Here is a 57,671-nt window from a genome sequence, read left to right as displayed (position 1 = left end):
TCGCCGAGAGCGGCTCCGGTGTCCGGATCGTCGTACGGTACGCGCCGGTGTGCGCACCGTATTCCCGGCTGGGAGGGACAGCCGCCTTCGCGAGCGGCCTCCGCCGTCGGCACGGGCCGACCGGCCCGGCTCCGTTCGGTCACCCGGGGCGGGCAACGCGTGACGGGCCTGCCGCTGTCCGGTGCGCGGTGCGGCCGGCACGCAGGGGCGGTCCTTCCCGGCATACCCTTCAGAAAGAGGGGATCGCCGGGTGACTCGGACGGGCCCGCGTGGAGACCCGCCGCGGCCGCCCCCGCACCGTCTCTCGGCGTTGTCGGGTGGCGATGCCTCCGCGTTCTGCCCCGTCGCCCGCCAGGAGGTCCGCATGGACGACGACACCTTGCCCTCCGTGAGCCACGCCGAGGTGCGCATCGTCGCGGCGACTCCTGAGGTCGCCCGGCGCGTGGCCGAGGTACTCCGTCACTGCTTCGCCTCGACCGAGCAGCGCAGCTACCCCGCCGGGGCAGGCGGTGGCACCCGGCTCCATCTCACCCTCGACACCGCCCACACCGCGGAACCCGCGCGGTCGTGGCTCGCGGCCAGTGAGTCGACGGGACAGGCGTCGGCGCACGCCGATGAGGTGTGACCCGGGTCCGTGCGGCCAGGAGGGTCCGCCGTCCCGGCCGTCCCCACGCGGCCGTCGACACCCCGGAGAACGACAGACATGACGAAAAACCGCGCGCACGCGAGAACAACCGGAAGGCGGTCCTGCGATCCCTGTACGGGGCTGTGGAGCACGACCGCCCCGGGGCCGGCGGATCGGAGCTCCGCGCCGAGTCGGGGCTGCCCGGTGAGGCCTCCCCGCCGCCTGCGTCCACCTGGCCGACGAGGGCCTGATCACGGTGGAACCGGCCTCGCACCGGACCCCGGTCGCCGTGCCGCCGACACGCGAGGGCATCCGCCTGGTGGAGCAGCGGGAGACACGACAGCAGGAGGCCCGGCCCCGTCCGCTTCTCCGTGATCCGGAGTAGCCTGGCCACACCGAGAGCTTTTCGCGCAGCGCGGTCGGCGGTGCCGTTCCCGGCGAGTGACGCGACGGGCGGCCGTTCCCATGGCGCCCGGGACGGGACCGCACGATGGGAACGAGCAGAACGCGGGGCACAGGTGCGTCCGCGGCCGACGCGCACACGTATCGCATGCCCCTGCCTCGCCTGACGGTCGCCCGGGACATCAGTCACGGGCCGCTGGACGGGGCCTGGTGGCCTCGTTGCGACGCCCTGGAACTCGAACTGCCCGCGCTCGTAGTCGCGTTGGAACCGGACGTGGACGCCGAGGTACGGGTCACCGTCGACCCCGCCGAATGGCCCGGCGCCCCGCACGCGGTCATGGCGCCCGGCCGGGCGATCACCGTGCAGTCGGCTGGTCCCGCGGACGAGGCGCATGTCATCACCCTGGACTGCGGCACCGTGGGACGCTGGGTGCTCCTGGTGGTCCCGCCCGACGAGTCCGTGGGAACGGCCGCCCGGCTGCTGGCCGCGGTCGACGACCCCGAGAGCCCGCTGACCGCCGTGCGGATGCTGGAGCTCGCCCGCACCGGCCGCCTCGGAGGCACGGCTGGGAAGACCGGATGAGGGCCGCGCCCCGGGTGGAAGCCCCGGCGGGGCAGGCCGCCGTCTCGCCTCTGTGCCCCGCACTGCGCGATCCGTCGGCCGCCCAGGGCGAAGCGCACGCGCTCTTCGAGGAGTGCCGCATCGTCCGCGCGTACGGTGAACTGGACGCGCAGACCGTCGCACCACTGGTCAGCGCCCTGGCCAAGGTCCGCGCGGCCCGGCCCGGACGGCTTCTGATCATCGTGGACCTGAGCGCGGTCACCTTCGCCGACTGCAGCATTCTGCGGCCGCTGTGCGAGGCGTGGGCCGACTGCCACGCCCGGGGCGGCTGGATCCGCATCGTCCACGACAACCACACGATCGGCCTGGTCTTCCGCTGCACCGGCATGCTCCGCCGCTTCCCCGCCTACGCGAACGCACAGGAGGCCTGGGAGGGACGGAGGGCCGGGGCGACGGCGGTGTCGAGTGGGCCCTGAAGGAGATCTGCCACGGCGAGGCCACATGTCAGTGCCCGCCGCAGATAGGGTTGTGGCACGACGCAGATGGTGCTGATTCCTTCGGAGCACGGGTGCCACGCACAACTGGGTCACTCGCAGCGCTCCCGGAACGAAGGTGTCATGCCCGCCGAGAACGACCCTGTCGTCGGCAACCTCGACGATGACGACTACCCCGCCTACACCATGGGCCGGGCCGCCGACGTGCTCGGCACCACCCCCGCCTTCCTGAGGGCCGTCGGTGAGGCCGGGCTGATCACCCCGCTGCGCTCGGAAGGCGGTCACCGCCGCTACTCCCGCCGCCAGCTGCTCGTCGCTGCCCGCGCCCGCGAGCTGGTCGGTCAGGGCACCCCCGTCGAGGCCGCCTGTCGCATCATCTCTCTCGAGGACCAGCTGGACGACGCCCTCCGCCTCAACCGTGAAATACGCCGGAAGCTGGACGAGGGCGACGCCAATATCTAGTTCCGCCGGTGCAGGAATACCGGTTCCGGCGGGATGAGAATCACGGGTGAACGCGAATGTGCATGGCCGGTTCCTCTCGGACTGTGTTAACGTAATAGGCGTTGCAGTTTTGGTTGCCAGAGGTTTTTTCTTTGCATAGCTTTCCGGATCTTTCCGGAGGGGTGATCATCGCGGCGACCCGGCCCCGCAAAGTGCAGGTCCGGCACTGCCCCCCAAGGGAGATTCAATATGGCATCTGGCACCGTGAAGTGGTTCAACGCGGAAAAGGGCTTCGGCTTCATCGCGCAGGACGGCGGTGGCGCTGACGTGTTCGCTCACTACTCGAGCATCATCAGCAACGGCGGTTTCCGCGAGCTTCAGGAAGGCCAGAAGGTCAGCTTCGACGTCACGCAGGGCCCGAAGGGTCCGCAGGCCGAGAACATCGTCGCTGCCTGAGACTGACGCGTAGCGTCGCGAGCCAGTGGCTCGCGCATCATGTGGCTGGGGCCCGCGCTCCTGGGGTGCGGGCCCCAGCCATTGCGTTACCCGTACACCCCGACACCTGGATATCGGATTTCCGAGGTCTCCGGGTTTTCTGAAATATTCGAGTCTCCGGGATCTACGGGTCTCCGGGATCTCCGGGTCTCCGGATTGATGACAGTTCCGGCTTCGGTATCGAGAGAGGCCCGGCGTTCCGTTTTTCTTCGGCTCATTCTTGTGATTCCTCGTGCGGCCGCCCGCCGTCGGACGGAATTCCTCGACACGCCGTATCGAGGAAGGTGCCCCGCACTCGACAGGCTTGACGCGAGGAAGTCGTTTCCGCAAGCAGGAGACGGGCCACCAGGGCCCTCGTCCGGGCACCGGGCGCAGGAGTCCTCAGGGAGCGAACCCCACCGCACGGCGACAGGAGTTCTCTCCGCCCGTCACCCTGACGGAGCCGCTGCCCGCGGTAGCGGCGTTCGCCGAGCTGGACATGCCCGTACGGCTGCTGGCCGCGCTCCGCCGCCGGGCCGACCACATAGTCCGGCCACGGGGAACGCGGCCCCGCTCCCGGTGGCCAGGCCGGGACGCCGTCTTCCTGCCCGCCCCGACGAAGAGGAGAAGCCCTTGACGCCGAGTACGCCGAGTACGCCGAGTACGCTGAGCACGCCGATGACACCGATTCCGCCGGCTCCGCCCCGGGCACACCGGTCCGGCAGGACCGACGGCACCGGACTGACCGCCCGCGACGCCATGCTGTACGCCCCCGGGCCGCAGGTCGACGACCACATGGCGGTCGACGTGGCCCTGTCCGTGCTCATCGGGGCTCGCGTCCCGCACCTGCTCCTCCAGGACGAGGACGGGCGGTGCGCGGGACTGGTCACCCAGGCCCAGCTCACGGCGCACCGCGGCGGCTCGTGGTTCAGCGACCGGACCCGGCTGCGGGACATCCCGCTCGACCGCGGACCGTTCACCGCGTCGACGGCCGCACTCGGCGACGCGGAAGCGGCCATGCGGGTACGGATACTGAACGTCTCCCCCGTGGTCGACGACCACGGCTACGCCCTGGGCGTTCTCGCGCTGACCCCCTGACCGCCCTGTCCGGCCGTCCCGGAGTCGTTCCCCGGCGTTCCCTCATCTCTGCGGAGGCATTCATGCGCTGTGTCATCGCCCGTTTCCCCTTCGACCTGACCAAGAGCGAGGTCGAGCAGTCGATGGACGGCATCACCCCCGAACCCGTCACCGGCGTGTCCGTGACCGTCGAGGGTCGGCTCTACCCCGTGATGCAGGTCGGGGAAGTGATCACCAGGCAGAACCGTCGGGACTTCACGTCGTTCGAGATGCGTCGCGCCCTGACGCGGCTAGGTTTCACCTGCCACGACGCGCCCCCGGCGGAGCGGCCCCGGGACGCGTGGGCCGACGAGGACGCGCTCGGTTGGTGACGATTTCCGGGGTCACGGCGATTCAGGTGCCGTCCGCCGGTTCGGCAAGAAGCCGCGAGCCGCACGAGACGGCATGGCCCGCTCTGCCCGGTTGCCGCCGTGAGGATGCCCGGCGAGATCCGGCGCGGCCCGGCCGTGCCCCCGCACGCCGCGTGCGCGCGGCGAGGGTGGCGTGGGGACCGTCGTCCAAGGGGCACCGCTGGTCCGGCGGGCGTGGGTGCGGTCGCGCCGAGCACTCTGAAGGCCGACGACGTTCCGGCAGCTCGCCCCGGACCGCCCGTCGGGCAGGACGAGGCGGGCCATGTCAGGTCTGTTGGACGGCGCCGGTCCGCAGGCGCGGCATCGCCGCCGCTGCGGCCGGTCGCGTCTCCTGACGGATCTCCTCGTCGGATGCGCACAGGTCACCGCGTCGCACTTGATCACAGAAGAGCCGGCAGGCCGCCGGCGGTCACCGTCCTTCGGGCGGCTCGCGGACGTCTGCCGCTGCCTGCGCCACGCTGATGCGGGTGTGGGACGCTGGGGGAATGGACGGAGAGCATCGGCTGCTGGTCGTCCGGGCGGTTGCCGGCGGCGGAGGTGCTGCCCTGCGAACCGTTCGGCGCTTCCGGGACGTCTCGCCGCTCCCGTGGGCGAACGGGGCAGGTGAGACCTCGGAGTTCGTCTCCTTTTCGGCCGGTGTGCGGTTGGACCCCGAGACCGCGCCGTGGCGGCTGAGCGTCGCACGGCTCACCGCTGCCGGCCCGTTCTCGCCGCTTCCTGGTGTGCGCCGGGAGTTCTCGCCCGTCGCGGGCGCGGTCTCCCTGCGCGTCGACGGTGTGCTGCACGAGGTGGGGGAGCGGGAGATCCTGTCGTTCTCCGGTGCGAGCGTCACGGAACTCGTACGGCTGGAAGGACCGTGCTGGGCCGTGAACCTGATGCAGCAGACGGGACAGGACGGGGAGGACGTGCACCTCGTGAGCGCCGCGTCCCCTCCGGTGGGATCCCGAGTCGTCGTCGCGGTGGCGACAGAGGCGGAACCCCCGGGCCTGGAAGCCCTGGATCTGCTGGGGCCCGCTTCCGCGAGGGCGGTCCTTGCGGGATGACCGAGCCGGCAGGTCAGGACCGCCGGTTCAGCGACGGGCGGTAGGTGACGACGGGCGGGTCGGACGGGCCGCCGATGAACCTCTTCTTCGTGGCGGCGCCCCAGCACAAGGCCGTGGACGCCGACCGCATGCGGGTGCGGCACCCGGGCGACGGCACGGGCCTCACGGACCGCCCGGCGCGGCCGTGTGCGGTGCCCCTCGTCGCCGGCGGTGAGGACGTGCGGTTGCCCGGCGGCGACCGGAGGGTCCAGCAGCTGGTCGTGCGCGCCAGACCGTGCCCATGCCGCCTCCGCCGAGGATCTCGTAGGGCCGGTACCGGTCGGCGATCAGCCGCCGCACACCGCGTTCGGATCCCGTCGCCGCACGGTGGTCGTCATCTCCGGATATCGCGCGCTCGCTCAGGTTTCCTTCCGGGCGGCCTCGGCGCCCACCGGCCGTCGTCCGTTCGAAAGGCGTCAGCACGGCGGGCGCTTGCGCGTCGTACGTCGCCAACTGTGGTGCATCGGGGGGCGTTTGGCGTCCGGTGACGCGTGACGCAGGTCATACGCGGCGATCGCATCGGAAAGCGGAGAGGCGCGCGTCCTCTTCTCGCGGGGGCCGCGCGCCGTGGCCCGCCGTGCGGGCACGGCGCCATGTTCCGGCAGGGGCCGGGGTGAGCTCGCGGGTGGCTCCGAGACAGAGGGAACCGACAGTGCGCCGTGGGTACAAGTGGGTGGACCGCGAACTGGCCCGGCTGGACCCGGAGCAGGACTGGGAGCGGATGATCTCGCTCTACGTCGGCCATCGTGTCCCGGAGTTCGGCCTCGCGATGATGATCTATCCGGGCACCATGCGCATGATGCAGCCGAGCGACACGGCCGACACCCTGGCCCACACCTCGAAACTTCAGACGCGGCCCCACAGACGCTTCCAGGACGGCAACGACTTCCTGACGGCCTGGATGGTGGACGGTCTGTCCAGCCCGGCGGGCCGCAGGGCCGCCGAACGGCTGAACCGTATCCACCGGGCCGTCGACCGCCGCACCCCGCACCTGCCCGGCAACCTCGACGACATCGACGACTTCGTCTATCCCCTGGTCCTGCTGGCCACGTTCGCCGACCGTCTGCAGACCTCGCTGGGCCTGCCCGGCACGAGCGAGCCGATGAAGACCGCCTGGCACCACTGGGCACAGGCGGTCTTCCGCCTCCTGGAGCGCACGTCCGGCCCACTGGCCGACGAGGCGTTTCCCGAGGACTGGAACGCGATGACCCGATTCGCCGCGGAGTTCGACGCCCGGCCGTACGAGCAGACGGAATCCGGACGCCGGGTGGCGACCGCGATGACGGACTTCTTCGCCGAGCGCTGGTTCCCCGCCCCCTTACGGGAGTTCGGCAGAGACGTGACCCGCTACCTCGCCGGCGAGCGTGTCTGCCGGCTCCACCGGATCGGCTGGATGAGCCCTCGACGCGAGCGCGTCGTCCGGATCTTCCTGAAGTCGGCGTTCCGCGCCCAGCGGCTGCTGCCCGACCACCGCACACCGCTGCCCGAACGCCTCGGCCGAACCCGACGAACCCCCGCACAACTCAGGCAACTTGAGCCCCACGGGACCGACCGTACCCGCCCTCACCAACGCTGCTTCTGAGCTCACCGGGAACGTCCCGTCGGCCGCCGGGGTGCGCCGGCTTGGCCGGGAACCCCGGGGCGGCCCGGGGAGCGTTCTGCCCGCAGGTCACGCCGTTACGAGGGCTCGACGGCCCCGCGCACACGCATGCGCGACACACCTGAACCACGGTCGACAGCGGTGCCTCCCGGCCCTGCCGGACGCCGAGCCGGAGCACATACGCCCAGTTCACCCTGTGCACGGCTCACCGCGCGCCGTCGCTTCCCAGGCTGAGAGCGCGAGTTGCGTCGCGCGTTGCTGCCGCCCCGGGCCTTGACCTGTCGGGCGGGGAGGTACAGTCTCTCTCCGTTCATGCGTATTATCTCATACGCATGAACGGGGGAGAGGTCGGGGAGAGGTCACTGTGGAACCCAGGAAGCGGCCCGGCCGTACGCCCGCGCCGACGGGACGTACGGCACGGCCACGGCAGGCCGAGGTCGCCCGGCTCGCGGGAGTGTCCCAGGCGACCGTGTCCCTGGTGCTCTCCCCGAAGCCCGGGGGCAGGGGGCGGATCATCTCCGAGGAGACCCGCCGGCGGGTCCTGGAGGCGGCCCGCAGCCTGGGCTACGTGCCCGACCCGGCTGCCCGGCGGCTGGCCGCGGCCCGTAACAACCTCCTCGGTGTCTTCAGCTTCACCGCCACGTTCCCCACCGACGTGCAGCACTCGTACTACCCCTTCCTGGTCGGCGTGGAGTGCGAGGCGGCGGCGCTCGGCTACGACCTGGTGCTGTTCACCGGGTCGAGCACCGGCGGCGCGGGGGCGGCGGGCCCCGACGCCCTGAGCCGGGTCCGGCTCGCCGACGGCTGTCTCTTTATGGGCCGGCAGACACCCCGGGCGGAGCTCAGGCGGCTGGTCGAGGACGGCTTTCCGATCGTGCACCTGGGGCGCCGGGAGGAGTTGGAGGGCGTGGCATGGGTGGGCGCGGACTATGTCGAGGCCACCCGTGAAGTCGTGGGTCATCTGGCCGAGTTGGGACATCGACGGATCGTTCTCATTCGCGAGGACGACGACGCGCCCGCCTCGGCGGACCGCCAGCGCGGCTTCCTGGAAGGGCTGGAGGCGGCGGGTCTGCCTGTCGGGACCGCGACCGTCTTCCGGTCCGCGGATCCGCAGCGGGAGCTCACGCCCGAACGGCTGCGCGCCTGGACCGACGAAGGGGTGACGGCCTTCGTCGCGGAGGAGACCGACACCGGGGCGGCCTGGCGGGGCCTGCTCTCCGCCGTGCGCGAGGCGGGCCTCGACTGCCCCGCGGAGGTGTCCCTCGCCCTGCTCGGCAGTCCGCCCTCCGATCTGGCGGGCGAGCCCGTGCCGACCGGATTCGACATTCCCCGGCCGCAGTTGGGCGCCGCGGCCGTGCGGCTGCTGGCCGCGCTCGTCGCCGGAGAGGAGGCGCGCGAGCCACTCGTCGGCTGTGCCTTCCGGCCGGGCCCGACGACCGGACCGCCGCCTGTCCGTCCCTGAGCACGGTCCGTACGGACCATCTCCCTCCCTGTCATGGACCTGATCTGCTGGCAGGACTCAGTAGCAAGATCCAGTAGTGGGATCCAGTAGCAAGGACTGCCCGTGTTATCCGAAGCAGACATCCTCGTCGTGGGCGGCGGACTCGGTGGTGTGGCCGCCGCACTGGCCGCCTGCCGGGCCGGACGCAGCGTCGTCCTCACCGAGGAGACGGACTGGGTCGGTGGCCAGCTCACCAGCCAGGCCGTACCGCCCGACGAACACCCGTGGGTGGAGCGGTTCGGCACGACCGCCTCGTACCGGCGGCTGCGCGAGGAGATCCGGCGGTACTACCGCCACTGGTACCCGTTGCGGGCCGAGGCCCTGGCGCTCACCGACCTCAACCCGGGAGCGGGCCGGGTCAGCAAGCTCTGTCATGAGCCGAGGGTCGCCCTCGCCGTCCTGGAGGGCATGCTCGCGCCCCACCGGGCGGCGGGCCGGCTGACAGTACTCACCGAGCACCGGCCGGTCTCCGCCGAGTCGGACGACGACGTCGTACGGGCGGTGACCCTGGAGGACCTGCGCGACGGGACACGGCGCACCCTCACCGCGCGCTATGTCCTGGACGCCACCGAGACCGGCGAGCTCCTCCACCTCGCGGGCGTCGAGCACGCGAACGGGGCCGAGGCGCGCGCCGAGTTCGACGAGCCGCACGCGCCGGACCAGGCCCAGCCCCTCAACCAGCAGGGCATCACGGTCTGCTTCGCGCTCTCCCACCACGAGGGCGAGGACCACACGATCGACCGGCCGGCGGACTTCGGCTTCTGGCGCGGCTATCAGCCCTCGTTCTGGCCCGGCCCGCTGCTCGGCTTCGCGGCGCCCGACCCCCGCACGCTGGAGCCGCTGCCGCGGACCTTCGTGCCGAATCCCGATCCGGACCCGCTCGGTGTCTCCGCCGACCAGAGCGCCGACGCCGGTGACAAGGAGCTGTGGGGCTTTCGCCGGATCCTCGCCCGCAAGCTGCACGCGCCGGGAGCGTTCGACTCCGACATCACCCTCGTCAACTGGCCGCTCAACGACTACTGGCTCAAGCCGTACATCGGGCAGGAGGCCGAAGCGCTCGGCGAGGCACGGCAGTTGTCGCTGTCACTGCTGTACTGGCTGCAGACCGAGGCGCCGCGCCCGGACGGCGGCACCGGCTTCCCGGGCCTGCGGATCCGCCCGGACGTGACCGGCACGACGGACGGCCTGGCCAAGGCGGCGTACGTCCGTGAGTCCCGCCGCATCAAGGCCGTCACCACGGTCACCGAGCACGACGTGGCGATCGACGCGGTCGGCCCGTACGGCGGTACCCGGTACCGGGACTCCGTCGGCGTGGGCGCGTACCGCATCGACCTGCATCCCTCGACCGGCGGCGACAACTACATCGACATCGGCTCGGTGCCCTTCGAGATCCCCCTCGGGGCGCTGGTGCCGCGGCGGGTCCGCAACCTGCTGCCCGCGGGCAAGAACATCGGCACGACCCACCTCACCAACGGCTGCTACCGGCTCCACCCGGTGGAGTGGAACGTCGGCGAGGTCGCCGGCGCACTGGCCGCCCACTGCGTGGCCGAGGACGTCGAGCCGCACCAGGTCCAGGCCGAGGACAGACGGTTCGGGGAGTTCGCGCGGCTGCTCGACCGCGACGGAGTGCAACGCCGCTGGCCGGACGTACGCGGCTACTGAACGACCCCTGCACGGACGGGAGTTCCGGGCGCGGCGGCTCCCTTCGCCACGCCCGGCGGCAGCCCGCGCGAACCCGATCCAGCACCAGGAGGTGCCCTGACATGAGCACACCCCGCATACGCGTCGGCATCGACGTGGGCGGAACCTTCACCGACGCCGTGGCCGTGGACGCCACGACCCTCGAACTCCTGGGGCAGATCAAGGTCCCCACCAGCCACCACCACGAGGACGGCGTCGCGCACGGCATCGTCGAGGCGCTCGACCGGCTCCTGGCCCGGACCGGCCGCGCCCCGAGCGACGTCGCCTTCCTGGCGCACGGCACGACCCAGGCCACCAACGCCCTCCTGGAGGGTGACGTGGCGACCGTCGGACTGATCGGCGTCGGGACCGGCCCCTCGGCGGTGTTCACCCGCCGCCTCGCCTCGTTCGGCAGGCTCGAACTCGCCCCCGGCAAAAGGCTCCCGCTGGCCTACGCGCATGTCGCCGACCCCGACGACCCGGCGGCCGTCCGCCGCGCCGTCGAGCAGGTGAAGGACGCGGGCGCCCAAGTCCTCGTCGCCAGCCAGCCGTTCAGCGTCGACCGCCCCGAGGGCGAACGGGCCGTCCTGGACGCGGCACGGCCGTACGGGCTGCCGATGACCGCCGCGCACGAGATCACCTCGCTGTACGGGCTGCACAGGCGCACCCGGACCGCCGTGGTCAACGCGGCGATCCTGCCCCGCATGCTGGCCACCGCCGGCCTGGTCGACGCCGCCGTCACCAAGGCGGGAGTGACCGCGCCCCTGATGGTGATGCGCTGCGACGGCGGCGTGATGGCCCTCGACGAGATGCGCCGCCGACCGCTCCTGACGGTGCTGTCGGGACCGGCTGCCGGAGTCGCGGGCGCTCTGCTGCGGGAACGGGTGAGCGAGGGCGTGTTCCTGGAGACCGGAGGCACGTCGACCGACATCAGCGTCGTACACCGCGGCAAGGTCGCCGTCCGGCACGCCACCATCCTTGGCAGGACCTCGTATCTGAACGCCCTCGACGTGCGCACGGTCGGTGTCGGCGGCGGTTCCATGGTGCGGATCGGCGACGGCCGGGTGACGGGCGTGGGACCGCGCAGCGCCCACATCGCGGGGCTGCCGTACGCCTGCTTCGCCTCCCCCGGCCGGCTGCGCGACGCCAGGGTGGACACCGTCCGGCCCCTGGACGGCGACCGAGCCGACTACGCCGTGCTGGACACGGCGGGCGGGCGGTTCGCCGTCACCATGACCTGTGCCGCCAATGCCCTCGGCCGCGTCCCCGAGGGCGACTTCGCCCACTGCGACCCGGAGACCGCGCGCGCCGCGATCGCGCCGCTGGCCGCCCTGCTCGGCACCGACGTGGCGACCGCGGCCACCCGGATCCTCGACGCGGGCGTCGCCCAGGTGAGGACGGTGGTGGACGCAATGATCCGTGACTACCGCCTCGACAGGGACACGGCCGTCCTGGTCGGCGGAGGCGGCGCTGCCGCGTCCGTCACCCCGCACCTCGCCCATGCCAGCGGCATGGCGGGCCGGATCGTCCGCCACAACGAGGTCATCAGCCCCGTCGGCGTCGCCCTCGCGCTCGTACGGGAACAGGTCGAGCGGATCGTGCCCGGCGCTTCGCAGGAGCAGATCCTCGCCGTCCGCGCCGAAGCGGAGCGGGCGGTGATCGCGCAGGGCGCCGCCGCCGAAGGCGTCGAGGTCGACGTCACTGTCGACCCGCGGACCAGCACCGTGCGCGCGGTCGCCACCGGTGCCACCGAACTGCGTGTCCAGGACCGGTCCCACCGAGCCGACGACACCGAGCGGCTGCGTGCCGCGGCGGCCAGTCTCAAGGCCGACCCCGCGGACGTCCGCGTCCTGGCGGGCACCGCCGCCCACACCGTCTACGGCACGCGGACGCACCGCCGTCTGCGGCCGGCCCGCCGGCCCGTACGGATCGTCGACATGGACGGCGTCGTACGCCACCATGCCGCCGACGCCCGCGTGGAGACCACCACCGTGGCCGGCGCTCCGGAGGTGCTCGCCCGGCTGGTGGGCGAGTCCACCTCGTACGGCGACGGCGGGGTACGCGCTCCCGCCCTGCGGCTGTTGCTCGGCTCCCGCATCGCCGACCTGTCCGGCGTCCTCGATCCGCAGCCGCTGCTCGCTCTGGCCCGCAGCGAGCTGCGGACCCGCGCGGCCGACGAGCCGGTGGTCGCGGTCCTGGAGGTGCGGCCATGACAGACAGTCAACTCACCTCGGTGGACGCGGTGGTATCGGACTCCGTGCCCATGGATGACATGGATGACATCGACGACGTCGACGACGTCGAGTGGGGCGTCCGGCTGCTGGCGGCCACGCCGACCCACGAGGGGCGCGACCACGAGCTGCTGCGTCAATGGGCCCGTAGGGCAGATGAGTTCGGGTCCGGGCTGGCCCCCGTGCCGTCCACGGCACGCGTGGTCGAGCGGAACGACGGCCTGGAGCGGATGCTGCTCGCCCGCTACACCTCACGGCCCCCGACGGTCGAGCTCTACACCGACACGCTCGCGCTCGCCGAGGAGTTGGCCGACGCCCGCGGCTGGCGTGCCTGGTACCCGCCGGGCTCGGTGCGCGCGGCCGCCCTCGCCCACGAGGCCGCGCATGCCCACCTGCACCACGGCCCGGCGAAGGCCGCGCTCAAGGAGGCACTCGGCCACACCGTGCTGCGTCTCGGCCGCCACCGCGTGGCCGGCCATGTCGCCGGTGCCGAGGAGATCGCCGCCCACGCCTACGCCAGAACCGTCTGCGGGCTCGGCCGCAGCCCCCTGCTCCTCACCGCCGCGCTGCGCGCGGCGCTCACCCGGCCCGGGAATCCCGCTCCGAGAAGAGAGAACTGACCCATGGGTGTCGTCATCCTCCTCGTCATGGCCGCCGGCGTCGGCCTGATGCTCACCCGAAGAATCCCCACCGCCTTCGCGCTGGTGCTGCTCGCCGTCGTCATCGCCTTCCTCGCCGGGGCACCGCTCACCGGCAGCAACAGCGTGCTGGACACCGTTCTCCAGGAAGGCGCGCCGACCCTGGCCGCCACCATGATCGCGATCGTTCTGGGCTCCTGGCTGGGCAGGCTCCTCGACGAGACCGGTATCGCGGGCACGCTCGTCCGCAAGATCGTCGAGTTCGGCGGTGACAGCCCGACCGTGGTGGCCCTCGGCGTCCTCGCCGTGTCCGCCCTCGTCGGAACGGTGACCGGCTCGGCACCCGCCGCCATGCTCGCCGGCCTCATCGGCATCCCCGCCATGATCGCCGTCGGCGTGCCCAGGGTGACCGCCGCGGGCACGGTGCTGATGGGCATCGCCGTGGGCGTCCCCTTCGAGCTGCCGCTGTGGCAGTTCTTCTCCACCGCGCTGGAGCTGCCGGTCCCGGCCGTGCGCGGCTTCATGGTGAAGCTCTTCCCGTTCGCCCTGGCCGCCGCCGTCGCGTTCGTCGTCGTCGAGACCCGACGGCGCGGCACCGAGCACGCCTGGTCGCTCAAGTCCGTGGACACGAAGCCCCGTTCACGACGTGCGGAACCGGGCGACGCGCCCTGGTACGCGCTGCTCGCCCCCGCCGTCCCGCTGGTCCTCGCCCTGGGCTTCGAACTCGCCGTCATCCCCTCCCTGTTGGCGGGCATCCTGTACGCGCTGGTCACCACGACCCGGCCCGGCGAGCTGAACAAGCGGCTGCTGCGCACCCTGTACGGCGGCTTCGAGGTGGCGGCCCCGCCGATCGCCCTGTTCATCGCCATCGGCATCCTGCTCGCGGCCGTGAAGCTGCCCGGCGCCGTGGACGCGCTCGAACCGCTCGTCAAGGCCGTCAGCCCGCGGAACCCGGTGCTGTTCGTGCTCGTCTTCACCCTTCTCGTCCCGCTGTGCCTCTACCGCGGCCCGCTCAACGTGTTCGGGCTCGGCGCGGGCATCGCCGGCGTCCTCGTCGCCGCGGGCGTCTACCCCGCGGCCGCCGTCCTCGGCATGGCGACCTCGTACAACCAGGTCTTCGGCGTCGCCGACCCGACCAGCACCCAGACCGTGTGGAGCGCCCAGTACGCGGGTGTCACTCCCCAGCAGGTCATGGTGCGCACCCTGCCGTACGTCTGGGCGGTCGCCCTCGGCGGCCTGTGCGTCACGGCCGCCACCTACCTCTGAGCCCTTCCGTCCCTTCTGTCTTTTTGTCATCGGAGCCCACATGCACGAGCAACGCCTCGACCGGCGTCTCTTCCTGCGCACCGCCGCCGCCACCGGAGCCGCTCTCACCGTCGGGACGACCCTGGGCACCCAGCCCGCCGCCGCGGCGCCCGGCGGATTCCCCGACTACACCTACGTCCGCACGCTGCTGACCGCGTCCAAGCTGAAGTACAACCCCACCGGCGAGATCATCTTCCCCTGTGTCCGGGGCGTCTACGACAAGCTGAGCTCCCCCCTCGGCCGCTACTACCTCTACTACGCGCCGCACGACCCGCCCGGTGGGATCTGCCTGGCCTACGGCGACTCGCTGGAAGGGCCGTTCACGGAGTACCCGTCGAACCCGATCGTCTCCAACGACTGGTCCCCGCACTACTCCGTCAGCCATGTCTCGTCCCCCCACGTGCTGTGGAACCAGGACGCCGACGAGTTCTGGCTGTACTTCCACGGACCGAACACCACGACCCGCCTCGCCCGCTCGGCCGACGGGATCAACTTCACGTACGACAAGGTCGTGCTGTCGGCGTCCATGCTCCCGGCAGGCACCACGGAGACGTCGTACGCCCGGGTCTTCCGCCACGACCTGCCGGCACGCGACGCCGCCTACGTGATGGTCTTCATGACCAACAACACGACCAACCACCGTGACATCCACTGGGGTTGGTCCGCCGACGGCCGCACCTGGACCTACGACCAGCAACCGCTGATCCGGCACACCGACGTCGACGCCGTCAACGTCGGCGGTCCGCACCTTCTCCACCGCGACGGCAGCACCTATGTCGTCTACAACAAGGACAGGTCGAGCGGCGGCGACATCATGATCACCGAGGTCGGCAACGACTTCGGCAAGCGCGACCACCTCGGCGTCTTCTACAACTCGCGCAGCGCGGCTCCGGAGAACGGGCGCGCCGCGTCGCCCTGCTTCGGCACCGACGGCGGCGTCCCCTACATGATCTACGAGGCCGGAGAGCGGCTCGCGGGATCCATCGCCGTGGCCCGGGGCTGACCCGACCGGGCCCTGCGGCTCCTCATACCCAGCACCAGACCGGGAAGCCGGCGGAAACGCCGCCGGCGCCCTGCTGTCCCCATCCCTCGGAAGGAACCTCCCCTGATGAACCGCCACCTGCGCAAGGCCGTTGTCGCCACTGCCGCGATCACTGCCGGGCTGCTGATGACGGCGTGCCAGAACGGCACCGACGCCACCTCGTCCGGCAAGGGCGGAGCGAGCGCGTCGGCGGTCGCGGACAAGGCGTCGGACGCCAAGAACTCGAAGGGCGTCAGCGGTACGTTCAAGAACGGCAAGGTCACCTATCTCGCACCGGGCAAGTACGTCGTCTCCGTGCCGGGCGAGGACGACCAGCAGTTCCTGGTGGCCGACGAGACCCAGGTCTACGGCGCCGGCACGATATGCGGGCAGGCGGGGTCCAAGGCGGACACGTCCTGCACGCTGGACCAGTTGGAGGCGGCCACCAAGAAGGGTGCCGTGAACGCCGACGTGGAGATGGACAAGGGTGTCGCCACCCTGGTGACCGAGCGGAGTGCCGCCCAGCAGGACACCGGCTCCGGGTCGTCGTCCACGTCGTCGTCCGGGTCTTCGTCCGGATCGTCTTCGTCCGGATCGTCTTCGTCCGGATCGTCGTCGTCCGGGTCGTCTGCGTCCGGGTCCTCCGGTTCGGGTTCGGGCTCGTCGTCCGGCTCCGCCACGGGCAAGGGCGTCAGCGGAACCTGGTTCGGCGCCGTCTCCTACCTGGCGCCGGGCAAGTACACCGTCAGCGACATCAAGGGAAGCGAGCAGGAGTTCCTCGTCGCCGAAGACACCAAGATCATCGGCTACGACGACATCTGCGACGCCATCAACACGGGTCCGGGCGGTGAGGGCGGTGTCGAGTGCACCGAGGCCCAACTGGAGAAGGCCGCCAAGAAGGGCTTCGACGCGACGGTCGTGATCAAGAACGGCATCGCGACCAGCATCCGCGACGCCAGCTGAGCCGCATCCCACGGAGAGCCGGTGGACGGCTCCCGCGTCAAGGCGCGGGAGCCGTCCACCGGCTCGGGGGCGACCCGACCGCAGGCCGGCCGGAATGCGCGGTGCCGAGGAACGCGGGGCGCTGGGCCGACACGGTGCATGCGCCGTCGCGACGGACACTCCGGACCAGGCCGCGAGACGATGCGGTCCGGTCAGTGCGAAGCCGCGCCCGGGTATGCCTGGGCCACTGGCGTGCGGGCCCGCCGGGCCGTCGGCTCAAGGTGTGACGATGGCGAAGTCCGGGTCGGGCATGCCGAGATGGCCGACGAGTTCGGTCAGCCGGCCGGGATCGCCGGTGATCTCGACGGTGTCGAGGGCCGCCAGGTCGGCCGGTTTGAGCGTACCGAGCAGGAGAGCGCGCAGGTCGGCCTCGGTGAGGGTGATCTCGACGTCCGGGTCGGCCGCGGCCGGTCCGGTGCCGGTGACGTGGGTGAGGACGCCGTTGCGCAGCCGCACGGTCACGGAGTCGCCCTTGGCGATGTGCACGCGAACGGCGATGTCCACGTCCCAGCTGCCCGGCCCGTCGACCCGGATGGCCAGGGCGTCGAAGAGCTGGTCCAGGGTGAGGGCCGCGATCACGTCGGGCGAGGCGGTGACGGTGGGGGTGCCGACGGAACCGTTGCGCAGTTCGTAGGCGCCCATCAGGTAGAAGTTGCGCCAGGTGCCGTTCTCGCTGCCGTAGCCGAGCTGTTCGAGGGCGTCGGCCTGGAGTCCGCGGGCTTCGGCGTGGTCCGGGTCGGCGAACAGGACCTGCCCGACGACCTGCGCCACCCAGCGGTAGTCGCCGTCGGCGTACGACTGCCGGGCCCGGTGCAGTACTTCGTCGGCACCACCCATGAACTCCACGTACCGCTTGGCGGCTTCGACCGGCGGGTGCTCCCACAGGTGGGCCGGGTTCCCGTCGAACCAGCCCAGGTAACGCTGGTAGACCGCCTTGGTGTTGTGGCTGACGGAGCCGTAGTAGCCATGGGTGTGCCAGGCCCGCTCCAGCGCCGGGGGCAGCTCCATCCGCTCGGCGATCTCCGGGCCGGTCAGGCCCTGGTTGAGCATGCGCAGGGTCTGGTCGTGCAGGTAGGCGTACAGGTCCCGCTGTTCGGACAGGAACTCCACGACCCGCTCGCGGCCCCAGGTCGGCCAGTGGTGGGAGGCGAAGGCGACGTCCGAGGAGGCGGCGAACAGGTCGACGGCCTCGGTGAGGTAGCGGGCCCACACCCGCGGGTCGCGGACCTGGGCACCGCGCAGGGTCAGCAGGTTGTGCAGGTTGTGGGTGGCGTTCTCCGCCATGCACAGGGCCGCGTGGCTGGGGAAGTGGATGTTCAGTTCGGCCGGGGCCTCGGTGCCGGGAGTGAGCTGGAAGACCATGCGGATGCCGTCGACGGTCTCCGTCTGCCCGGTGCGCGTGATGTACAGGGTCGGTGGGATCAGGGTGACCGAGCCCGTCGAGGTGGTCTGTCCCAGGCCCGCGCCGATCTGCCCGCGCTCCCCCTTGGGCAGCGCGGCACCGTACATGTAGGCCGCCCGCCGGCCCATCGCCGTACCGGCGTAGACGTTCTCGCTGACCGCGTGCTCCAGGAAGCCCTGCGGGGCGAGGACCGGGACGCCGGCCGCCACGTCCTCGTCGGTGATGACCCCGCGTACCCCGCCGAAGTGGTCGACATGGCTGTGCGTGTAGAGGACGGCGCTCACCGGGCGCTCACCACGGTGGGCCCGGTACAGGGCGAGCGCGGCGGCCGCGGTCTCGGCGCACAGCAGCGGGTCGATGACGAGGATCCCGCGGTCGCCCTCGACGACCGTCATGTTGGACAGGTCGAACCCGCGGACCTGGTAGATGCCCTCGGTGACCTCGAACAGCCCGTGCTCGGAGCAGAGCCGGCTCTGCCGCCACAGGCTCGGGTTCGCGGTGGCCGGAATCTCCCCGGCCAGGAATCCGTAGGCGTCGAGATCCCAGACGGCACGGCCGTCGGCGTCCTTGACGACGCTCTCCGCGGCCGTGCCGAGGAAACCGCGCCGCGCGTCCTCCAGGTCCCGGGTGTCGTCGAAGGGGAACCGGCGCAGCACGGCGTCGTTGGCCTGCGCGACGGCGGGCTCGGCGGGCCTGGCCTCGGTGTGGGGGGACATCGGGGGCTCCCTCGCTGACGGCGGCGCTGCCTGGGCCGCCACCCCGACGGCCGCGGCCAGTGCCACCCTCGCCCGGCGCCCTGGCCCGCACGACCGGAAGCACGCCGCACGGGTGAACCGGGCTTGGCCTGCTCCGGCCGAACCCGGATCCCCGTCGGTTGGTGCCGGAGGATGCCGTTGGGCATCGGGCCGATCCGTACATTTGAACGATCGTCGATCGTCCTGGGTCGGCCTCCCCGGCGTGCCCTTTCGCGACGACCTCTGCTGGCGAGCCCGGCAGCACCGGCCGCCTATGAGGGCAGGCGAACGGCCCCGTCCGAGGCTCCGGGACCACCACCACAGGTTGGAAGGCGTGTCGGCACCACCGCCCATCGGGGCCGAGGAGTGGCCGGCGCGCGCCATCGTGTCCTTGGGCGCGGCCTCAGCTGGTGAAGGTGAAGTACTTCCAGGAGCCGTGCGTGGTCGAGTTCACGGTGTCGTTCGAGGAGTTGTCGATGTAGGACGACCGCACGCGCATCGAGTGGCCGGTCTGGTGCGTGCCCCGCAGTTCCACCACCGACCTGCCCTTGGAGTCGAGCCTGAAGTACTCGTACCCCGCCGGCCGCCAGGCGCCGGCGGAGTGGATCTGGAACTCCAGTTTCTGCGCGCGGCCGGGGTAGGCCGTCATCGTGGTCGTGAGAAGCGGGTTGGTCTTCTTCCGGAAGTAGTACGTGGTGTACCCGTTGACCTTGGCCGTCCTGTAGTGGCGGCTCGGGCTCAGCGACACCTTGACCTTCGCGCCCACCCGGCTCGTGGCCGTCTTCGGGGCGGTCCGCGCGTCGCCGGAGAAGGAGGCGCTCACCGTGGTGTCGCGCTTCAGGGGCAAGGTCACCGACAGGTTGCCCCCGCTGTTGACCGTGCCGGTCCTGACCAGGTACTTGCCCTTGCCGTCGCCCGCGGTGTCCGCGTAGAGCGAGAGCGTCCGGTTCTTGTACGTCGTGCCGAGGTGGGCGGTGAACGTCACGTTGCTGGCGTAGTCGTGGACGGTGCCGTTCTTGTTCACGGTCAGGGCTGTCGTGTTCCGGGAGACCTCGACCGTGCCGGAGGCGGAGGCGGCCGTGCGATCGGCGTCGCCGGCGTAGGAGACCTGGTAGGTGACCTTGCTGCCCGCGGGTGGGACGTCGGTGAAGGAGAAGGTCCCGTCCGCCTTCACCGTCGCGGCAGGCAGCGCCGTGCCGTTCGGGGACTCCAGGTCCGTCCGGGTCACCGCGACGGTGGTCCCGGCGGGCAGCCCGAGCGTGTTCGTGACCTTGCCGGAGACGGTCAGCGACCTGGCACGGTCGGCGGTCGCCGGGGCGTTCACCGTGACGGCGGTGACCGCCTTGCCGGGGTCGGTGACGACGCGCAGGCTGTACTTGCCGGAGAGACCGTGTGTGACCGCGAAGAGCCGGCTGCTGTCGGGTGCGAAGGCGAGGTCGCCGCGGTCGAGCAGGGTCTCCTGGGAGACTCCACCCTGTTCGTCGGTGAAATCGGCGGTCCGCCTCGGGGTCGTGCCGCCCGGCTCGTAGACGGACACCTGGGGGGTGAAGTTGGCGTAGGTGTCCGTGCCCACCGCGACGAGGCCGTCCGGCGCGACATCCACCGACCGTTGTGCCGAGTAGCCGCTCGGATACCTGGTGGTCTGCGACAGGTCCGAGGTCCGGAAGACCGGCTGGAAGTCGCCTGCCGCGGTGGCCACCACGAGTTCTGTGCCGTCCGGGGTGAGCGCCAGGTCCTCCGCGGTGTTGGCGATGGCGGCGTCCTGCCCGCCGAGGAACGCGGTCCGGTCGGCCGTGCCGGACGACACGTCGTAGATGCCGAGGGCGAAGTAGTACTGGCGCGAGCCGGCCGCCAGAGTGTCGGGAGCGCCGGGTGCCGAGTCCAGCAGGGGAGCGTCCTTCCACGTCCCCTCGGCCTCCTGGGCGAGGGAAACCTGCGGCTGCCCGCCGGACAGGTCGAGAGAGCCGATGTTGCCGTGGCCGACGCTGCCGTAGCCGAACCAGAGTCTGCCGCCGGCGAGCGCCAGGTGCTGCGGATCCGTGCCGTCACCCGTCGCGTACCGCCCGGCCTCGGTGAGCGTCGCGGTGTCGATGGCCACGATCTCATCGGCTCCCGGCACGGCGACGTAGACCGTTGCCGAGTCGGCGGAGAGCTCCAGACCGTCAGCCTGCGGCAGCGAGGTGATCGTCCCGATGACGGTGCCGTCGTAGTCGGTGGCGACGACCTTGCCTCCCGACGGGTCACTGATGAAGACCCGCTGGTGAACGCCGTCCACGATGATGTCGCCGCTGGACGTGACGGGCAGCGCGGCCCTGCTGTCGGCGACAGCGGAGCCCGCCGTCGACCCGATCAGGGCGACAGGACCGAGAGTGACCGCGAGCGCTGTCACGGCCGAGATGCTGCGCACACGCACAGTGATGCAACCCCCACTAGGAAGACAGGATGCCCGCAAGACCCCTGGAGCCCCTTCAGGGTTGTACGGCACACCTGCGCGGGTTTCCGCAGCGGGCGCGCTTCGCCGGGCGTGCGCCAGGCGGCAGGCAGCTGCGAGGTCACCCCATGAGGTCACCCCATGACGACGACCCGCACACCGGACGCATCCGCCGCTCCCGTTCGCCGAGATCGATGTGGAAGCGGCGTCCGGGGGTCACGGCAGGGGCAGTTCCGTCCAGATGGTCTTTCCTTCGCCGGTGTAGCGGGTGCCCCACCGTTCGGTGAGCTGGGCGACGAGAAAGAGACCGCGCCCGCCCTCGTCCTCGCTCCTGGCGCGGCGCAGCCGGGGCAGCGTGCTGCTGCCGTCCGAGACCTCGCAGATGAGGGCGCGATCGCGGAGCAGCCGTAGCCGGATCGGGCCGACGGCGTGCCGGATGGCGTTGGTGACCAGCTCACTGGCGACCAGTTCGGTGGCGAAGGCCAGCTCGTCCAGCCCCCAGGCGGTGAGCTGGGCGGTGACCGCCGCACGGGAGCGGGAGACGACCGCCGGATCACTGGGCAGGTCCCACTGGGCGACCTGGTCGGAGCCCATCGCGCGGGTGCGGGCGACCAGCAGGGCGACGTCGTCGGCCGGCCGGGCCGGGAGCAGCGCGTCCAGGACCGCGTCGCAGGTGTCCTCCGGTTCCCGGTCGGCGCTTGCCAGGACGGCGCGGAGCTTGTGCAGGCCGGCGTCGATGTCACGGCACCGGTCCTCGACCAGACCGTCGGTGTAGAGAACCAGTTGGCTGCCCTCGGCCAGCTCCAGTTCGGCGGTCCCGAACGGCATGCCGCCGAGCCCCAGCGGCGGCCCCGAGGGCAGGTCCACGAACTCCACCGACCCGTCGGGTCCGACCACCGCGGGCTGGGGGTGCCCGGCACGGGCGAGGGTGCACCGCCGGGACACCGGGTCGTACACGGCGTACAGGCAGGTCGCGCCGACGATTCCGGGGTCCGGGTGACCGGGCTCCACCGACCATGGCTCAGCCGGGTCGAGGCCGCCGACCAGGTCGTCCAGCTGGGTGAGGAGCTCGTCGGGCTGCAGCTCCAGGGCGGAGAAGTTGTGCACGGCGGTGCGCAGCCGGCCCATGGTGGCGGCGGCGTGCAGACCGTGGCCGACCACGTCGCCGACGACGAGTGCCACCCGGGCGCCGGACAGCGGGATGATGTCGAACCAGTCGCCGCCCACTCCGGCCTGCGCGGGCAGATACCGGTAGGCGGCCTCGACGGCGTTCTGCTCCGGCCGCCCGCGGGGCAGCAGGCTGCGCTGCAGCGCCAGGGCGGTGTTGTGCTCACGCGTGTACCGGCGGGCGTTGTCGATACAGATCGCGGCCCGGCCGACCAGTTCCTGGGCCAGGGACAGGTCGTCGTCCTCGAAGGGGGCGGGTTTCTCGGAGCGGTAGAAGCTCGCCACGCCGAGGATCGTGCCGCGGGCCCGCAGGGGCACCGTGATCAGGGAGTGGATGCCCACCGAGAGCGCCCGGCCGAACCGTGCCGGTTCCTGGGCGATCCAGCCCTCGGCGTCGGCCAGGACGGGTTCGAGTACGGGTTGCCCGGTCTCCAGGCAGCGGGCCTGTGGGGTGGACGGCACGTACTGGACGGGGTCGCCGACGCCGTACACGGGCAGTTCCTCGCGCACGGTGCCCAGCGCGACCCGGCGCAGCGGCGTCTGTCCGCCGAGCGGCTCGGGCTCGTCACCGAGCAGCACGGAGTCGGGCAGGTCGACGACCACCAGATCGGCGAACCGGGGGACGGTCACCTCCGCCAGTTCCTCCGCGGTGCGGGTGACGTGCAGGGTGGTTCCGATGCACACGCTGGCGTCGTGCAGCAGTTCCAGACGCTTGCGGGCCAGCACGGCCAGCCTGCCGACGCCGGGCTCGCCGACGAGCAGCACCCAGCCGTCGGCCGAGCCGGAGTCACTGCCGTTCCCCTCGGTTCCGGCCCGGGGCCGGGGTTGCGGGCCGGCCACGGTGAGGGCGGGCGAAGCCGCTGCCGCCGACGGGGGCGGCCCGACCGCACGGGGGAGTACTCGGACGTGCCGCCTCGGCACCGGGGAGGGCGTCGCCGGCACGGCGGTCAGGGGCGTCGCGGTCAGCGCGGTCGGCCGCCCCGGCTCGGCCGGCGCGGTGAGTCCGACATGGCGCAGGCTCGGACCGCCCAGGAGCCGGACCTCGACGACCGCGCCCGTCTCACCTGCCGCTCCCGTGACCGCGTGGCGCAACAGCGTGGCTTCCCGCCCGCCGGAGAGGGCCACCGTGTCGAGGGTGCGCTGCGGTGTGGCGAGGAGCTCCTCGGCCTTCTCACGCAGCACGGCCAGGTCGATCCGGCCGAGGCGGCCGTGCTCGGGGCCGGAACTCGAGAGTGCGCGCGGGGAGTGCGGTGGCCGGTCACCGGAGCCGTCCGTGTCGCGGCAGGCCCGCCGATACGCGGCGAGCAGTGCCCGTTCCCGCTCCGTGGCCTGTTCCAGCAGCCGGGTCTCGATGTCGCGGGCGGCCTCCCGCACCAGTCGCAGCATGGCGGGGTCGCTGTCGCCGCGCAGACAGGTGAGGTCGAGGACCGCCTCGATGCGGCCGCTGAGGGGGTCGCGGATGGGCGCACCCGCGCAGCTGAACGGCTGCAGGCAGTCGGAGAAGTGCTCACGGCCGGCGAGATAGATCGGGCCCCGCCCGGCCAGTGCCGTGCCGACACCGTTGGTGCCCGCGACCCGCTCCGAGGCGTCGAAACCAGGGGCGAAGTTGATTTCGTCGAGGCGCTGGAGCAGCTGACGCCCACCGCCGTACCGCTGGACCATGCGGGCCTGCGCGTCACAGAGCGCGACGATCATGCTCATGTTGGAGAACGACGCGGTCAGATCCCTGAGCACCGGCTCGATCGCCCGCATGAGACGGTCGTCCAGCTCCAGGTCAGGGGTGTACGGCAGCAGCACGTCGTGCGGCTCGACCCCTTCTGACCTGCATCGCTTCCAGGATTCGAGGATCGGACCGCGTACGTCTCTTTCGACCTGCGCACCGGACAGAAAGCGCTCATGAGCGTCAACGAGTCCGCCGATGTGGTCCCAGGCCACCGACACCCTGCTCACTTCCCTTGCCTGGAGCCCCCGTGACCGGGTCACCGCCTGTCAGGCCGCTCCGGGGAGGCTCTCCCGCTCTAGGTCCATTATCGCGCGAAATGTGCGCTATCACATGAAAATCCCATGGGCGTCGTCGACAGAGGGTGCCCTGGGCCTCGGGCTCCGGCGCGGCGACGCCGAGCGGTACGGCTGCTGTGCGAGCCGCTGTCACCCGTTCAACCGGCATGTTGAATACATTCATATTGTGTCAGGTTCCATACCTTATCGGAGGCATGTCCGCATCGTCTTCGTCCGGGAGGAACCATGAAACAAGTCCTGCGCACCAGCCTCGCCGCCGTCGCCGCAACGCTGCTCATCGGCACCGCGACCGCGTTCACCGAGCCGAGCGACGCGACCACGGCAACGGTCGCACACCCGGCGAAGGCGGGGATCGCAAAGCTGAACACGGCCGTCAACCTGCCGAGCGGGGTATGGACCGACACCCCGCTCGAGATCACCCTCCCCAGGGCCGGGACCTACGCGCTCGACGCGGACGTCCGCGGACGCCTCGCGGGCACTCCGGCCATCAACACGTACATCACCGCGCGGCTGTGGAACGTCAACTCCGGCGCCGAGCTGCCGCAGAGCGAGCGGCTCGTGTACCAGATCATCAACCTGAACGCGGGCGACGCCACCGCCGGCGGCAACCAGACCGCACCGATCAGCGAGCTGATCAGAGTCGGCGGGCCGACAACGATCCGGCTGCAGGCCCGACGGGTCGACGCCGTCGGGGCCGCCGGCATCGCGCAGATCTACTCCGACAACTCTGGCTACACCTCGCTCCGCTACGAGCGGGTCGGCTTCTGACCGCATCCCCCTCGGAACGGTGTCGGCCGGCAACGTCCCCGGTAGCCGTCACGCCTCGGAAGCCGGGCCGCGCGGAGGGCAGGCATGCCTGGCCGAGGACACGTGCGCGTCGCTCGCGGGCTTCCTGTGGGTCCGGGTCCACCGATCGGTGGACGTGAAGTTCAACCCGACACCTCTGTCGACCGACTGCCGTGGCCAGCAACGCTGTTGGGCATGAAATCAATCACTGTGCGCATGGCGCGCTGGAGTGCTGGGCACCCCTGGCGGGCCATCGTCGGCTGGCTGGTGTTCGTGGTGCTGTGCCTGGGGACCGGCAGCGCCGTCGGCACGCACAGCGCGACGACGGCCGACTACCGGGTCGGCGAGGCCGGCCGGGCGGAGGCGATGGCCGCCGAGGGGCACCTGGAGCGGAGGCCCACCGAGCAGGTGCTGATCTCCGCTCGGACACCGTCAGTGCCTGTCGACCGGGCCGCGGCCGAGGCCGCCGCGAGCGATCTGACCGCCCGGATGCGGCGGCTGCCCGAGGTCGCGGGGGTGGCCCGCCCGCTGCTGTCCCGGGACCGGCGGATCCTGATGGTCGAAGTGGCGCTGAAGGGCGCGGAACTGGACGCGAAGGACAAGGTCGGCGCGCTGGTCGAGCAGACCCGGGCCGTGGGGAAGGCGTATCCCGGGCTGTTGCTGGAGGAGACCGGGAGTCCCTCCATCAGCAAGGGGGTCGACCGGCAGCGCGGCGACGACCTGGCGCTCTCGGAGAAGATCACGCTGCCCATCACCCTGATCACCCTGCTGGTCGTCTTCGGGTCCGTGACCATGGCGGGGGTGCCGCTGCTGCTCGCACTGTCGTCCATCGCGGCGGCCGTCGGGCTGTCGATGGTGGTGTCACACCTCTCCCCCGACGCCGGGGTCGGCACGAACGTCATCCTGATGATCGGCCTCGCGGTCGGCGTCGACTACACGCTCTTCTACCTCAAGCGGGAGCGGGAGGAGCGGGCCCGCGCGGGCGGCCGGCTGAGTTCCGGGGCGCTGGTGGAGCTGGCCGCGGCGACCTCCGGCCGGGCGGTGGTGATGTCCGGCCTCGCGGTCGTGGCCTCCACCGCGACGCTGTACCTCGCCGCCGACGTCATCTTCTCCTCGCTGGCCACCGGCACGATCGTGGTCGTCCTGGTCGCGGTGGTCAGTTCGCTGACGGCGCTGCCCGCGCTGCTGGTCAAGCTCGGGCAGCGGGAGGAGCGCAGGGCGCGGCGCCGCAGCGAAAGGGGAAAGCCCGCTCGCCGGACGCGGGACGACGACGCCGGCCGCGTGTGGGCCGCGCTGCTGCGGCCCGCGAGCAGGCACCCCCTGGCCACCCTGTGCGTCTCCGTTCTGGCCCTGCTCGCGCTCGTCACCCCGCTGGCCGGGCTGAGGATCACGGAGATGAGCCGGGACACGCACTCCCGGGACATCCCCGCCATGCGCGTGTACGACCGGCTCAACGAGGCGTTCCCGGACCAACGCGTCACGCACCAGGTCGTCGTACGGGCCGCCGCCGCGCGCTCCGGCCAGGTCGCCGCGGCGCTGCGTGAACTGGCCCGACGCGCCGACGCCGACCCGCTGTTCGCCGGCGCCTCGCGCGTCCGGACCTCCGCCGACCACCGGATCAGCACCCTCGAACTGAACGTGCCGTACCTGGGCAACTCCGCGCAGGCGTACGACTCCCTCGACCACCTGCGCCGGGACTACCTGCCCGCGACCGTGGGCCGGGTCGCGGGCGCGGAGTCCGCGGTGAGCGGCGACGTCGCCCGGTACACCGACTATCCCGCCCACCAGAACAGCAAACTCCCGCTGGTTCTGGGCGCGTTGCTGCTCGTGACCTTCGTGATGACCGGGTACGCGTTCCGGTCGGTGGTGCTGGGACTGATCGGCGTCGTGCTGAACCTGCTGTCCGCGGCGGCGGCGCTCGGACTGCTCGTCCTGGTCTTTCAGGGGTCCTGGGCCGAGGGGCTGCTGGACTTCCGCTCCACCGGCTCGATCGGATCGCGCGTACCGCTGTTCCTCTTCGTGATCCTCTTCGGGCTCTCGATGGACTACCAGGTGTTCGTGGTGAGCAGGATCCGGGAGGCGGTGCTCGCGGGCGTGCCGACGCGGCAGGCCGTGCTCGACGGGATCCGCCGGTCGGCGAGCGTGGTGACGAGCGCGGCGGTGATCATGACGACGGTCTTCGCGAGCTTCGTCTTCCTGCACATCATCGAGATGAAGCAGATCGGCTTCGTCCTCGCGGCTGCCGTGCTGCTCGACGCCTTCGTCGTCCGGATCATGGTCCTGCCGTCGGCGATGCTGCTGCTCGGGGACGTGAGCTGGTGGCCCTCGCGGGTGGCGGGACGAGCGGCGGGACGGACAGCGGGGCGGGCGGCGGCGGCCTCGGCCCAAATCGCCGACGGCCGATCGGCGGCCGACGTACGTTGATGGGCATGACCGCTCTCGCCGCGCCCCCGGCCGACGCCTTCTGGGCCACCTCGCTGCGCCGGTGGAACACGGTGTGCTGGGCGCTGTTCGGTGCGATGGCCGTCGGGCTGGTCACGACGGCTCCGGCCGACGGGAGCAAGTACCGGGCGCTCGCGCTGCTCGGCTGCGTGGTGCTGTGCTACGCGGTTCTCGACCGCTTCCCGGGGAATCCTGTCGTACGCCCGCAGGTCTACCTCTCGGTGCTCGTGCTCGCACTCGGCGGGCTGGCGTATCTGGGGAGCAGTTACGCGGCGCTGTTCATGGTGACGCTGCCGCACTACTGGATGTTCGGGCGTACTCCGAGGACCTCGATGGGGTTCCTCGGGTTCGCCACCGGAGCCACGCTGGCCGGGAGCCTGGTCCGGCAGGGCTGGTCGGCGGAGTTCTTCGGCGAGACGCTGGTGTCCACCCTGATCGTGGTCGCCGTGGGCGTGCTGATCGGCCTGTGGGCGCACTCGGTCGTCGCGCAGAGCACCGAACGGGCGCGTCTGATCGAGGAGTTGGAGCGGACGCAGGCACGGCTGTCCGAGGCTCACCAACGACAGGGCGCGGCGGACGAACGGGAACGCATCGCACGCGACATCCACGACACGCTCGCGCAGGGCTTCGCCTCGATCATCGTGCTCGCCGAGGCGGCGCGGGCGGGCATCGCCGAGGACCCGGCGCGCAGTGCCCAGCAGCTCCGGTCGATCGAGTTCACCGCCCGCGAGAACCTCACCGAGGCCCGGGAGCTGGTCGGTTCGGCGAGCCAGCCGGGTCCGGGCCGGGAGGCGGCCGGTTCGGTGGCGCGGACCCTGCGCCGCACGCTGGACCGCTTCGCGGAGGACACCGGGCTCACCGTGGACGCCGAGCTGACCGACCTCGCATGCGACCAGCAGACCCGGATCGCGCTGCTGCGCTGCACCCAGGAGTCCCTGGCCAACGTGCGCAAACACGCGGGCGCGTCCACGGTCGGGGTGGTGCTGGTCCGGCGTCCGTACGGGGTGGAACTGGAGATCACCGACGACGGCACCGGGTTCGTGGTGGCGGAGTCGACGGGCTTCGGGCTCGACGGCATGCGCAAACGACTGGCGGAACTGGGCGGGAGGCTCACGGTGACGAGTTCGGTGGGCGACGGGACACGGGTTCTGGCGACGATCCCCACGGCGGACGAGGGGGCGGCATGAGCGAGGTGGGCCTGCGCATCGTCGTGGTGGACGATCACACCGTGATGCGCGCCGGAGTCGTCGCCCTGCTCGCCGGCGAGAACAGCATCGAGATCGTCGGTGAGGCGGGCGACGGGCGGGCGGCGCTCGAACTGGTGGAACGGTACGACCCCGATGTCGCCCTGGTCGATCTGCGGATGCCCGTTCTGGACGGTGTGGCGACGACGGCCGAGATCGTCGCCAGGTATCCGCGTACCCGGGTCCTGATCCTGACGACGTACGACACGGACGCGGAGATCGAACGCGGGGTGGAGGCCGGTGCCATCGGCTACCTGCTCAAGGACACCACGCGCGAACAGCTCGTCGAGGCCGTCCGCGCGGCGGCACGCGGCGAGACGGTGCTCGCTCCCCGGGTCGCCGAGAAGCTGGTGGCGCGGCTGCGCCGGCCGGTCCAGGAACCGCTGACCGACCGTGAGACCGATGTCCTCGGCGCGGTGGCCGACGGCCTCACCAACGCCGAGATCGGCAGACGCCTGGTCATCGCCGAGGCCACGGTGAAGACGCATCTGCTGCGCCTGTTCGCCAAGCTCGACGTGAACGACCGTACGAGGGCGGTCGTGGTGGCGATGGAAAGAGGGCTCCTGCCGCGGCCCTGATCCGGATCCCCGATGCGGAGGTCCGCTTGAGGGCGGCTCGGCGCGCGGCCCTGGTCGCCGTCGTGCCGCGGCGGTGGGCACAGCCGGTCGTTGTCAGTGCCGGGTGGCATGATCCGCGACATGGATCTCCGCCTCGTTCTCACCGACCTCGACCACGTGGACTGGTCGGGGTTCGGCCATGCCTACGGCTCCGCCGAGGACGTCCCCGCGCTGCTGCGGGACCTCGCGTCCCCGGTGGAGGAGACCGCCGCGGAGGCGGAGCAGGAGTTGTGGAGCAGCATCGTCCATCAGGGCACGGTCTACTCGGCGACAGCGCCCGCGGTGCCCTTCCTGGCGCGACTCGTTGCCGGGGGCGTGCGCCGAAGTGCCTTGGTGGGGATGCTCGGTGTGATCGCCGGGAGCGCCGACGAGCGCGGTCTGCCGGTGCCCGGCGCGGCCCGTGACGCCGTTGTGGCACAGCTGGGGCTGCTCCTGCCGCTGCTCGCGGACAGTGATCGCGAGGTGCGCCGGACCACGGTGTGGGCGGTGGCCCAGTGCGGGTCTGCGGCCGGCCCCGACGCGCGTGCGGCGCTGCGGGCCCGCTGGGCGGCGGAGAGCGATCCGGCGCTACGCGCGGATGTGCTGACGGCCTGTGCGCTCCTGGATCCCGATGCGGCCGGGGAGCTGTGCTCCGCGGTGCTCGCCGGAGACGGGCCGGCGCCGGTTCGGGTCGCGGCGCTGCTGGTCACCGCCGACTTCGGCCTGCCGTGGGACGGGGAGACGACCGCGTGCGTCGCGAGACTGGTCCCGTTGGATCGGCACGGTTTCGGTGCTCTGTGGGAGCGGGAGCCGTTGCAGGCGATCGCCGATTCCCTGCACGCGCGCGGTGCGGCCGGCACCGCCATCGACGTGGTCGGTTCCGCGCTCGGGCGGGCCGTGGCGCTGCGGGTTCAGGGGAGCGAGCACGCGCAGGCCGCCGTCACCGAGGCGCGCTGGGCCGCCGAGTCCCTCGCCCGCCGCTCCCGGTCCGCCCCGGCCCGGCTGCTGCCCGCATTGCGTCCGCTGTTCGACGATCCGGCCACCGTGGCCGACGTGATCCCGCTGCTGCGTACCTGGAGTCAGCCGGCCCCGGAGGCGGTCCCGGCCCTGCTCGCCCTCGCGCAGGGCGATGGCGATCCGGCCGACGAGGCCCTCGCCGCGCTGGTGTGCCTGGGAGCCCCGGAGGCGGCCGGGCTGCTCGCCCGCCACCTGGCCGACCGGCCGCGTGCGCTGCAGGCCGCGTACCGACTCGCGACCGGTGAGACCCGGACGCCGAGTCCTGGCGACACGGCCGGCGAGGAGACGACGCCCCTGCCCTACGATCCCGACCTGCTCGACGCGATACGCGTCCGGCTCGCCGCCGAACCGTCCCGCGAGCGCGGATCGGTCTTCGGCGGCGGACTTGCCGCGACCAACGAGCCGGTCTACCTGGGCGGGCTGCTGGCCGCCTGGGGCCGGACGGCCAGAGCCGCCCTGCCGGAGCTGCTCGCCGCGCTGCCCCGTCATCCGCTGCCGGTCAGCCGCGCCCTGGCCGAGGTGGCCGATCCCCGGGCCGACGCCCACGTGATCGAGGCGCTGCGAGCCCAGGCCGGACAGGGGCCGGCGGCCACGCGTCAGGCGGCGGCAGGCGCGCTGCACTCCCTGACCGGTGACGCCGGCCCCCTGATCTGCGTGCTCTCCGAGCTGCTGGCCGAGCGAGGCAACAGCCTGGACCACACCGTCAGCGCGGTCGCCTCACTCGGGGAGGCGGCTCGTCCCTTGCTGCCGCTGCTGCACACACTGCTGGCGGAACCGCCGCGGTCGCGCGAGACCATGCCGATGATCAGGGCAGCGCTCGGGGCCGCGGCGCTGGTCCAGGAACTGACCGGGGACGAGCGGGCGGTGCTTCCGGTGATCAGGGAGGGCCTCGCCTGGGCCTCCCGGGCATGGGGCCAGGAGACGGTGAAACGCGCCGCCGAAGTCGCTCGCCTGCTCGGTCCCGCAGCCGAACCGCTCCTTTCCGACATCCTGCCGCTGCTGGACGATCCCGAACTCTCCCCTGCCCTCGTCACCGTTCTGACCAGCGTCTTTCCCCAGGCCGACCCACTTGCCGGGCTCGCCCGGACCACCCTGGCCGACCGTGTCCTCGCGGCGGCCGGGCCGGGCTCGTACGGGCGCTCCGCCTCGGCCGTGCTCACAGCCTGCGCCGCGCTCGGCCCGACGGCCTTCACCGGCGCTCAGCTCGACGTGATCCGCGACCTCGCGGACGGCGACCGGCGCATCGTGGGTGCCGGCCTCCAGGACCGGATCGTCCTCGACGACGAACACTTTCGCGCCGAGGCCCGGAAGGTCCTGCGGACACTGACCGCCGATCCCTCGATTCCGTAAGGGCTTTGGCCTACGCCTGTCGGTACACGCCCTGGTACGCCTGCCAACCCGAGGCGATCCTCGTGCGGGGCCCGAACGAGCCGGAGCCGTTCCCGGTGTTGCGCCACAGGCTGCCCGAGGTGTCGCGGGAGACGATGTCCGCTCTGCCGTCGCCGTCGCCCCGCGTGTTCGTGTCCTTCGCGTCGACGGGGGTCAGGGCGTCAGTGTGGTGCCGATCGACGGGTCTCTGGTGTTGCTGAGGAAGGGGGTCGAGGGGAGTCGGCCGTCCGGGCCTCGGCCGGCGGTGGGTGACGTGGGATCGGTGAGGTTCAGTGCCGCGGTCGTCCAGCCCTGTCGGTCCCAGGAGTTGGCCGTGTGCCTGGTCCGGGTGCCCAGCCAGTCGTCGGGGTGGTTGCCCAGAGCCAGGTCGCGTTGCAGGACCGCGGCGGAGGTGACGAAGGCGAACCCCGCGGCCCCGTTGCGGTAGGCGGTGTCGTTGGTCAGCCGGGGAGTTCCGGCGGCGCCCGTCTCGGTGAACCCGAAGCCGGCGTTGTCCCAGGCCGCGCTGTCCGAGACGACGGGGGCCACCTTCAGGCCGGCGTCACCGCCGAGCTTGAACCCGCTGCCCCCGGCGGAGAAGTCCGCGAGGCCCCAGCGGTCGACTCCGTTCCCGAACGCCCAGGTGCGGTCGATCGTCACCGAGCCGTCGAACCCGCTGAGGTCCAGCCCGTCGCCCGAGTTGTCGTAGGTCCGGCAGCCCAGGACGCGGTTTCCCGTGCCGGAACCGGCCGTGAATCTCACGCCGTCGACGTGTCCGCCGTTCGACCCGGACTCGTGGTTGTCGTAGAAGTCGCTGTCCTGGACCAGGTTGTCCTGGGTTCCCGCGCCCTGGAGGAGGAGACCGGTGCTTGCGTTGCCGTGCACGACGAGCCGGGCGAGCACGTCGTCGTGGCAGGAGTCGCAGACGAACGGGCGCCCGGCGGTGCCGTCGAGCTCCAGTCCCCGGACCGTGACGTGCCCGCCGCTCAGGACGAACAGTCCGGTACCCGACGGCAGCCTTGATCCGTCGAACACGGGGCGCTCGGCACGGTAGTTGCTCACGGTGATCCGGTGCCCCCGGGTGCCGGAGGCGGCCAGGGAGATCGTGGTTCCGGGGTGGTAGGTGCCGCCGCGGACGGCGACCGTCTGGCCCGGCCGGGCCCGGGAGACGGCCCGGGTGACCGTGGCGAACGGGCGGGCGAGGGTGCCCGGGGCGGTGTCGTCCCCGTCGGGTGCGACGTAGTAGTCGGCGGTGGCGACGCCGGAATAGGTGGCCGGCGAGGTCTTCGGGGTGGGGGACGGCGCGGTGCGGGCCGAGGGGGCGGCACCGGGCCGGCGCGGGGTGCCGTTCGTGGCGGCAGGGCTCCGCGCGGTGTCGGGGGCGGACGGTCCCGGCGGCAGGTGATGGATCGTCACTCCGGCCACGACGGCCAGCGTGACGCCGGCGCCGCCCGCCGCGGCCGCCGCCTTCACCGGGATCCGGCCCAGCGCGTGCCGGAAGGAGCTCAGCAGGGACGACACCAGGCCGCCGGCCGCGCCGTGCTGGGCGGCGAGGCCCGGGACGGCCGCCGCCAGCGCGGCCGGGACGGCCAGCGCGCCGATCCGGATCGGCAGGTCGTCGACCGAGTTCCAGGCGGCCGCCGCCGCCCCGCATCGCGGACAGTCCTTCACATGGCGGTCGAGCCTGGTCAGCAGCCGGCCGCCGGCCGTGGTTGCTGTGGCCGCCGTGGCTGCCCTGGCCGCCGTGCGCGACCGGTCCGTCCGGTGCCCGCCCGCCAAGGCGTCGAGACCGGCGCAGCGCGGGTCGGCCCGCCAGGCGGCGAGGACGCCGACGGCGACCGAGAGCCTGGCCTTCATCCGCTGGATGCGTACGGCGGTGTGCGGAGCGCTCAGGTCCAGCGCTTCGGCGACCTCGGCGCGGGTCAGCTGCCCTGCGGTCTCCTGCCACCACAGGGCCATGGTCCGGCGTTCCTCGTCGCTGAGCCAGCGGCCGGCTTCCAGCAGGTCGCCGCCCGCCTCCGCCAGTGCGCGGCGGTCGAGGGCGACGTCGGCGAAGGCGCGGGCGTCGTCGGGAATCCCGTCCGCGTCGGTCACGGGCCGGTGCCGGGCCAGCGCCGCCCTGCTGCGCCGTCCCTGCTCCTGCATCTGACGGATCGCTATGGACACCAGCCAGGACCGGAACCTCTCGGGTTCCCGCAGCAGGGGCAGCGCCCGCATCGCGCGCAGCATGGTCTCCTGGACGACGTCGTCGACGTCCGCGTGACCCTGCAGACCTCGTCCGACGACGTTGTAGACCAGGGGCAGGTACTCGCCGAACAGGGCCGCCCGTGCCCCGGGGTCGCCGGACCGGGCGGCCTCGACCAGGCCGGGTCCGGTCAGTTCGGCCCGGGACGGATCCTTGCGCAAAGCGCCCTCGCAGAATGATCTCGGGTGAAGGCGGTCATGATGGCATGGCCGCGTCGACCGGCCAAGCGGCCCGAGGGCGCGACATCCGGCGAAATCGAGGGCTCCGAACCTGTTATGGGCCGCCGGGGTGGGCCGTCTCCGTAGGGACAGCGGAGAAAGGAACGACACCGCAATGAATTCCAGTCGGGGCAGAAGAGCCCGGAGCAGGCGCCCCAGGTGGCACCTCGCGGCGGCCGGTGGCGCGGCCATCGTCGTCACGGGCGGCGTGGCGATGGCGGCCACCGTCGGTTCGGGAACCGGCGGCTCGTCCGGGGCGCAGGCCGGCACCTACACCCTCTCGGTCGCCGGGAGCGGTCTGTGCATGGACGTCACCGGCGGCGGTGCGGTCAGCGGCGCGCGGATCCAGCAGTGGGGCTGCGCGAGCGGGCAGAGCAACCAGCGGTGGACGCTGGCCGACCAGGGCTCCGGCAGGTTCGCGGTCAGGTCCGCCGGCGGGATGTGCCTCGACGTCCCGGGCGGCTCCACGGCCGTCGGCACCCAGCTGCAGCAGTGGGGCTGCGCGAGCGGCCAGACCAACCAGCAGTGGACGTTGAAGGCGTCGCGGAACGGCACGTACCAGATCGTCAACGTCAACAGCGGGCTGTGCGTCAGCGACAAGGGGGCGAGCACCGCGCCCGGCGCCGCCGTCATCCAGGAGACCTGCACCGCCAACAGCAACAAGCTCTGGAAGCTGAACCCGGTCGGCGGCACCTCCGCCACCGCGTCCGCGACCGCCACCGCCACCGCGTCCGCCGGACGGACCATCACGGTGGCCGCGGACGGCAGCGGTGACGTCACCACCGTCCAGGCGGCGATCGACAAGGTCCCGGTGAACAACACCACGCCGGTGACCATCGCCGTCAGGAAGGGCACCTACCGGGGCGTCTTCACCGTCCCCGCCGACAAGCCCTACGTGACGCTCAAGGGCCTCGGGTCCGCCCCCGCCGACGTCGTCCTCGTGCAGAACCACGGGGCCGGCACGGAGAAGGCGGACGGGACGACGTACGGGACCTCCGGCAGCGCCACCGCGTTCGTCGACGGGCACGACTTCGCGGCGTCGAACCTGACCATCTCCAACGACTACGACACCGGGAGCAACAGCACCGGCCAGGCGGTGGCGCTCAGCCTGTCCGCCGACCGGGCGGTCCTCACGGACGTCCGGATCCTCGGCCACCAGGACACCCTGCTGCTCAACGACTCCGCGCGGGCCTACTTCCAGAAGTCGTACGTGGCCGGGACCGTCGACTTCGTCTTCGGCGGCGGCATCGCGGTCTTCGACCGTTCCGAGATCCACCAGCTGGGCAGCGGCGGCTTCCTCACCGCCGCCAGCACACCGGCGACCCGCACCTACGGATACCTCTTCTACAAGTCGGACATCACCGGCGCCGGGGCCGCGGGCACCAGCAGCCTCGGCCGCCCGTGGCGGCAGAACGCCCAGGTGCTCTACCGCGAGTCCAGCATCGGGTCGTTCGTGCGGACCGGGCAGCCCTGGACCGACATGTCCGGCGCCACCTGGAAGAACGCCCGCTTCAGCGAGTACAGGAACACCGGCGCGGGTGCGACGGTCAACGCCAACCGGCCCCAGCTGACCGACTCCCAGGCGGCGAACTACACCCCGGAGAAGTACCTGGCCGGCTCGGACGGCTGGAACCCCCTCGCCGCCGCCGGTTCATCCGGTACGACGACGAGCGCGTCGTCCGCCACCGTCTGCAAGCCCACCGCCTACGGAGCGAAGGCCGACGGCCGGACGAAGGACACCGTCGCCCTGCAGAAGGCCATCGACGCCTGCGCCGGCAAGGGCACCGTGGAACTGACCGGCGGCAAGTACCTCTCGGGCCCCCTGACCCTGCGCGGCAGCCTCACCTTCACCCTCGACTCCGGCGCGACCCTGCTCGCCTCGCAGGACGCCGCGGACTACGCCACCTCGGGATCCAAGCTCGCCCCGTTCCTGTCCGCGTCCGGCGTGAAGAACCTCGCCATCACCGGCTCGGGCACGATCGACGGCCAGGGTGCCCCCTGGTGGGCCCGGACCAGGTCCGAGAAGGCGGCGGGCAGGACGCTGTCGTCCCGCCCCGGCCTGGTCGACATCGGCGACGCCTCCGGCGTGCGGATCACCGGCATCACGCTGAAGAACGCGCCCAACGTGCACATCACCCTGAAGAAGGTCACCGGCGCCGCCCTCGACAGGATCACGATCTCGTCGCCGGCGGACTCCCCCAACACCGACGGGATCGACGTCTGGTCGTCGTCCGGTGTCGCCGTCACCGACAGCACCATCGACGACGGCGACGACAACATCGCCATCGACTCCTCGCCGTCGGGCGGGCCCGCCCACGACATCTCGCTGAGCGGCTGCACCATCCTGCACGGCCACGGCCTGTCCATCGGCAGCTACACCGCGGGCGGCGTCTACGACATCAACATCCATGACAACACCCTGAACGGCACGACCGCGGGCGTACGGATCAAGACCGCCCGCGACCGCGGCGGCGAGGTCCGCGACATCACGTACAAGAACCTCACGATGACGAACGTGGCCACGCCCATCCAGGTCGTCGGCTACTACCCGAAGGTCCCCGCGGACGGCGACGCCGCCCAGGCGATCACCAGCACCACCCCGAACTACCACGACATCACCATCTCCGGCATCACCGCGACCGGCGCCGGCGAGGCCGGTCAGATCATCGGCCTGCCCGAACGGCCGGTCACCGGGATCACCCTGACCTCGGTCACCATCAGCGCCAGGACCGGCCTCACGGTCCGCAACGCCACGGTGCGCACGAACTCCACCACGATCAGGCCCGCATCGGGCTCGGCGTATCTCGTGCAGAGCAGGGCCACCGTCGAGTGACCGGCTTCATGGCGCAAGCCCAGGTCGGCGAGGTGCGGCGGTGATGCGGCCCGGCGCTGTCAGCGCGGTGCGGTGTCACCGTCGACGTACCTCGCCAGTGCGGTCGCGGCGGCCGTGAGGTCCGTGTGGACGGCCTGCTCGCGCACCGTCAGATCCTCCTGCCTGCCGACGACCGACACCGCGGCCCTGATGTGTCCGGCGGAGTCACGTACGGGTACGGCGTACTCGGTGACGCCGTGCTCGAACTCGCCGTGCGCCGCGACGAAGCCGCGCAGCCGGTCGCGGTCGTTGGCGGCGGTGACCTCCCCCGCCGAATGGGCCGCGTCCGGCCCGCCGACGCCGATCAGCTCGTAGTCGTCGAGCAGGGCGGTGATCTCCTCGGCGGTGTGGTCGAGGAGGAGTGCGCGGCCGGCACCGGTGCACCAGCACGGGGTGACGAGGCTCGCCACGCCCTGCCACTCCTGGCCGAAGCCCGTGGCGGACTCGGCGCGCAGCAGCCGGACCTGGACACCGTCGCGGACGGAGAGCCGTGCGCCGGCACCGTGCTCGACGGCCAGGCGGCGCAGCAGCGGACGGCTGCGGGCGAGCAGGCCGGGGTGCAGGGAGGCGGCCGTCGTGAAGAAGGCGGTGCCGGCCCGGAGCGTCGAGTCGTCGCGGCGCTCCAGGAAGCCCTTGTCGCACAGGTCCTGCGTGGTGCGTGACGCCTTGCTGCGCTCGACGCCGACCTCGTCGGCGAGCCGGCTGACGTTGAAGCCGTTACGGCCGGAGACCTCGCGGTCCAGGACCGTGTTGACCATCCGCAGGGCCATGCGCAGTGAGGAGGCTGTCCCCCTGCCCGGCGGGCGGGGCGCGGGGCCGTTCGTCGTCACGCCCGCACTATAGCGAGCCGCTGGTCGGTGGGCCGGTGCGGCGACGGCAGGGCACGCGACAGGACGGACGGTCGGCGGACTGTGCGTTTCGGCAGTCGGTCCGGTCGCTTCGGCATGGCCGTACTGACCTGCCCGCGTCCGACGCTGTGGGTGGCCGGGCCGCCAGGTGGGCGGCGCCGCTGGAGAAGGAGGACCGGATGACCCGATACGACCTCGCGCTCATCGGATTCGGCGGCGTGAACCGTGCGCTCGCCGAGCTGATCGCCGGCCGCGGAGACGCCCTGGAGGCCGAACTCGGTTTCGCCCTGCGGGTGGTGGCCATCACCGACCTGCGGGCCGGATCGCTGGTCCGCACGGACGGGGACGGCATCGATCTGGCGCCGCTGCTCGCCGTCGCCCCCGGGGAACTGGACTTCTCCGCCATGGACGGCGGCGACGCGGAGCCCCGCAACGAGTGGGTGATCCGTGAGGTACCCGCCGACATCGTGGCCGAGGCGACCTTCACCAACCCCATGGACGGCGAGCCCGCGCTGTCGCACGTGCGGTGGGCGATCGAGGCCGGCAAGCACGTGTGCACCACCAACAAGGGGCCGGTCGCCCTGCACTGCCGGTCCCTGCGGGAGCTGGCCCGGCGGCACGGCGTGTGCTTCGAGTTCGAGGGCACGGTGATGTCCGGCACCCCCGTCCTGCGCACCGCCCGCCGGATGTTCGGCGGGCTCGCCGTGACCGGCTTCGAGGGCGTCCTGAACGGCACCTCCAACTACGTCCTCGGCCGCCTGGAGTCGGGCCTGTCCTTCGCGGACGCCGTCGCCGAGGCCCAGGCCCTGGGATACGCGGAGGCCGATCCGACCGCCGACATCGAGGGGTACGACGTCCAGCTCAAGGTCATGATCCTCGCGAACGAGGTGCTGGGCGCCGGCCTGACCCGCGCGGACGTGCCCTGCACCGGCATCTCCGCGCTCACCGCCGAGGACGTCCGGCGGGCCGCGGCCGAGGGGCTGCGCTGGAAGCTGGTCGGCTCCGCCGCCCGACGCCCGGACGGCACCGTGGAGGCCCGGGTCGCCCCGGTCGCGCTGCCCGACGGGCACCCCCTCGCCGGGGTCACCGGCCCGGTCAACACCGTCGCCTTCCACACCGACCTGCTGGGCACCGTCACGGTCGGCGGACCCGGCGCCGGACGCGTCGAGACGGCGTACGCCCTGCTGTCGGATGTCATCGGCATCCACGAGCAGAGCGGCCGCGCGGTCGCCGGTGCCAAGTCCCTCCAGGAGGCCCACCGTGGCTGACACCGCCCTGAGCACCGCACTTCCCTCCGCCGCGCAGGTCGGCGACGGCATGGCCCCGGTGCGCAACCCCTACACCGGCGAGATCATCGGCTCGGTCTGTGTCACCCCGGCCACCGCGGTGCCCGACGTGCTGCGGCGGGCCCGCGCCGGGCGGGAGACGGCCCGCCGGCTCTCCCGCGCCGCCCGCGCGGCCGTGCTGGACGGCGCGGCCCGGCTGATCGAGGAGCGCGCCGAGTCGTTCGCCCGGCTGATCGTCGCCGAGGCGGGCAAGACGCTGGTCCAGGCCCGCAAGGAGACCGGCCGCGCGGTCAACACCCTGCGGCTGTCCGCCGCCGAGGCGCGCCGCAACGCCGGCGAGGTGGTGCCCTTCGACGCGTACGAGGGGTCGGAGGGCCGGACGGGCTGGTTCACCCGTGAGCCGCTGGGCGTCATCGCGGCCGTCACGCCGTACAACGACCCGCTGAACCTGGTCGCGCACAAGCTCGGCCCGGCGATCGCGGGCGGCAACGCGGTCGTCCTCAAACCGTCGCTGCTCACCCCCCTGTCCGCGCTGCGGCTGGTCGACACGCTGGTGGAGGCCGGGCTGCCGGAGGAGGTGGTGACCGTGGTCAACGGCGGCGCGGAGCTGGGCGCGGCCGTGGTGGCGGCGCCGGACGTGCGGATGGTGTCCTTCACCGGCGGGTTCCGCACCGGTGAGGCCATCGCCCGGACGGCGGGCCTGAAGAAACTGGCGATGGACCTGGGCGGCAACGCCCCCGTCCTGGTGCTCGCGGACGCCGACCTCGACGCGGCCGTGGAGGCGTGCGTCTCCGGGGCGTTCTGGGCGGCCGGGCAGAACTGCATCGGCACCCAGCGCATCCTCGTCGAGCGCGCGGTGTACGAGGCGTTCCGGGACGCCTTCGTCGAGCGGACCAGGCGGCTGCGGGCCGGGGACCCGGCGGACGTGCGCACCGACGTCGGCCCGATGATCAGCGAGGCGGCGGCCGTCGCCGCCGAGGCCACGGTCGAGGCCGCGCTCGCCGAGGGCGCCCGGCTGCTGTGCGGGCACGAGCGGGACGGCGGTGTGTACGCGCCGACCGTGCTGGAGGACGTGCCGGGCACCTCGGCGGTCTGGCGCGAGGAGGCGTTCGCGCCGGTCGTGGTGGTCCAGCCGGTGGACTCCTTCGAGGAGGCCGTCGAGCGCGCCAACGAGATCGACTTCAGTCTGCACGCGGGCGTCTTCACCGGCTCGCTGGACCGGGCGATGGCCGCGGCGCGACTGCTGGAGGCCGGTGGGGTGATGGTCAACGACTCCTCCGACTACCGCTTCGACGCGATGCCGTTCGGCGGCTTCAAGTACGGCAGCATGGGCCGCGAGGGCGTGCGCTTCGCCTACGAGGAGATGACCCAGCCGAAGGTGGTCTGCCTCAACAGGGAGCCCGCGTGAGCGAGTTGGAGGAGGGGACGCCCGGCGGGTCCGCCGCCGGGTTCCGGATCGAGTCCGACGCGCTGGGGGACGTGCCGGTGCCCGCCGAGGCGTACTGGGGTGCGCACACCGCGCGGGCCCTGGAGAACTTCCGGGTCAGCGGGGTGCCGGTCGGTGCCCACCCGCACCTCGTCCGCGCGCTGGCCCAGGTGAAGCACGCGGCGGCGCTCGCCAACGGCGAGATCGGGGTCCTGGAGCCGCACAAGGTGCGGGCCGTCGCGGCGGCCTGCCGGGCCGTCGCGGAGGGCCGGCACCACGACCAGTTCCGGGTGGACGTCATCCAGGGCGGCGCGGGCACCAGCACCAACATGAACGCCAACGAGGTGATCGCGAACCTCGCGCTGGAGCACCTGGGCCACGAGCGCGGGCGGTACGAGCACCTCGACCCGCTGGACGACGTCAACCGCTGCCAGTCCACGAACGACACCTACCCCACCGCCCTGCGCATCGCGACCAGCGCCGCCCTGACCGGGCTGACCGCCGAACTCACCTTGTTGTCGGCCGAGTTCGCCGCCAAGGGCGAGGAGTTCGCGACCGTCGTGAAGGTGGGCCGGACCCAGTTGCAGGACGCCGTGCCGATGACGCTGGGCCGGGAGTTCGCCGCCTTCGGCGTCACGCTCGCCGAGGACGTCCAGCGGATCGGCGAGACCCTGCCGCTGCTGGCCGAGACCAGCCTCGGCGCCACCGCGATCGGCACCGGCATCGCCGCCGAACCGGGTTACGCGGCAGCGGCCGTACGGCATCTGCGGGCGCTGACCGGACTCGATCTCACGCCCGCCGCCGACCTGGTGGAGGCCACCTCGGACACCGGCGTTTTCCTGCTGGTGTCGGGGGTGCTGAAGCGTACGGCGGTGAAGCTGTCGAAGGTGTGCAGCGATCTGCGGCTGCTCGCCAGCGGGCCGCACGCGGGCCTCGCCGAGATCAGCCTGCCCGCGCTGCAGGCCGGTTCGTCGGTGATGCCGGGCAAGGTCAACCCGGTGATCCCCGAGATGGTCAACCAGATCGCGTTCGCGACCGCCGGCGCGGACGTCGCGATCACCATGGCCGCCGACAACGGGCAGTTGCAGCTCAACGCGTTCGAACCGCTCATCGGGCACCTGCTGTTGCAGCACATCGGCTGGCTGACCCTCGGCTGCGAGGCGCTGCGCACCCGGTGCGTGGCGGGCATCACCGCCAACCGGGAGCACCTCGCCCGCACCGGCGCCGGCACGGTCGGCGCGGTGACGGCGCTCGCTCCGCGCATCGGCCACGAGACCGCCGCCGACGTCTCCCGGGAGGCGGCACGGACCGGGGCGGACGTGGTCGACGTGGTCGTACGGCGCGGGCTGCTGGACCGCGAGACCGCGCTGCGCCTCATGGCGGTCACCGCGGTCGGCTGACCACCCGGGACAGCGCCAGCGCGGTCACCGTGTCCCGTACACCGGGCATCTGGGCTATCTGCTCCCAGATGCCCTGTACGCGTTCCAGGGTGGCCGCCTCCACGCTGACCAGCAGGTCGAACTGGCCGCTGAGGACGTCGCAGGAGACCACCTCGGGGATGCGTCTGAGGGCGGCGAGCACGTCCCCGCCGCGCATCCGGTCCTCGCGGTAGACCAGGACGTGCGCGGCCACCATGGCGCGGTCCGGCCCCTGGGACGGGCGGACGATCGTGTAGCCGCCGATGTGCCCCTGCCGCTCCAGGCGTTCGACGCGCTGGCGCACGGCGTTGCGGGACAGCCGTACCCGCTGGCCCAGCTCGGCGTGCGAGATCCGGGCGTTGCGGGTGAGTTCGGTGATGATCTGCTCGTCGATGGCGTCCATGGCGCGGTCCGTTTCTTGGCGGGCGAAAGCTCCGGCGGCCGGGTCAGGACGGCCGCCGGAGCTGGTGGTGCGACGGAGGTTCAGTCCGCGTGGTGCAGGGCGAAGACACGGGCGGGGAAGCCCGAACCGCCCTGCGGCTTGGGCCAGGTGGCGACGATCAGCGCGCCCGCCTCCGGTACCCGGTCGAGGTCGGCCATCAGCTCGATCTGCCAGCGGTCCCGTTCCAGCACGTAGCTCTCCAGGCCGAAGTCCCCGGCGGAGGTGGCAAGTCCCGGGTCGGTGTCGGTCTGCTCGTGCCCGATCGCGGTCACGCCGGCCTCCTCGAAGAGGTACGTCAGGACCTCGGCGGACCAGCCCGGGTAGTGGCTCACCCCCGCCGCGTCCTTGTTGGCCATGGCCGCCGGGTCGGGCCAGCGGCGGCCCCAGCCGGTGCGCAGCGCGACGAACGCCCCTTGCGGGACACGACCGTTGCGCGCTTCCCAGGCCGCCACGTCGGCCAGTGTCGGTACCGCGTCGGGGTCGGCCTCGACGCGCTCGGTGATGTCGAGGACGACGAGCGGCAGGATCATCTCGTCGACGGGTATCTCGTCCAGCGGCCGGGCACCGTCGACGAAGTGCACGGGCGGGTCGACATGGGTGCCCCACTGTCCGACGATCGTGTACAGGTGCACGTTGAAGCCGTCGCCGCGGGACATGTCGAAGGGCATCTCGCGCTTCTCGTCGGGAAAGGCCGGGAAGTGCGGCTGGCCCGGGTGGAAGGCGTGCGTGAGGTCGGTGCGGACCGTCTTGCCGATCAGTTCCCGGTGCAGGGCCCACAGGGGCGGTTCGGGAGCGGTGGACGGGGTGGTGACCGGGTGCGCTGTCATGCGTGCTGGTCCTCTGTTTCGACGGTGTTCTGCAACAGCTCGGCGAGTCGGGCCGGTTCGGTGACGGACGCCAGGGCGCCCGCCGACTCCCCGGGGCCGCCGTAGCCCCACCGCACATGGACGGCGGGGATGCCCTCGGCGGCGGCGCTCTCGATGTCGTAGGCCCGGTCGCCGACCATGAGCGGGCGGCTGACGTCCGCGCCGGCCGCCCGCAGCCGGGCCACGCACTCCCGGATCACCAGCCGCTTCGTCGTACGGCCGGCCTCGTCGGACACCCCGCAGACGGTGCTCAGCCGGGAGTCGAGGCCGAAGCGGCGGGCCATCAGCTCGGCCTGGTCCTGCACCTTGGAGGTGGCGATGCCCAGCGGGAGTCCGCGCGCGGCCAGGGTGTCGAGGAGTTCGGGTATCCCGGCGTAGACGGTGGCGGCAAAGGCGCCGGTGCGGGCGTAGGACGCGCGGTAGGCGGCCAGGGCGGTCCGCGCGGCGGGCTCGGGCAGGCCCACGACGTCGCGGAAGGTGTCGTACATCGGCGGGCCGACGAAGGTGCGCAGGGTGGGCGCGTCGGGGACGGGGGCGCCGACCGCCCGCAGGGCCTCGGCGGCGCTGGCGGTCACGCCCGCGGCGGAGTCCACCAGGGTGCCGTCGAGGTCGAGCAGGACGCAGGTGGGCGGCCTCACGTGAGAGGTCCGGCGGTACGGCGGCGGCCGTGCCGCAGCCAGTGGTACAGGTAGCAGCCCGCCACGAACGGGACGCCGAAGTACAGGGCCGTCGCCTGGGCCGGGTCCAGGGCGATGCCGACGAGCGAGGCGAGGCACAGGACGAAGGCGAGGACGGGGACGACCGGATAGAAGGGCGTGCGGTAGGGCAGGGTGCGCGGGTCGCCGCCGTCGCGGACGAAGGCCCGGCGGTGGAAGAACTGCGCGGCCACGATGGACATCCAGACTCCGACCGCGGCGAACCCGGCGATCGACACCAGCACCAGGTAGACCGTCTCGGGCGCCGCGACGCTGCTCACCAGGGAGGCGAGGCCGCCGAGCATGCTGAGCGCCAGCGCGGTCAGCGGGATGCCGCGCCGGGTGAGCCGGCGCAGTGCCTGCGGGGCCTGCTTCTCCTCCGCGAGGGAGAACAGCATCCGGGCGCAGGAGTACAGACCGCTGTTCCCGGCCGACAGCAGCGCCGTGATGATCACGAAGTTCATCGCGTCGGCCGCGTAGGGGATGCCGAGGGACGAGAAGACGGTGACGAAGGGGCTCTCGTCCAGGCCGACCTTCTGGTACGGGATGGTCGCGGCGATCACCGTGATGGCGCCGACGAAGAAGACCAGCAGGCGTACGACGGTGACGCGCAGCGCCTTCGGGACGGCCTCGGCCGGGTTCTCGGTCTCGCCCGCGGCGACGCCGATCAGCTCGGAGCCGGAGAAGGCGTAGAAGGCGGCGAGCACGGTGACCAGGACGCCGGAGAAGCCGTGCGGGAAGAGGCCGTCGGGGGTGTGGAAGTTCTGCAGCAGGAAGGGGTGCGAGCCGCCGGAGGACAGCGGGTGGAAGCCGAACAGGGCCGCGCCGCCGAGGACGATGAGGGTGACCACGGCGATCACCTTGACCAGCGAGAACCAGTACTCGGTCTCGCCGAAGACGCGGGCCGAGAAGGCGTTCACGCCGAAGACGACGGCCGCGAAGACCACGCACCACACCCAGACGCTGATCCCGGGGAACCAGCGCTGCATCAGCAGTCCGCACGCGGTGAACTCGGAGCCGAGGGCGACGGCCCAGGTCAGCCAGTACAGCCAGGCGGTGGCGAAGCCGGTGGCGGGGCCCATCGAGCGGGAGGCGTAGACGTGGAAGGCGCCGGAGACGGGGTAGGTGACGGCGAGTTCACCGAGGCAGGCCATCACCAGCCAGACGACGAACGCGCCGACCAGGTAGGCGAGGACGGCGCCGAGGGGACCGGCCTGGGAGACGGTGAACCCGGAGCTGAGGAAGAGCCCGGAGCCGATGACGCCACCCATCGCGATCATGACGAGATGGCGGGAGCGCATGGTTCTGCGCAGGCCGTCGGAGGGCGGCTGGGGAGCGGAGTCGGTGGCGGCCGGAGGGTTCTCCGGTACGGCTGAGACGGACACGGCGGTCTCCTCTGCGGAGCGGGCGGGGAGGGACGGGGAGGGTGGGGGGGATCGGCAGGGCATGGCTGCGGGGGTGGGCCACTTTCGACGGGGGGGGAGGGGTGCGCGCGGGGGTGGTCGCGCACGGGCGGGAGCGGTCGTCCGGTGGGGGCGACGGGCTCGGCGGGGACGGGGCGGGACGGGGGCTGTCGGCGGGGGCGGGGCCGGGTCAGGCCCGGGTGACGAGGTCCATGGGGGCGGAGAGTTCGATCACCGGGACCTCCCAGGGGTGGACGTCGGTGAGCCGGGCGAGGAGGAGGGCCAGTTCGTCGTCGCCGGCCGTGGCGTCGACGTAGGTGGTCACCGCGACGGTCGAGGAGAGGAAGTGTCCGCCGACCGAGCCGAGGGTGGGCCGGGCGCCGGGCCGTACGGTGAAGCTCTCCACGCCGAGGGCCACCTCGAAGACATCGCCGTAGACGCCGAAGTCGCCGAGTTCGGGTGAGGTCTCCAGGACCCGCAGCAGCGGGGCGAAGGACTCGTCGGAGCGCAGGGCGTCCGGGTCGCCCGCCGCGCACGCGGCCAGGGTCGTCGCCGGGACCGGCCAGTGCACCTTGATCGCGCGGACCGTGCGGCGCCGCACGGGCTTGCGGTCCCGCGCGGCGGCTTCCGGCGTGATCGTCGTCGTGACCATGCGTGTTCCTCATCCCTCGGTGTCGGGCGACGGCTGGTACGAGGATGGTAGGCGTGCATTAAATGCACGGCAAGATGCAGATGCTGCACATTCCATAACGGTGTGGAGGGTGCGGCTAGAGTGCGGAGCGGCAGGTCACGGTGGCGACGGCCGCAGCGGACGCCGGTGTCGGCACGACGGAGGAGCGCGTGGACCAAGGCGTGGACCCAGGCGTGAACCCGAGCGTGAACTCAAGCGTGACCAAGGGCCTGGAGGCCCTGACCGCGCTCGCCCGCAGCACGGCCGACGGCCGCCGGCACGGCTCCGCCGTGACCGTCTCGGAGCTGGCCCGGCAGATGGGCCGCGACCGCAGCCAGCTGTCCCGCACGCTCACCGCCATGACCGCGGAGGAGTTCGTCGGCCGCGACGACGCCTCGGGCGGTGTCACCCCGCACTGGCGGCTCTACGCCGCGGCCCGCGACCTCACCGCGCACCGGCTGCGCACCGACGGGCTCACCGCGCTGGAGATGATGGTCGCCGAGACCGGCGAGAGCTGTTATCTGGGCGTCCTGGTCGGCGACACCACCGTGACCATCGCCGAACGGGTACCGCCGGGCAGCCGCCAGCTCGGCTCCTGGATCGGCCGCCCCTACCCGGCCTACTGCAGCGACTGCGGCCAGGCGCTGCTGAGCGACGCCGACGACGACGAGGTGGCCGCGGTCTTCGCCCGCACCGAGTTCGTCCGCCACGGCCCCAACACCCCCACCGGCCTGGACGACTTCCTGCGCCGGCTGGAACTGACCCGGCGGCGCGGATACTCCGTCGTCGACGAGGAGGCCGAGCCCGGCCTGTACTCGGTCGCCGTGCCGGTCCGCGACTTCACGGGCGAGGTCGTGGCCGCCGTGCAGGTCGTCGGACCGCGACGGCGTCTGGAACCGAGGACGGCGGACTGCGTGGCGGCCGCCCTGCGCGGGGGCCGCTGTCTGGAGACGGCCCTGCGCGGGGCCTGAGCGGACGCGGGAAGTGCTGTCACTCGAATGGCGCAACATGCCGTGCCACCCACATGGGTGAAGATCAAGCTGGCTGATGCCCCCATCGAGGCAATGCGTGAAAGGGGAACCACATGCGCATGCGACGAATCCTCGCCGCCGGCATCGCCACGGCAGCCCTCGCCGGACTCGGCCTCACAGGCGCCGCCACCGCCGCCACCGCACAGGGCGCCCACTCCTACGTCACCCCCTCGCAGTGCAGGCAGGGCGGCGGCACGCCCGCGATCAACGAGGCGGGCAACTACTGCAAGGGCGGTACGCACAACGGGGAGCAGGTCGACTGAACCACGCGGGGCGCCCCGCGGCCACGCGCGGCGGGGCGCTCCGGTGCGAGCCCGGCCGTCGGCGGGCGGGCGACCCGCGTGGTCACGGAGTGCGGAGCCTGCTGGTGTACACGTCCGTACGGTTTTGCGGTGCGCCGGAGTCGGTCTCGGTGAGCACCGCCCGTACTCCCTCGCCGTCCGCCACCAGGCCCTGGTAGTCGCCGAGGAAGTAGCCCCCGGAGAACGGCGCCCGCAGCCAGTCGAAGACCCGCGAGATCCGTCGTTCGGTCCGGAGCTTCGGGTTTCCGTGCCGCAGCGTGGCCAGTTGGTAGGCGGTGGGCAGGGTGGTGGTGTTGCCGGGCCTGAGGAAGCGCAGGTCGTAGTAGGTGAGCGCGACCGTGCCCCGGTCGGCGACCGCGAGCGACGGTGAGAAGGCCGGAACGCCCCTGGGGCTGATCAGCTCCGGCCTCCCCCAGGTGCGTCCGCCGTCGGTGGACCGCACCAGCTGGACGGAGTCGAACTTCCCGCCGGAGAAGTCCGAGCCCTCGTACGCCATGTACAGCGTGCCCGACCCGGGGTCCACGGCCGGGCTCGGCAGCGTGGTGCCGTCGCGCAGCGCCTTGGCGGGGTCGTTCGGGTCGACCTCCGGTACGGAGGTGTCCCGGGCCACGGTGACCGGGGCGCTCCAGGTCTCGCCGGCGTCGGCCGAGGTGACCGTCTCGAAGCGGGCTTCGACGACGGTGCTCAGGTCGTCGGCGTAGGTGATCCGGTCGAAGAAGTCGTGCAGGGTGCCGGTGCGCCGGTCGACGACGATCACATGGCCGATGGTCTGGGTGTTGGGCACGGCACCGGTGTCGACGAACGGCCGGGCCCCGCTCCAGGTGCGGCCGCCGTCGCGGGTGAGCGAGATGTAGCCGGGACCGTCGAGGGAGCTGGGGCCGGGCGGGTCGTTGTCGAGGCGGTCCCAGACCTGGTAGGCGGTGCCCTTGCGGATCGGGTCGGCGGTGAGCGAGGGCTTGTCGTTGAAGAACGGCTGCTCGTCGACGTGCGTGGTGGTGAGGTTCCGCCAGGTACGGCCGCCGTCGCGGGACGTGACGGCCAGAAGGGCGGTGCGCGTGCTCTTCGTGAAGTCGACGCCCTCCCCGCCGGCGTAGACCGTGCCGTCCGGTCCGGTGCTCACCCAGGGGTCGGTGGCCCGTTCGTAGTCCGCGCCGCCGGGGGCGCACAGGCTGAACGGCAGCGTGCTCGGGTGGAAGGTGCGGCCGTCCGTGGTCCAGCCCGCCGCCAGGCCACGGGCGCCGCCGTCGCTCCAGCGGTCCTGCTGGAACACGGTGACCACGCGCCTCGGGTCGCGCGGATCGACGGACAGGTACGGCTCGACCTCGGTGCCCGGGTGGACGACGCTGTCGGGGGACCTCGCTCCGACGGTGCACTTCGCGTACGGGTCGCCGTGGGACACCCTGACCAGCGGCGGTGTGCCGTCGGGGCGCCGTTCCGCCGCGGCGGGAACCGTGCCGATACCGGTGGCCGTGACGAGCAGGAGCGATGCGGTGCCGACGGCGGCCAGGGGCAGGAAGACGCGCATGCGGGATCTCCTCCGGGCCTGTCGGCCGGCGTACGGGACCGCCGTCATCGGGGCGGCCTGGGGCGCGGAGGAGTACCGGAACACGAGGGCGGGGGGCTCCGCCTGGTCCTTTTCGGCGTCGCGGCCGGTGCCCTTGATGGGCCGAACGACGGAGTCGCCCCCGGGGCCGTCCCCCGGGATCGTCCAGGGGGCACGGCGGAGCCGACCGGCGGTCGCACCGTGCCGGTCGGCTCCTTGGCCGTGCTGTTGCTCGCGGCGCCCTTGCCTGAGGCGCCGTGCCGTAGGTCAGGTGATCGCCTGCGTGGTCCCGTCGGGCAGCGTGCAGGTGTAGCCGGCGTAGGGGCGAGCGACGACCTGCCCGCCGGCGGCCGTGCAGTCGTCCCTGGAGATGTTCGGAGACGAGGCGGCCCCGGCGCTGACGGCGCCGACGGCGCTCACGCCGGCCAGGGTTGCCGCGGCCAGGGCGAGGCCCAGGATTCTTCGCATGCGCATGACTTCCTGCTCCTCTCAGGCGCCTTCGTTCGGCCTTCGGGGAAGGACAGGTCTGGGCACGACGACGCCCTCCCACCCAGCATGGGCGCTCCGCACGAGGCCCGCGAGGCGTGGCTGGGCAGGCCGGGGGCTGAGGGGGAGAGACGGGCCGTCACCCGCCGCCGACCGGCGCGCTCGGCCCTCTAACGCGGTTCGTGGGCCGCCGCCCGGCAGGCGGCGGTCGCGGCGCCGCCCGCCACTCCGGAGCCGGTCAGTCCGGTCACACAACTCTGCAGGTCTCCGACCACGCCGCGGGTGCAGGCCGCCGTGACGGAGTCGGAAGCGGTGGCACCGGCCAGTTCGGCCATCCGTGTGCAGGCGGGGATGTCCGCCCGAGCCGCGGGAGCGGCGAGGACCGCGCCACCGAGGGCGAGGGTCAGGCCGGTGAGGGCACCGGCGATACGGGTCGACGTGCGCATGGGACGCACCTGCCTTCCGGGCTGGTCGCGCGGTCCTGGTCCCGGCGGGCCGGATCCACGCGGTAAGGCCGCCTGGCGACGCTCGGTGAGTGGTGGCCCCGGCCGGCGCGCTCACGGACCGACCGCACGGTTCGGGGTCGCGTCCGTCGAGCCGCACCGGGGCATGGCCGCCAGGCCGAAGGAGAGGGCCCCGGACCTGATGAGACGCACTCGGACCGCCACTCGCGGACCCCTCACACCAGCGTCGCATCCTCTCTCCCGCCCGTCCTGTTCCCGCACACCGCCGGGCGCGGCCCGGCCGGGGAGGCGGCCGGCACCGGCCACGCCGGGTTGCCGCCGAAGTTCTTCCGACCCGACGCGGGAGCCTTCGACCCGCGGCCGGCCGACGGCCGCTCCCGGCCGTCGACGGACCGTCGCTCCGCGGCGTCACCTCAGACTGACGCCATCGCTCGCGGCGTTCACCGAAGCCACCGTGTCGCTGCCCGCGTACGACCAGCGCCAGCGACCCGCGGCGTTCGCCGTCACCTTCGTGTTCAGGTGGCCCGTCGCGTTGGTGCGGACCGTTTTGACCGTCGTGTACGTGGTGCTGCCCGACTTTCTGAACTGCAGCTTCACCGGCTGTCCGGCGTAACCGGTGAAAGTGGTGGCCGCGTCGGTCGTCGCGCGGGTGAGGCGACCCGTGACCGTCAGTCCGGCGCCCTTGGCCACCGGTTCGGGGCTCGCGTTCACCGTGAGCTTCGATGCCTTCAGCAGGGTGACGGCGTCTCCCGTCGAGGTCGCGGCGGAGGAGGTGTCGTTCTGTGCGAACAGCCAGCGCCAGGTGCCGGACGTGCTCGCCTCGGCGGTCGTCCTCAGCTTGCCGCCGGTGCCCGAGGTCACGGTCCTGACCGTGCTGTAGGACGTCCCACCGGACTTCTTGAACTGCAGCTTCACCGGCTGACCGGAGTATCCGACGACGGCCTTCGCACCGTCCGCCTCCGTGGTGTTCCAGTCGGGGCGGGTGAGCCGGCCGGTGAAGGTGAGCGTGCCGCCCTTGCGCACCGGCTCAGGGGTGGCGTTCATCGCCGCGAGCCTTGTCTCCTTCAGCAGCAGGGCGTCGCCGCCGGGCAGGTCCGCGTACTGCGGGTACAGCGTGTACTCCAGGTACTGGCCGCCGTCGTACGCGTAGCCGAAGATCCTGAGCCCGATGGGGCCGGGAGAGTCGTTGTAGTACTGGGCCGGGTCCATGATCGCTGTCCCGGTGCAGGTGGACACCGTGGAGGTGGTCTGCACACACGTCATGTTGTGGCTCACGGGCCCTTCGAGGAAGGTGCCCGCCAGGTCGGCGTCGATGGTCTCGACGCCGCCGGAGTCGTCATAGATCTGGGCGCTGACCGGCACCGTCACCGTCCCGGCGGTACCGAGGACGACCGGCTTGCCGTTGTTGATGGAGACACTGCGGAACTCGGTGTCCCCGTACGCCGCCTGAGCCGGCGTCGCGAGCAGCCATCCGCCGGTCACCGTCGCCGCCAGGAGCAGGGCCGTTCTTCGTACGGCGATCCGGGATCTCGTTGCCGCGGGCGTCATGGAACCCCCCATGTGGTCGGACCGTGCCCCCTGCACGGTTGGCGCATCTTTTCACAAAGATCACCAGATCTTGCCCGGGGTTTGGGGTTCCGGGCGCATTCCCGCGGGCCGCTCAGCCGTGGACCAGCTGGAGGGGCAGGTCGATCGCCGCGTAGGCGAGCAGCGCACAGGGCGCCGCCAGGGCCAGGGAACGGACTCGCTCCCGGTTCGTACCGGCCATGAGCAGCGGCACAAGGGCGAACACCGCGAAGCAGGTCCAGGCCTGGGACGCATGGTGCAGGTCCAGGGCGGCCATCAGCCCCTCGCTGCCGAAGAGCCCGGCGAACGCCGCCAGGCCGACGGTGCGGCGCCGCGCGTCCCGGCCGCTTCGCCACCAGTGTCCCGCGACACCGAACAGCGGCCCCGCCACACATGCCATGGCGAGCCAGACGAGCGGGAAGAACAGGGACCCCATGCCGTCGCGCCCGAACTCCGCGTAGCCGTAGTACCCCACGACGAGCCCGACCTCGGCGGCCAGACCGCAGGTCACCGCGCGGGACAGGGTCCGCCGGTGGGCAAGCAGGGCGCCGGCGGCGAACGCGGCGGTGGACCAGACGGCGCCGGAGTTGGCGAGCTGGTTCCATGCGCCGGGGAGCCAGCCCTGGGCCAGGTTGGTGAGAACGCCGAACGCCAGCCCGCCGACTGCTGCCGCCACCGCCGGCGTCGCCGCCGTGACCCGCGGGCCGGCGGTGGCGTCCGGTGGCGTCAGGTCCTCGGGGGTCGTGGTCGTCGTCATTCCGGCCTCCGCGATCACGCTGGTGTCCGACGTGCCTGGGACGTGCTCCAGCGCACTATACACAATGCGTATACATGTGGTGTATAGCTGTTGAGGGCGAGGGGGTCCTCCGGGGGTGCTGATCGTCGGCCGACGGCCGTATTCGGGCGCGGGTGACGCAGGGAGGCGCGAGACCCGCCACGTCGCGACCCGCCAGGACCACGCACTGGGGCAAACGGCACCCCCCGTATACGGCGAGTGCCCTGCGCCCTCTGGGGCGCGGTCGCGCCCCGGCCGGGCCGGGGCGCGATTCCGCGACGGCGTGTCGTCTCCCGCTCGGGGGCGCGATCAGCTCCAGGGCATGCCGAGGAGCACGCGCCACGGACCCTGGCCCGGCATCAGGGTCGGCACCTGTATCAGGGTCGGCACCCGCGTCAGGGTCGGCAGCTGCGGAGTGGTCGGCACCTGGGAAGTGGTCGGCACCCGCGGCGCGGTGCTCGGCTGCTGGGCGGGCTGGGTCGCCGTGCCCGTGGCCGCTGCGCCTGCGGTGGCCCAGAGCTGGTCGACGCGCGAGCGCTCGGCGGCGTTCGGGTAGCGGTTGGTGCAGGACGGGCCGGCGCCGCCGCCCGACATCAGCTCACTGCACGGCCCGCTGTAGTCGTCCGCCAGGCCCAGCACGTGCCCGGTCTCGTGGGCGACGACGCGGACCGAGTCGTACTGCCGGCTCTGGGAGTAGTCGATGAAGATGTAGCCGCTTCCGTGGCCGTTGGTGGAGGCGTAGGACCCGCGCTGGTCGTTGCCCTCGTAGTAGGAGAAGTCGGCACCGCTCGACGCCTCCTGGAGTTTGACGTGGGTCTCGGAGCTGTTCCAGATCGAGGCCGCGCTCGATATCTGCGAACGGAAACTCGGTGCCCGGGAGTCGTCGTAGTAGACGGTCACCGCCTGCGCGTTCGGCTGGGCGGCGCGCTTCGCGGCGACCGACTTGAGCACGGCCTCGAAGAACGCCTTGTTGCTCGCGGCCTCCTCGCCCGACCCGTCGTACCGCGCCACGGAGGCGCCGGCGGGGGCGGACGGGCCGGCGGCCGCGCGGGCGCTCGCCGGCACTGCGGCGCCCAGCAGGCCGGCGGCCAGAACCAGGCCGAGAGCGAGGGGTCTCGCGGACGTTCGGGACGAGTTCATGTGGGGGGCTCCTACTCGCTCGGTGACGCCGAGCGCCCGGCGCGCGGTCGAATCTGCGCGAACACCGGTTCCGAACTGCGGCGACGTCCTGTGGGTCGACATTCTTAGAACGCCTTCACAGGGAGCGCAAAGGGCCCCCGCCACTACCTCGCCTCGTAGGTCCCGGGACCTCGTCAGGGCGGCGCGAGGGCGGTGCGCGGGTCTGCGCACCGCCCGCGGCGGCGGGAGGCAAAGCTGATGCGACGTCAGAAGCCTTGCGGGGCAGCGTGGTGGGAGTGCGGACCGGCCGGGCGGAAATCCGGAACGAGCATCGGGGCCCACATCGACGTCAAGACGGACAAATGCCTAAATGTCCGCCACGTCGCGTCTACTAAGCGCGCCGGTGGATCGCTGGAACGCTGTGACTGACGTCATAGGGTGTGGGCATCTGTCTGTTTTGCGGGGTCCGCGGCGCGGTGCCGGCCGGCCCTGGCGGGCTCACGCCTTTCCCGGGGAGCCGCTCCCCGGAGCCGTCGCGAGCAGGCCGTTGACCACCAGGGACGCCAGCAGCTCCGCCGTCGCGCCGAGTTGCTCCGGGGAAGTGGCCTCGGGCCTGCCCAGGCGGCGGGCCAGCGGTACCTCCAGCATTCCGGACACGGGGCCGACGATCACGAAGAACAGCACGTCCGCCGGGACGGGTGCCATGCGGCCCGCGGCCACGAGGCTCTCGACGTCGGGCAGGATGCGCTGCATGAGCGGGGCGATGTAGCGCTCGTGGAGATAGTCCAGGCGCTCGCCGTCGCGGGAGAACTCGTCCACCATGATGCGTCCCACCAGCGGCGTCTGCGCCGCCGACCGGTAGAAGTCGGCGATCACCCGCCGCAGCCGCTCGGCTCCGTCGGCCGCGGGGTCGGCCTCCGACAGAAGGGCCAGCTGCGCCCCCAGCGCGTGGTCCACCACGGCATGCCAGAAGGCCGCCTTGGATCCGTAGCGGTCGTTGATGAAGTTGTGGCTCACGCCCAGGCGGCGGGCCAGTTCGCGGGCCGAGGCGCGGTCGTAGCCCAACTCCGCGAAGGCCTCCAGTCCGCGTCGCAGGATGCTCTCCTCCTCGGGCACGGCGGGAGTGTCCATGCCGGGACGTCCCGGCCGCCGAGCGGATCCGGTTGCTGCTCCCACCCTTGCCTCCACTGCTTTCGGTCGAGCCCGCGTACGCGCTCCCACCTTACTTGACGCCTGTCAGATTCTCGCTAATCTGACAGGTGTCAGACGGTGCTCCGGTGTGCCGCGTGCCTGCCCGGTACGGACGGCCGCGGCGCCCCTCCAGGAATGCCGGAAAGTGAGAGCGACATGACCGCACCCCCCTCGCAGCCCGACGGCCGCACGGCACCCGCGCCCGTGCCGGAGCCCGCACCCGTCCGCACGCGCGCCGCCGCGGCACCGCCCCGTCGCTGGTGGATCCTCGCCGTCATCGGCGTGGCCCAGCTGATGGTGGTCCTGGACGGCACGATCGTGAACATCGCCCTGCCCTCCGCCCAGAAGGACCTGGGCTTCTCCGACGGCGACCGGCAGTGGATCGTCACCGCCTACGCCCTCGCCTTCGGCAGCCTGCTGCTGCTCGGCGGCCGGATGGCCGACCTCTTCGGCCGCAAGATCACCTTCCTGGTCGGGCTGGTCGGCTTCGCCGGCGCCTCCGCGCTCGGCGGCGCCGCCGGCAGCTTCGAGATGCTGGTCGGCGCCCGCGCCGTCCAGGGCGCGTTCGGCGCGCTGCTCGCCCCGGCCGCGCTGTCCCTGCTGACCACGACCTTCACCGACGCCAGGGAGCGCGCCAGGGCCTTCGGTGTCTACGGCGCGATCGCGGGCGCCGGCGGTGCCATCGGCCTGCTGCTCGGCGGCGTCCTGACCGAGCACCTCGACTGGCGCTGGACCCTCTACGTCAACGTCGCCTTCGCCGCCGTCGCCTTCGTGGGCGGCGCCCTCCTGCTGCGGCGCGCCACCCGTGACCGGAGCGCCCGGATCGACGTCCCCGGCGCGGTCCTCGTCTCCGGCGGACTGTTCTGCCTGGTCTACGGCTTCTCCAACGCCGAGACCCACGACTGGGGCTCCCCGGCCACCTGGGGCTTCCTGCTCGCCGGGGCCGTACTGCTCACCCTGTTCACCTGGTGGCAGACCCGGGCCGCGCACCCCCTGCTGCCCCTGCGCGTCCTGCTCGACCGCAACCGCGGCGCGTCCTTCCTCTCCGTCCTGGTCATCGGCGCCGGCATGTTCGGGGTCTTCCTCTTCCTCACCTACTACCTGCAGCAGAGCCTCGGATACAGCCCGATCAGGACGGGACTGGCGTTCCTCCCGATGATCGCCGGGCTGATGCTCACCTCGACCCTCGCGACCACGGTCCTCGTCCCCCGCGTCGGCCCCAAGCCGGTGGTTCCGCTGGGCATGGGCATCGCGGCCGCCGCCATGGTGTGGCTGACCGGGCTCGACCTGACCAGTTCCTACGGCACCGACATCCTGCCGCCGCTGATCGTGGCCGGCCTCGGCTTCGGACTCGTGATGGCGCCCGCGATGGCCCTGGCCACGGACGGGGTGCGCACCGAGGACGCCGGTGTCGCCTCCGCGGCCGTCAACACCATGCAGCAGGTCGGCGGCTCGCTCGGCACCGCCCTCCTCAACACCCTCGCGACCAGTGCCGTCACCGACTACCTGGCGGGCCGTGATCCCGGGGACCCGACGGTCCTGGCCCACGCGAGCCTGTCGGGATACTCCACCGCCTACTGGTGGTCGGCCGCCTTCTTCGCCGCCGGCCTGGTGGTCAGCGTGCTGCTGTACCGGCGCGGCACACCGGCCGCCGACCCCGGCAGGGCGCCCGTGGTGCACATGTAGGCGCCCCGCGGACCGAGTTCGGCTCCCGTCGGCCGCTCCATGGCGAGACCCGGAGCGGCCCGCCCTTGGTAAGAGTCAGGTAAGATCCGGGCACTTGTGCGAGGGCCGGACCCTCGTGGGGGAGGGAACATCACGTGGGCAGACACGCCCTGGGACGGGGCGGGCCTGCCGCCGTCGTCTCCTCGCTCGCGCTCGCCGTCGTGGCCGCGTCCGTCGTCGTCCTGACGGAGGGCGGCGGCTCCGCGGAGGCGGCCGATGCCGACACCACCGCGATCACACTGGTCGACCCGAGCTCCGCCACACCACGCACCGACCGCCCGTACGCCGCGGGCGACACCGGCTTCCTGCACCGGCAGACCGGCCGGACCGGACTGCTGTGGAGCGACTACACGACCGGCCGGACCGTCACCGTCGAGAACGCCGCCGGTGTCTACACCCCGGGCACCGGCTGCACGAACATCGGCTCCGCGTGCCGTGCCGCCTGGTACGGCTCGGACAGCGACCTGGTCGCCCTGCCGACCACGGCCAACGACGCGTACGCCACCCTGTGGGACCCGGCGACGGCCACCTCGAAGAAGGTGAGCTGGAACGGCTCCGTCCAGTACGGGCAGGGCTACTACCGGGCCCTCGCCGGCGACACGATCGTCACCACCCAGGCCCTGATCGACAAGGTCGACGGCGAGTGGCGCACCCGCGAGGTCACCGGTGACTGGACGGGACTGGGGACCGAGGACGTCCTCGCGGCGGACTCCGCCGGTGTGCTCTGGTCGGTCGACTCCGACACGGCCGGCTACATCGACATCGGCTCGGCCGTGAACACCTACGCGTTCACCGACGTCACCTACGCCTCGCGGTACGTGATGAGCGAGGACCGCATCGGCTGGTACGACACCGGCGCCGCCGAACTGCACCTGAAGTCCCGCACCGACCTCGCCGCCGCCGAGCAGGTCGTCACGCTGCCCGCCGACCCGGGCATGCTCGACGGCGACCCGGTCCTGGTCGGCGACTGGCTGCTGCTGCCGCTGTCCTCCAGCGCCCTCGGCTCCCGGCTGCTCGCGGTCGACGTCGACGATCCCTCGGTGCAGCGGACCCTGCTGGCGAGCGCCGGCGAGTACACGCTGGCGGCGGGCGACGGCAGCGCGCTGGTCACCGGCGGCACCGACGCCACCGACTGGTGGGTGCGGCGGGTGAGCCAGGCCGAGGACGGCACGCTGGACCTGACGAAGGTCCGGCAGGCCCCGGCGGTGGAGAACGCCAAGACGGGCATCGCGCTCAGCCGCGGCAGCCTGCGGGTCGCCGAGGACGACCCGAACGCCGTCGCGGACACCACGTCCGTACGCACCCTCACCACCGACGGCTCCGCCACCC

Annotated in this window: 45 protein-coding genes and 1 pseudogene (1 of these 46 cut by a window edge); 29 read left to right on the top strand and 17 right to left on the bottom strand. The window is 72.3% G+C overall.

All coding sequences use genetic code 11. The features are described from left to right. Positions 1–364: 364 nt before the first annotated feature. From IEZ11_RS16320 to IEZ11_RS16245, 16 genes are all read left to right on the top strand, one after another. Positions 365–625: a hypothetical protein gene (locus tag IEZ11_RS16320; RefSeq protein ID WP_189263444.1), complete on the top strand. Its 261-nt coding sequence runs from the start codon at positions 365–367 to the stop codon at positions 623–625. Positions 626–1,175: 550 nt separating this feature from the next. Continuing rightward, positions 1,176–1,610, top strand: coding sequence for a DUF5994 family protein (locus IEZ11_RS16315; protein WP_189263443.1), 435 nt, complete (start codon positions 1,176–1,178; stop codon positions 1,608–1,610). Next, on the top strand, positions 1,607–2,065 hold the full coding sequence (locus IEZ11_RS16310; protein ID WP_189263442.1) for an STAS domain-containing protein: 459 nt from the start codon (positions 1,607–1,609) through the stop codon (positions 2,063–2,065). Before IEZ11_RS16315 ends, IEZ11_RS16310 begins: the two co-directional genes overlap by 4 nt. 141 nt (positions 2,066–2,206) lie before the next feature. Next, a complete protein-coding gene (locus IEZ11_RS16305; protein WP_189263441.1) occupies positions 2,207–2,545 on the top strand; it encodes a helix-turn-helix domain-containing protein in 339 nt (112 codons plus the stop codon). Between the two features lie 228 nt (positions 2,546–2,773). Further along, entirely contained in the window at positions 2,774–2,980 is a 207-nt protein-coding gene (locus tag IEZ11_RS16300; protein ID WP_189263440.1) for a cold-shock protein, read from the top strand. 696 nt (positions 2,981–3,676) lie between these two features. After that, positions 3,677–4,096, top strand: a complete 420-nt coding sequence (locus tag IEZ11_RS16295) for a CBS domain-containing protein (RefSeq protein ID WP_189263439.1) — start codon at positions 3,677–3,679, stop codon at positions 4,094–4,096. Positions 4,097–4,158: 62 nt separating this feature from the next. Beyond that, positions 4,159–4,446 (top strand): SCO5918 family protein, encoded by a 288-nt coding sequence (locus IEZ11_RS16290; RefSeq protein WP_189263438.1) that lies wholly within the window; start codon positions 4,159–4,161, stop codon positions 4,444–4,446. A gap of 524 nt (positions 4,447–4,970) precedes the next feature. Beyond that, on the top strand, positions 4,971–5,528 hold the full coding sequence (locus tag IEZ11_RS16285) for a HutD family protein (RefSeq protein WP_189263437.1): 558 nt from the start codon (positions 4,971–4,973) through the stop codon (positions 5,526–5,528). A 691-nt stretch (positions 5,529–6,219) separates the two neighbouring features. Further along, the gene (locus tag IEZ11_RS16280; RefSeq protein ID WP_189263436.1) at positions 6,220–7,149 is read left to right on the top strand and encodes an oxygenase MpaB family protein; all 930 of its coding nucleotides are present in this window, start codon (positions 6,220–6,222) and stop codon (positions 7,147–7,149) included. 382 nt (positions 7,150–7,531) lie between these two features. Beyond that, positions 7,532–8,629, top strand: a complete 1,098-nt coding sequence (locus tag IEZ11_RS16275) for a LacI family DNA-binding transcriptional regulator (protein WP_189263435.1) — start codon at positions 7,532–7,534, stop codon at positions 8,627–8,629. Between the two features lie 102 nt (positions 8,630–8,731). After that, positions 8,732–10,330 (top strand): FAD-dependent oxidoreductase, encoded by a 1,599-nt coding sequence (locus tag IEZ11_RS16270; protein ID WP_189263434.1) that lies wholly within the window; start codon positions 8,732–8,734, stop codon positions 10,328–10,330. 101 nt (positions 10,331–10,431) lie between these two features. Further along, positions 10,432–12,561 (top strand): hydantoinase/oxoprolinase family protein, encoded by a 2,130-nt coding sequence (locus IEZ11_RS16265; protein ID WP_189263433.1) that lies wholly within the window; start codon positions 10,432–10,434, stop codon positions 12,559–12,561. Positions 12,562–12,611: 50 nt separating this feature from the next. After that, complete coding sequence (locus tag IEZ11_RS16260; RefSeq protein WP_189263496.1) at positions 12,612–13,199, top strand: hypothetical protein; 588 nt, start codon at positions 12,612–12,614, stop codon at positions 13,197–13,199. Positions 13,200–13,202: 3 nt separating this feature from the next. Continuing rightward, on the top strand, positions 13,203–14,483 hold the full coding sequence (locus IEZ11_RS16255; protein ID WP_189263432.1) for a TRAP transporter large permease: 1,281 nt from the start codon (positions 13,203–13,205) through the stop codon (positions 14,481–14,483). 40 nt (positions 14,484–14,523) lie between these two features. Next, positions 14,524–15,525, top strand: coding sequence for a twin-arginine translocation signal domain-containing protein (locus IEZ11_RS16250; protein ID WP_189263431.1), 1,002 nt, complete (start codon positions 14,524–14,526; stop codon positions 15,523–15,525). A 105-nt stretch (positions 15,526–15,630) separates the two neighbouring features. Beyond that, a complete protein-coding gene (locus tag IEZ11_RS16245) occupies positions 15,631–16,506 on the top strand; it encodes a hypothetical protein (protein ID WP_189263430.1) in 876 nt (291 codons plus the stop codon). A 255-nt stretch (positions 16,507–16,761) separates the two neighbouring features. Here IEZ11_RS16245 and IEZ11_RS16240 read toward each other — a convergent pair whose 3' ends face one another. From IEZ11_RS16240 to IEZ11_RS16230, 3 genes are all read right to left on the bottom strand, one after another. Continuing rightward, positions 16,762–18,663 (bottom strand): alkyl/aryl-sulfatase, encoded by a 1,902-nt coding sequence (locus IEZ11_RS16240; RefSeq protein WP_189263429.1) that lies wholly within the window; start codon positions 18,661–18,663, stop codon positions 16,762–16,764. Positions 18,664–19,084: 421 nt separating this feature from the next. Beyond that, positions 19,085–21,070, bottom strand: a complete 1,986-nt coding sequence (locus IEZ11_RS16235; RefSeq protein WP_308426478.1) for a YncE family protein — start codon at positions 21,068–21,070, stop codon at positions 19,085–19,087. Positions 21,071–21,328: 258 nt separating this feature from the next. Continuing rightward, positions 21,329–24,229 carry a SpoIIE family protein phosphatase gene (locus tag IEZ11_RS16230; protein WP_189263427.1) on the bottom strand — a complete coding sequence of 967 codons (2,901 nt, stop codon included), beginning with the start codon at positions 24,227–24,229 and terminating at the stop codon, positions 21,329–21,331. Between the two features lie 294 nt (positions 24,230–24,523). On the opposite strand from IEZ11_RS16230, the gene IEZ11_RS16225 reads away from it, so the two are divergent. The 5 genes from IEZ11_RS16225 (at position 24,524) to IEZ11_RS16205 (ending at position 31,733) form a co-directional block, all read left to right on the top strand. Then, positions 24,524–25,066: a hypothetical protein gene (locus IEZ11_RS16225; protein ID WP_189263426.1), complete on the top strand. Its 543-nt coding sequence runs from the start codon at positions 24,524–24,526 to the stop codon at positions 25,064–25,066. Between the two features lie 213 nt (positions 25,067–25,279). Next, the gene (locus tag IEZ11_RS16220) at positions 25,280–27,508 is read left to right on the top strand and encodes an MMPL family transporter (RefSeq protein WP_189263425.1); all 2,229 of its coding nucleotides are present in this window, start codon (positions 25,280–25,282) and stop codon (positions 27,506–27,508) included. 5 nt (positions 27,509–27,513) lie between these two features. Beyond that, complete coding sequence (locus tag IEZ11_RS16215; RefSeq protein WP_189263424.1) at positions 27,514–28,713, top strand: sensor histidine kinase; 1,200 nt, start codon at positions 27,514–27,516, stop codon at positions 28,711–28,713. After that, positions 28,710–29,348 (top strand): response regulator, encoded by a 639-nt coding sequence (locus IEZ11_RS16210; RefSeq protein WP_189263423.1) that lies wholly within the window; start codon positions 28,710–28,712, stop codon positions 29,346–29,348. Before IEZ11_RS16215 ends, IEZ11_RS16210 begins: the two co-directional genes overlap by 4 nt. A gap of 120 nt (positions 29,349–29,468) precedes the next feature. Next, the gene (locus tag IEZ11_RS16205) at positions 29,469–31,733 is read left to right on the top strand and encodes a hypothetical protein (RefSeq protein WP_189263422.1); all 2,265 of its coding nucleotides are present in this window, start codon (positions 29,469–29,471) and stop codon (positions 31,731–31,733) included. Positions 31,734–31,925: 192 nt separating this feature from the next. Here IEZ11_RS16205 and IEZ11_RS51945 read toward each other — a convergent pair whose 3' ends face one another. Continuing rightward, on the bottom strand, positions 31,926–34,157 hold the full coding sequence (locus tag IEZ11_RS51945) for a sigma-70 family RNA polymerase sigma factor (RefSeq protein ID WP_189263421.1): 2,232 nt from the start codon (positions 34,155–34,157) through the stop codon (positions 31,926–31,928). Positions 34,158–34,329: 172 nt separating this feature from the next. On the opposite strand from IEZ11_RS51945, the gene IEZ11_RS16195 reads away from it, so the two are divergent. Next, positions 34,330–37,047 carry a pectinesterase family protein gene (locus tag IEZ11_RS16195; protein WP_189263420.1) on the top strand — a complete coding sequence of 906 codons (2,718 nt, stop codon included), beginning with the start codon at positions 34,330–34,332 and terminating at the stop codon, positions 37,045–37,047. A 59-nt stretch (positions 37,048–37,106) separates the two neighbouring features. Here IEZ11_RS16195 and IEZ11_RS16190 read toward each other — a convergent pair whose 3' ends face one another. Beyond that, positions 37,107–37,916, bottom strand: coding sequence for an IclR family transcriptional regulator domain-containing protein (locus tag IEZ11_RS16190; RefSeq protein WP_189263419.1), 810 nt, complete (start codon positions 37,914–37,916; stop codon positions 37,107–37,109). A 197-nt stretch (positions 37,917–38,113) separates the two neighbouring features. On the opposite strand from IEZ11_RS16190, the gene IEZ11_RS16185 reads away from it, so the two are divergent. Genes IEZ11_RS16185 through IEZ11_RS16175 form a run of 3 tightly spaced genes read left to right on the top strand, consistent with a single transcriptional unit; the run spans position 38,114 to position 42,046 of the window. After that, entirely contained in the window at positions 38,114–39,202 is a 1,089-nt protein-coding gene (locus IEZ11_RS16185) for a homoserine dehydrogenase (protein ID WP_189263418.1), read from the top strand. Then, on the top strand, positions 39,195–40,628 hold the full coding sequence (locus IEZ11_RS16180) for an aldehyde dehydrogenase family protein (protein WP_229713050.1): 1,434 nt from the start codon (positions 39,195–39,197) through the stop codon (positions 40,626–40,628). The genes IEZ11_RS16185 and IEZ11_RS16180 overlap by 8 nt, the downstream gene beginning before the upstream one ends. After that, the gene (locus tag IEZ11_RS16175; RefSeq protein ID WP_229713049.1) at positions 40,625–42,046 is read left to right on the top strand and encodes an aspartate ammonia-lyase; all 1,422 of its coding nucleotides are present in this window, start codon (positions 40,625–40,627) and stop codon (positions 42,044–42,046) included. Before IEZ11_RS16180 ends, IEZ11_RS16175 begins: the two co-directional genes overlap by 4 nt. Here the strand turns inward: IEZ11_RS16175 and IEZ11_RS16170 are convergent. From IEZ11_RS16170 to IEZ11_RS16150, 5 genes are all read right to left on the bottom strand, one after another. After that, the gene (locus IEZ11_RS16170; protein WP_189263417.1) at positions 42,030–42,467 is read right to left on the bottom strand and encodes an Lrp/AsnC family transcriptional regulator; all 438 of its coding nucleotides are present in this window, start codon (positions 42,465–42,467) and stop codon (positions 42,030–42,032) included. The genes IEZ11_RS16175 and IEZ11_RS16170 overlap by 17 nt on opposite strands. A gap of 80 nt (positions 42,468–42,547) precedes the next feature. Continuing rightward, the gene (locus tag IEZ11_RS16165; RefSeq protein ID WP_229713048.1) at positions 42,548–43,333 is read right to left on the bottom strand and encodes a cyclase family protein; all 786 of its coding nucleotides are present in this window, start codon (positions 43,331–43,333) and stop codon (positions 42,548–42,550) included. Then, complete coding sequence (locus IEZ11_RS16160) at positions 43,330–44,010, bottom strand: HAD hydrolase-like protein (protein WP_189263416.1); 681 nt, start codon at positions 44,008–44,010, stop codon at positions 43,330–43,332. The genes IEZ11_RS16165 and IEZ11_RS16160 overlap by 4 nt, the downstream gene beginning before the upstream one ends. Further along, entirely contained in the window at positions 44,007–45,452 is a 1,446-nt protein-coding gene (locus IEZ11_RS16155; RefSeq protein ID WP_189263415.1) for an amino acid permease, read from the bottom strand. The genes IEZ11_RS16160 and IEZ11_RS16155 overlap by 4 nt, the downstream gene beginning before the upstream one ends. A gap of 208 nt (positions 45,453–45,660) precedes the next feature. Next, positions 45,661–46,122, bottom strand: coding sequence for a hypothetical protein (locus IEZ11_RS16150; protein WP_229713047.1), 462 nt, complete (start codon positions 46,120–46,122; stop codon positions 45,661–45,663). Positions 46,123–46,346: 224 nt separating this feature from the next. On the opposite strand from IEZ11_RS16150, the gene IEZ11_RS16145 reads away from it, so the two are divergent. Both IEZ11_RS16145 and IEZ11_RS16140 read left to right on the top strand, forming a co-directional pair. Continuing rightward, on the top strand, positions 46,347–47,111 hold the full coding sequence (locus IEZ11_RS16145; RefSeq protein WP_189263414.1) for an IclR family transcriptional regulator: 765 nt from the start codon (positions 46,347–46,349) through the stop codon (positions 47,109–47,111). 113 nt (positions 47,112–47,224) lie between these two features. After that, positions 47,225–47,434, top strand: a complete 210-nt coding sequence (locus IEZ11_RS16140; RefSeq protein WP_189263413.1) for a hypothetical protein — start codon at positions 47,225–47,227, stop codon at positions 47,432–47,434. Positions 47,435–47,516: 82 nt separating this feature from the next. Here the strand turns inward: IEZ11_RS16140 and IEZ11_RS16135 are convergent, their stop codons facing one another. The 7 genes and pseudogenes from IEZ11_RS16135 to IEZ11_RS16105 all read right to left on the bottom strand — a co-directional run bounded on the left by IEZ11_RS16135 (position 47,517) and on the right by IEZ11_RS16105 (position 54,557). After that, positions 47,517–48,998 (bottom strand): sialidase family protein, encoded by a 1,482-nt coding sequence (locus tag IEZ11_RS16135; RefSeq protein ID WP_189263412.1) that lies wholly within the window; start codon positions 48,996–48,998, stop codon positions 47,517–47,519. 285 nt (positions 48,999–49,283) lie between these two features. After that, positions 49,284–49,490, bottom strand: coding sequence for a hypothetical protein (locus IEZ11_RS16130; protein WP_189263411.1), 207 nt, complete (start codon positions 49,488–49,490; stop codon positions 49,284–49,286). A gap of 182 nt (positions 49,491–49,672) precedes the next feature. Then, entirely contained in the window at positions 49,673–49,948 is a 276-nt protein-coding gene (locus IEZ11_RS16125) for a hypothetical protein (protein ID WP_189263410.1), read from the bottom strand. Between the two features lie 426 nt (positions 49,949–50,374). Beyond that, positions 50,375–51,514 carry a hypothetical protein gene (locus tag IEZ11_RS16120; protein ID WP_189263409.1) on the bottom strand — a complete coding sequence of 380 codons (1,140 nt, stop codon included), beginning with the start codon at positions 51,512–51,514 and terminating at the stop codon, positions 50,375–50,377. Positions 51,515–51,626: 112 nt separating this feature from the next. After that, positions 51,627–52,289, bottom strand: a complete 663-nt coding sequence (locus tag IEZ11_RS16115) for a DUF6518 family protein (protein WP_229713046.1) — start codon at positions 52,287–52,289, stop codon at positions 51,627–51,629. Positions 52,290–52,769: 480 nt separating this feature from the next. Then, positions 52,770–53,447, bottom strand: a pseudogene (gene snpA, locus IEZ11_RS16110) (snapalysin); the annotation flags it as partial. 477 nt (positions 53,448–53,924) lie between these two features. Beyond that, on the bottom strand, positions 53,925–54,557 hold the full coding sequence (locus IEZ11_RS16105; protein ID WP_189263407.1) for a TetR/AcrR family transcriptional regulator: 633 nt from the start codon (positions 54,555–54,557) through the stop codon (positions 53,925–53,927). 216 nt (positions 54,558–54,773) lie between these two features. On the opposite strand from IEZ11_RS16105, the gene IEZ11_RS16100 reads away from it, so the two are divergent. Continuing rightward, positions 54,774–56,303, top strand: coding sequence for an MFS transporter (locus IEZ11_RS16100; protein WP_189263406.1), 1,530 nt, complete (start codon positions 54,774–54,776; stop codon positions 56,301–56,303). Between the two features lie 134 nt (positions 56,304–56,437). Further along, positions 56,438–57,671 carry the 5' portion of an FG-GAP-like repeat-containing protein gene (locus IEZ11_RS16095; RefSeq protein ID WP_189263405.1) on the top strand. It continues 1,886 nt past the right edge of the window, so only the first 1,234 of its 3,120 coding nucleotides appear in the window; its start codon is at positions 56,438–56,440; the stop codon falls past the right edge of the window.

This window comes from Streptomyces fuscichromogenes, from assembly GCF_014645815.1.
Classification (GTDB): domain Bacteria; phylum Actinomycetota; class Actinomycetes; order Streptomycetales; family Streptomycetaceae; genus Streptomyces; species Streptomyces fuscichromogenes.
The sequence above is the reverse complement of the archived record's forward strand: the minus strand, read 5'-3'. Positions and strand labels throughout refer to the sequence as shown.

Excerpts from the sequence above, each read along its gene's own strand:
- IEZ11_RS16240 (WP_189263429.1), bottom strand. The coding sequence starts at position 18,663 with ATGTCCCCCCACACCGAGGCCAGGCCCGCCGAGCCCGCCGTCGCGCAG.
- IEZ11_RS16100 (WP_189263406.1), top strand. The coding sequence starts at position 54,774 with ATGACCGCACCCCCCTCGCAGCCCGACGGCCGCACGGCACCCGCGCCC.
- IEZ11_RS16255 (WP_189263432.1), top strand. The coding sequence starts at position 13,203 with ATGGGTGTCGTCATCCTCCTCGTCATGGCCGCCGGCGTCGGCCTGATG.
- IEZ11_RS16285 (WP_189263437.1), top strand. The coding sequence starts at position 4,971 with ATGGACGGAGAGCATCGGCTGCTGGTCGTCCGGGCGGTTGCCGGCGGC.
- IEZ11_RS16115 (WP_229713046.1), bottom strand. The coding sequence starts at position 52,289 with ATGACGACGACCACGACCCCCGAGGACCTGACGCCACCGGACGCCACC.
- IEZ11_RS16215 (WP_189263424.1), top strand. The coding sequence starts at position 27,514 with ATGACCGCTCTCGCCGCGCCCCCGGCCGACGCCTTCTGGGCCACCTCG.
- IEZ11_RS16315 (WP_189263443.1), top strand. The coding sequence starts at position 1,176 with ATGCCCCTGCCTCGCCTGACGGTCGCCCGGGACATCAGTCACGGGCCG.
- IEZ11_RS16205 (WP_189263422.1), top strand. The coding sequence starts at position 29,469 with ATGGATCTCCGCCTCGTTCTCACCGACCTCGACCACGTGGACTGGTCG.
- IEZ11_RS16245 (WP_189263430.1), top strand. The coding sequence starts at position 15,631 with ATGAACCGCCACCTGCGCAAGGCCGTTGTCGCCACTGCCGCGATCACT.
- IEZ11_RS16140 (WP_189263413.1), top strand. The coding sequence starts at position 47,225 with ATGCGCATGCGACGAATCCTCGCCGCCGGCATCGCCACGGCAGCCCTC.
- IEZ11_RS16290 (WP_189263438.1), top strand. The coding sequence starts at position 4,159 with ATGCGCTGTGTCATCGCCCGTTTCCCCTTCGACCTGACCAAGAGCGAG.
- IEZ11_RS16320 (WP_189263444.1), top strand. The coding sequence starts at position 365 with ATGGACGACGACACCTTGCCCTCCGTGAGCCACGCCGAGGTGCGCATC.
- IEZ11_RS16250 (WP_189263431.1), top strand. The coding sequence starts at position 14,524 with ATGCACGAGCAACGCCTCGACCGGCGTCTCTTCCTGCGCACCGCCGCC.
- IEZ11_RS16305 (WP_189263441.1), top strand. The coding sequence starts at position 2,207 with ATGCCCGCCGAGAACGACCCTGTCGTCGGCAACCTCGACGATGACGAC.
- IEZ11_RS16260 (WP_189263496.1), top strand. The coding sequence starts at position 12,612 with ATGGATGACATGGATGACATCGACGACGTCGACGACGTCGAGTGGGGC.
- IEZ11_RS16105 (WP_189263407.1), bottom strand. The coding sequence starts at position 54,557 with ATGGACACTCCCGCCGTGCCCGAGGAGGAGAGCATCCTGCGACGCGGA.
- IEZ11_RS16220 (WP_189263425.1), top strand. The coding sequence starts at position 25,280 with ATGAAATCAATCACTGTGCGCATGGCGCGCTGGAGTGCTGGGCACCCC.
- IEZ11_RS16125 (WP_189263410.1), bottom strand. The coding sequence starts at position 49,948 with ATGCGCACGTCGACCCGTATCGCCGGTGCCCTCACCGGCCTGACCCTC.
- IEZ11_RS16170 (WP_189263417.1), bottom strand. The coding sequence starts at position 42,467 with ATGGACGCCATCGACGAGCAGATCATCACCGAACTCACCCGCAACGCC.
- IEZ11_RS16130 (WP_189263411.1), bottom strand. The coding sequence starts at position 49,490 with ATGCGCATGCGAAGAATCCTGGGCCTCGCCCTGGCCGCGGCAACCCTG.
- IEZ11_RS16120 (WP_189263409.1), bottom strand. The coding sequence starts at position 51,514 with ATGACGCCCGCGGCAACGAGATCCCGGATCGCCGTACGAAGAACGGCC.
- IEZ11_RS16185 (WP_189263418.1), top strand. The coding sequence starts at position 38,114 with ATGACCCGATACGACCTCGCGCTCATCGGATTCGGCGGCGTGAACCGT.
- IEZ11_RS16300 (WP_189263440.1), top strand. The coding sequence starts at position 2,774 with ATGGCATCTGGCACCGTGAAGTGGTTCAACGCGGAAAAGGGCTTCGGC.
- IEZ11_RS16135 (WP_189263412.1), bottom strand. The coding sequence starts at position 48,998 with ATGCGCGTCTTCCTGCCCCTGGCCGCCGTCGGCACCGCATCGCTCCTG.
- IEZ11_RS16210 (WP_189263423.1), top strand. The coding sequence starts at position 28,710 with ATGAGCGAGGTGGGCCTGCGCATCGTCGTGGTGGACGATCACACCGTG.
- IEZ11_RS16310 (WP_189263442.1), top strand. The coding sequence starts at position 1,607 with ATGAGGGCCGCGCCCCGGGTGGAAGCCCCGGCGGGGCAGGCCGCCGTC.
- IEZ11_RS16165 (WP_229713048.1), bottom strand. The coding sequence starts at position 43,333 with ATGACAGCGCACCCGGTCACCACCCCGTCCACCGCTCCCGAACCGCCC.
- IEZ11_RS16295 (WP_189263439.1), top strand. The coding sequence starts at position 3,677 with ATGACACCGATTCCGCCGGCTCCGCCCCGGGCACACCGGTCCGGCAGG.
- IEZ11_RS16265 (WP_189263433.1), top strand. The coding sequence starts at position 10,432 with ATGAGCACACCCCGCATACGCGTCGGCATCGACGTGGGCGGAACCTTC.
- IEZ11_RS16150 (WP_229713047.1), bottom strand. The coding sequence starts at position 46,122 with ATGGTCACGACGACGATCACGCCGGAAGCCGCCGCGCGGGACCGCAAG.
- IEZ11_RS16225 (WP_189263426.1), top strand. The coding sequence starts at position 24,524 with ATGAAACAAGTCCTGCGCACCAGCCTCGCCGCCGTCGCCGCAACGCTG.
- IEZ11_RS16195 (WP_189263420.1), top strand. The coding sequence starts at position 34,330 with ATGAATTCCAGTCGGGGCAGAAGAGCCCGGAGCAGGCGCCCCAGGTGG.